This window comes from Armatimonadota bacterium, assembly GCA_031459715.1.
Classification (GTDB): Bacteria; Sysuimicrobiota; Sysuimicrobiia; order Sysuimicrobiales; family Humicultoraceae; genus Humicultor; species Humicultor tengchongensis.
Map to the genome: position 1 here is coordinate 57672 of JAVKIA010000003.1, position 55660 is coordinate 113331.

A 55660-nucleotide genomic window follows, 5' to 3' on the forward strand; every position below is an offset into this window, starting at 1 on the left:
GATGAGCCCCGGACGGTAGGCGAGCACTGCGGAGAGGAAGGCGGCGTCGGGCTCTTTTAGCCGGATGCGCACCGTATACCTGTCCACGGCCTCGACCGCCGCAACGTTGACGAAATCCTCGCTGAAGGACATCTTCTGGTCGCCAATCTGGCGGCGAACGGAGAAGACCACATCATCAGCCGTTAGCTCCCCAAATTCCCGGTGGAACTGCACACCGCGACGCAGGAAGAAAGTGTACGTCAACCCGTCGGCACTGACCGTCCAGCGCTCCGCCAGGTCCGGCTCCAGCTGGCTTCCCCCTGTGCCGGGTTTCCACCGGACCAGCCAGTTAAATAGATTGGGGTAGACGAACCAGTCGGAGGTGTACCGCCAGCGCGCCGGGTCGAAGATGCCGCCGGGGCGCGCAAACTGTAGCCGGACGCGAAGTTCCGGCCGCGAATCGGCCTGGGCGGCAGCTAGCCCGGCGAAGGCGCCGACGGCCAGCGCCAGACCCAAAACCAGGGCAGACGTCCTGATGACCGTTCTCATGTCCTCTCGCCCCCTTCCTGCATCCGGGCCGCCCTCACGCGCCCTCCTGGCCGCGAGCGCGGCCCTCACATCGCATTCCCACAAAGATCACCACCACGGGTTCGTGCCCCTCGTTGCCCAACCTGTGGCGGCATCCGGGTGGGAACCATATTGCCGTCCCCGCGGGGACCTCCACTCGCTCCTGATCCGTCTCCAGGAGTCCGGTGCCGGACTGGATGAAGAACAGCTCCTCCCGATCATCGTGCGCGTGCGCCGCAATCTCGCCACCGGGGTTGACCGTGGCCACCCCGAACGACCAGAGCACCGGGCTGGGGACATACCGGCCCAGGGGAAGGTCGCGGCGCGCTCCGATGATGGCCCGCACCGTGGAGATCCCGTCGGGATACATGCGTTCCACCGTCTCATGGTACGTGGCTCGTACTGCCGTCGGAGCGCTGTCCATCAACATGTCACCTCCATGGATGACGCCCGTAGGCCGGTCAGATATGCCTCCAGGTCGGCAAGCGAGATGACATCTGCATACTTGGCGTTGAGGTCGAACAGCGCCACGTGGTGGGAGATCTCGAAGCGGTCAAAGACGCACTCTTCGACCACAGCCACGCGGAAGCCGTAGGAGGTGGCATCCACGGCCGTGGCGCGGACGCAGCCGCTGGTGGTGCATCCGCACAACAGCAAAGTGTCGATACTCTGTCGGATCAGGTGCGAGAGCAAGGGGGTGCCGAAGAAGGCGCTGGCGCGCGGCTTGGGCATGACCATCTCACCCGGCGCAGGATTCACCTCCTCGACGATGGCCAACTCCCCCTCATCGGCGTCGGGCCCCCGTTGACGGCTCTTCTCCGCCTGCAGGCTGCGAGGGGCACCGGCCTGCCCGGTGGTAAAGATGATGGGCACGCGGGCCTGCCGGCAAAGAGTGAGAAAGCGGCGCACAGAGGGGAGGACCTGCCATCCTCGTTCCCCCGAGCTCTTGGGCCACAGCTCCACCGCCTGGAGGATGGGCTCTGGGCGCCATCCGAGGAAGCGGTAGTTCAGGTCGATTACGAGGGCCGCCGGGCGAACTCCCAGACCCATAGGTCTCCCGTACCCCGCCGCATCGTGGACGGCCAGGTCCATCTTGGGGATGACATGCTCCCAGCTGCGCACCGCACTCACCCCTCTCGCTTCAGGAGGGCTGTCGTCCCTCGGAAGTAAGAGATGACCTCGCTGGCGAACTCCTGCAGCCCTTCCAGCGTGGGCCGACCTACGGTGATGTACGTCGCTCCTTCCTCCACGTAACGCTCTACCTGCACGCGCGCCGCGGCGGGTGTAGATAGCGCCGAGCGCAGGCTGCTGAAGAGCCGCTCCCGCTCCGGCGCGGACAGGCTGCGCTCAGCGGCCAGGCGGTGGAAACGTCCCTCCACCACCTCCCGCGATCGCCCCCAGAGCATGGCGTTGACCCCGCAGGAGAGTCGGATCTCCCGCGGGTCACGCCCCAGAGCATGGCAGTGGGCGAAAAGAACGTCTCGCTTGTGAGCAAAGTAGACCAGACCCTCCTGTGGCCCTCCACCGATCCCTGGCCCACCGAAATTCACCCCATCGGCAAACCGAGCTGCGATGCGCAGCGTCCGCTTCTCGCCGCCGCCGCCGATCCAAAGCGGCGGATGGGGGCGCTGTACCGGGGGCGGATTGCAGATAGCGCGTTCCAGGCGGAAGTACCGACCCGAGAAGGTGGCCTCGTCCTGCGTCCACAGCGCCAGGATGACCTGACAGGCTTCCTCCAACCGGTCCAGGCGGCCCTTCACGCCGTCCCAGGGAATCCCGTAGGCCCGCGCCTCCTCCTCTTTCCACCCGGCTCCCAGACCCAGCTCCAGCCGTCCCTGCGAAAGCGTATCGATGGTAGCGGCCATCTTCGCCAGCAAAGACGGCGGCCTGTACATCGTGCACAGGACAGTCGTGAGAAGCCGCACGCGCTGTGTCCGGGCGGCGAGGGCCGCCAGGGTGGAGAGGGACTCGAAGACGCGCCCATCTTCGCCACGCTGCAGGTGGTCGTCGACCGAGACGTAGTCGTACCCCAGCCGCTCGGCCTCGAGGGCAAGGGCCAGAATCTGGTCGAACGACACCTCGTCGTATACGTGGTAGTCCCACATGGGGAGCATCACACCAAACCGTAAGGGCAGGCCCGTCATGCCCGCGGTCACCCCCTCCTCACTGACGCGCCCCCTGGGAGGGGACGCGGCAGCGCAGCTGCGGCAGCACTTCCTCTGCAAACAGCGCAATCCGCTCCAGCACAGCGTCGCAGGACGGGCCGACGAAGCCTAAGCCCATGAAGTCCACGCCGGCGGTCTGATACTCACGCAGCCGCTGCATGATCATGGCAGGGGTCCCCACCAGCGCCGAGTCACGTTCACTGTAGCGGCGGCGCTGCTTTCGCAGCCATGCCGCTCGCTCCCGTTCCTCTAACGTCCTGGCCGCCGTCGCCTCAGCTGTGGCAGGATCGGGGGCGATGCTGATCATGGCCAGCGCCGCCATCGTAAAGGGGGTATGCTCTCTGCCGTACTGCTGACGCAGAGCGAGGACGCGGTCCCGCAGGGTGCGGAGTTGATCGGGGGGACCCCCGACGATGAGCCCTTCGCAGTAGCGGGCCGCCCGGGCCAGGCCCTGCGGCGCCGTGCCCCCGTACCAGATGGGCAGATCGGGCGCTTTTGGTTCCAGCTCCGCATCCGTAAACCGCAGGGCGCAACCCTGGTGGGAAAGGAGACCTGGCTGGCGCAGAGCGCGCGCCAGCACCTCCAGGTGCTCCTCCGCCAGCTCAGCACGGCGCTCCCAGTCCACGCCCAGAACCTCAAAATCGCGGGGTACGTTCCCCACGCATACTCCCAGGACGAAGCGCCCGCCGCTGAGGTGGTGCAGGGTCAGCGCCAGCCTGGCCACCATTAGCGGGTGCCGCCAGGCCAGGACAATGGCCGAGGAGACAAACCGGATGCGCGTCGTCATTCCCGCCAGGTAGGCCATGGTGGTGAAGGCGTCGTAGAAGGCCGTGGGGCGAGGATGGGCGTCAGCCAGCTCCAGACCTCCGAAGTAGAAGTGATACCGGTCGTCGAGCCCCCAGTTGACATGGTCGTGCGTCAGCAGCGCAGCGTACCCCAGCTCCTCCGCGCGGCGGGCAACCGTGCGCAGGGTGTCGGGGGAAGCCAGTGGCCCGGAATGAGGGAGGCGAATACCGAACTCCACTATCAGCTCCTCCTCTGCCAGTTGCCCCCGCCTCGCAGTCAGCGGCCGCGGAGGCGAGGATCGAAGTAGTCGCGCAATCCATCCCCCAGCAGGTTGAGGCTGAGCACCGTGAGCCCCACAGCGATCCCGCTGAAGAGCATCCCCCAGGGAGAAGTCACCAGGTACTTCCGCGCGTCGCTGGCGATGTTGCCCCAGGTGGGGATGGGTGGGGGAACGCCCAGCCCGAGGAAGCTCAGGGCCGCTTCCACCAGAACCGCCGATCCCACGTAGAAGGTCAGCGCCACAATCATCGGGGCCAGCACGTTGGGCAGGATGTGACGAAGCATGATGCGGACGGTCTGGGCACCCAGCGCTCGCGCCGCCTCTACAAACTCCAGCTCGCGCAGGCGCAGCACCTCGCCGCGGACCACGCGGGCAATGCGCGGCCAGATGGACAGGGAGATGGCCAGGATTACATTCTGCAGGCCGGCTCCTGTGATACTTACCATGGCCAGGGCAATGAGCTCCATGGGGAAGGCCAGGAAGATGTCTATCAGCCCGCCCAGGACGATGGCGGGTCGACCGGTCGCGTAGCCGCCGAACGATCCGACGAACCAGCCAATGAAGCCTCCGGCGAGGATGGCTCCCACGGCCACGGCCATGGAGTACCGCGCCCCGTAGAGAACGCGGCTGAAGATGTCCCGGCCCAAATGGTCGGTACCGAACCAGTGCGCTCTGCTGGGGGGCTGGAGGCGGTTGATGGGATCGATGGCTAGAGGATTGACCGGAGCCATAGCGGGACCCAGGACGAGCACAGCGGCCAGCCACGTGAGGATGACCACGCCGAAGAGAAAGCTGCGGTGATGCAGCAGCCTGAAGATTGCGGACCGCCGCCGCAGCGGCATCCACGCTGGGGAGGCCGAGGCAGAGCCCGTTCGCGCCAGGTCGACGCTCATCCGCCTACGTGTACCGAATCCGGGGATTGAGCCAGGCGTAGGCTATGTCGATCCCCAGGTTCACCAAAAAGACCCCGAGGGCGAAGATCAGGATCGCCCCCTGGACCAGGGCGTAGTCCCGCTGCGTGATGGCCTCCACCAGGAGGCTGCCGATGCCCACCCTGCCGAAGAGGGTCTCGATGATGGCCGACCCGCCCAGGGCCCGCCCCAGGGAGACGCCTATGACGGTCACCACCGGGATTAGGGCATTACGCAGGGCGTGATGCCTCAGGACGATAGCCTCCGCCACCCCCTTGGCCCGGGCGGTGCGCACGTAGTCTTCGCCCAGCACTTCGAGCATGGCGCTACGCGTCATGCGGGCGATGTAGGCAGCGCCGGCGAGGCCCAGGGCCACTGCGGGCAGGACCAGGTGGTGAACAATGTCAACTAAGTCGCCCTCGGCGCCCACGCCGATCACCGGGAACATCCCAAACCTGACGGCGAAGACCAGGATGAGGACCATGCCGATCCAAAAGCGCGGCAGGCTGTACGCTGCCGTGGCCGCGGTGGTGGCCAGGTAGTCCAGTGCGGTTCCGCGCCGCGTCGCCGCCACGACGCCCAGGGGAAGGCCCACCGCAACCTCGATAAGCAGCGCGGCCAGCGCAAGCTGGACGGTATAGGGAAGCTGACTGAAGACGATGCGCAGCACCGGCTCGCTCTGGGTGTAGGAGATGCCCAGGTCTCCCCGCAGCACGCGCCTCGCATACAGCCAGAACTGGACCACCACCGGCCGGTCCAAGCCGAGCTGCCGGCGGATCAGCGCAATGTGCTCCGGGGACACCGATGCTTCGCTCTGGACCCGCGAGAGGTAGGCAGTAACCGGATCACCGGGGGTCAGGCGGACCAGCGTGAAGGTAATGACAAGCACGACACACGCCTGCACCGCCGCCGCCAGCAATCTCCGGATGACGTATCCCGCCACTGCCGAGCCCTCGGCCTTACCTTCCGATCTTGATCGTCTCGCCCCAGAACATATTGAAAGCCCCCGGGGTCAGGGATTGGACCGGAGATCGCCAGGCCATCTCCAGGTGCCGGTAGAAGAGAGGGATAATGGGCAGATCCGTCATCAGCTTTCGCTGCAGCGCGCGGTAAATCTGCGCGCGGTGCGTCTCGTTGATCGTAATCCGGCCGGCGTCGATCAGGGCGTCAACATCGCTGTCCTTATAGTGGAAGAAATTGGAACCATACGGCGGTACCGCATCGGAGTGGAAGACGTCCCAGAAGAAGAGGTGCGGGTCGCCTGGACGGGATGTGGCGGAGATGGTGATGTCGAATTTCCCCTGGTCACGGCGGTCGAAGGCGGTGGTGGCGTCTAGCACATCGAGTTTGACCTGCAAGCCCACTGCCTGCCACTGCGCCGCTAGGATCTCTGCGACCGTGGTCTCCGGCTCGCGCTTCTGGATCATGAAGGTGATGGGGAACCCGCTCGGGTAGCCAGCTTCCCGCAGAAGCTGCCGTGCGCGGCTCGGATCGTAGGGATACGTGGGAACATCCGAGCTCCCGCCGAAGAGCTCCGGAGGACGCATGACCATGGCCATCTCGTCCAGGTCCGGAAGCGCGGCCGCGATGGCACGGCGGTCAATGGCGTGGGCCAGCGCACGGCGCACCCGGACATCCTGGGCCGGCTTGAAGTCGGGTCCGAACTGCACCTGAAACAGATTGTAGCGCTCAATCACGCGGGCTGTCTTGATGTTTGGGTCCTGGCGCAGCAGACGGACCACCTCGGGATTTCCCCGCGTCTGGATGATCTGCAGGTCGCCCCGCCGCAAGGCGGCCGCTGCCGTGTTCTCGTCCCCTACGTGCACGAAGGTGATCTGTCGCACGGCTGGCTTCCCCCGGAAGTACCCGTCATGCGCCCTCACTACTACCTCTCCGGCTGCCGTCAGCTCCACCAACTCAAAGGGGCCTGTCCCCACAGGGCCCTTGGCGAAGGCGCCCGCAAGCTGTTCCACGGCCTTCTTCGAAACGATCAGACCCGGCCGGTAGGAGACCACTGTCCACATGAATGGCGCGTCCCGTTCCTTTAGTGTGATCCGCACGGTGTACCGATCCACGGCTTCTACGCTCTTGATGTTCTGCAGGGCCTTATAGAACGTAAGCTGAGGATCGCTTATCTGGCGCTGGTAGGAGAAGACCACATCCTCAGCCGTCAACTCCCCGAGCCCCTTATGAAACTGGACGCCGCGACGGAGCTGGAATGTGTAGACTAGGCCGTCTGGTGAAACGGTCCATTTCTCGGCCAGATCCGCCTCGAGCTCCTTGGGGTCCGGTCCCGGCTTCCAACGCACAAGCCAGTTGAAGAGGTTCGGGTAGACGAACCAATCCGATGTGTACCGCCAGCGCGCGGGATCGTACACGCCGCCAGCGCGCGCGAACTGCAGCCGAGCACGAATGGCCGGCCGCGTGTCCTGTTGCGCGGATAGCGGCTGCGGGAGTAGCGGCAAGGCACCCGCGGCCGTCAGCAAGCTGATGAGCAGAATCAGGGCGATCCTCATGGCCTCCTCCCTTCCCGCGCTCAGACCAGACCCAGGGCCAGAACTTGCTGCTCCAGCGGGGGCACACTGCGTCGCGTCCACTCCTCGCGGTCAGTCTGGTAGACGTTGCATACCCGCGCCCCTGTGGCCACTGTGGGCAACAACGAGCACCGCACAACAATGCCGTTGAAGGGAGAGCGCAGCTCTTCCAGCACATCGCCAAACATGTCGCGGATCTCCGCGACGACCTGACCGGTGCGTACGTAGTCTCCCGGCTTCACCTTCAGGTAAGACATGCCTCCCCGATTCGCTGTCACTTCGTAGCGCGTTGTCACCTCGACCTGCATCGATGGCAGCTCGGGCTCGCCGTCCAGCGCGCCCACATACTTCAGGAAGTTGCGGATCCCACGCAGGAGGATGGAGACGAAGGGCTCCAGGGCCCGCCAGCCCTCGCCGGCTTCTATGGCCACCGTGGGTATGCCGCGCTTGTTAAGGATGGCATCCACGCCGCCGTGGGCCGGGCGCTTCCACAGGTGGATGATCTCATAGCCGATGGCGCGGCCCATCTCCAGGCGCTGCTTCTGCACCTCCTCGCGCTCTGCTCCCGTGATGGTCACCATAGTGCGGGGGTAGTTGACGCTGTCCAGGTGGGTCGCATGCACGTCGAGACCGTACTGCGCATTGGCAGCGATCGCCTCGGTCATCGCGGCCACCACCCGGGCGCTCATGATGCCAGCGGCGTCCCCGCTGGCCATGCCGGCCACATCCCCCGGGTTGGGCGCGTCCAGCGGGAAGTGTCGCGAGCGGAAGGCCCAGGCGGGAGGGTTGACGACCGGCACAGCGATCACCGTGCCCCTCACCACGTCGGGCGTCAGCTCCCGAAGTAGCGCCGCCACGGCCGCCATCCCCGCAGGCTCTTCGCCGTGCTGGCCGGCCATCACCAGCACCGTAGGCCCCTGGCGTCTCCCCGCGATGACACCCACCGGGATGCCGAGGCGAGACCCGCTCGCCAGCTCGCCCACGTGCACCAGATAACGGGAAACGGTGCCGGGGCGAAACGATTGGCTCTTGAACTCCGAGGGGGTGACGTCCTGTGCGTTCATGGCTGCCTCCTTCCGGCGTGGATCTACTGGTAGAAGAGGACGATCCGTGTTTCGCTCATCTCCTCAATGGCGTAGCGTGGCCCTTCCCGACCGAAGCCGCTGTCCTTTGTCCCTCCATACGGCATCAGGTCGGCGCGGGTGCTGCTGGTCCCGTTCACGATCACGCCGCCGACTCGCAGCTCCCGTGCCGCACGCAACGCCTTGCCCAGGTCACGGGTGAAGATCCCGGCCTGAAGACCGTACGGGCCCGCGTTGACCAGGCGCAGCGCCTCGTCCAAGCTGTCGTAGGCGCGGACAGAGACCACCGGAGCGAAGATCTCCTCGCAGACCACCGCGGCATCGTCAGGAACATCTACTAGGATGGTCGGGTACAGTACGGGCCCCTGGCGTGTCCCACCAACGACCACCGTGGCTCCTCGGGCCACCGCCTCCTGCACGCGCTGCTCGGCCTGGACGGCCTTCTGCTCGTCGATCATGGGTCCCACATCGGTGTGGGGATCCCGGGGATCCCCAACCTTCAGCCGCTCGGTGGCGAAGCGCAGGGCCTCCACCAGAGAGGCGTAAATCGCCCCCTGGGCCAGGATACGTTGCACCGAGGTACAGACCTGGCCGGCCTTGCGGAACGCCCCGTTGACGATCAGCGGCACCGCTCGCTCCAAGTCCCCGTCCTCGCACACGATGGTGGCAGAGATGTTCCCCAGCTCCATACAGCTGCGACGCAGCCCGACGAACCGCTGGATCTCGCGGCCCACGTCCGTGCTGCCCGTGAAGGTATAGAAGCGGATGCGCGTATCCTCACACAGCCACCGCCCGACCTCTCCTCCGCGACCTGTGACGACGTTGAGGTGCCCCGGCGGCAGGCCGGCCTCCAGGAACAGCTCGGCTAGGCGCAGTGCGGTGATGGGGGTGGGTGTGGCCGGCTTGAGGACAACCGTATTCCCCGCGGCCAGAGCAGGTGCAACCTTGTGGCAGACCGTGTTCAGTGGGCTGTTGAACGGGGTAATGGCACAGACCACCCCCAGAGGTACGCGCAAGGTGAACGCCAAGCTACCCTCGAAGCCCGGGGCGCTCTGAATCGGCACGACCTCTCCCCCTATCCGCTTCGCCTCCTCTGCTGAGACCTGCAGGGTCTGCACCGCCCTGCGGATATCTCCGCGGACGTCCCGCCATGTGAAACCTGATTCGGCAATCATCATCCGGGCCAGCTCCTCCTCGTGCTGGCCGATGGCCTCGGCGACCCGATACAGGATGCGCCAGCGCTCCTGGGGGGAGAGGGGACGTGCCGCAAAGGCTGCCTCGGCCGCAGCCACGGCTTCCCGGACATCCTCCCGACTGGCCTGGGGGACTCGTCCGATCACCTCTCCTGTGTACTTGTCCAGGACGGAGAGTGTCGCCTCGGCATCGACCCACTCGGAGCCGATCAACATGCGGTAGCAGGGTGCCTCAGAAGGAGTGACGGCCACCGCTCCTGCCTCCCGGGCCCGTCCTCGGGCCGTGCATCTTCAGACGCGTCCGCATGGCATTCTCCTTGTGACGCCGCGCTGCCGCCTCTGCCCCCTCGGCGTCCCGCGCCACAATGGCCGCCAGCAGATCCCGGTGCTCTTGCAGGGCCTGCTGCGCCCGTTCCGGACTTGAGAGCGTGGAGTACTCGAACCGTTGGATGGAGTACTGCAGGCGCTTGAGCAAGTCTCCCAGGCGGGTGTTGCGGGCGGCTCGGTAGATGGCCTCATGGAATTCCTGGTTCAGATGGCTGAGGTGCTGATGATCGCCCTGCCGCGTGGCTTCGGCGATCTGGTCGTTGAGGTGCTGTAGCAACTCTAGCTCTCCCGGCGAGGCGCGCTGCGCGGCAAGTTGCGCAGCCACCCCTTCCTGGGCGATGCGGATGGCGTAGATGTCCTCGACGTCCTGGGGCGTGATGCTGGCCACAACCGCTCCCAGACGGGGCACGCCCTCCAGAAACCCCTCCGCCTCCAGGCGCTGCATGGCCTGACGCACGGGAGTGCGGCTGACACCCAGCGTGGCGGCCAGGGTACGGTCCTGCAGGCGATAGCCCTCGGGGAGGATGCTGCGGACGATGGCTTCGCGCAGAGTGCGGTAGATGACCTCTCCGCGCAGACCGCCGCGCTCGAAGAGTTTCTTCAACTGGGTCAGCTGGGCGAGTTGTGTCACGGCATTCCGGGTGGCACACTGCCCGCCATCGCATGGCTCTCCCCCTCGCCGGGCAAGCCCAACCGAGAGGGAATCCCTTGGTATACAAGAATACTACTTTGTCTACCAATGTCAACGCCACTGTGGATGGACACGTAACGCGGGGCGGCGGGATCGCCCGAGGCCCTCCAGCGCCGGGGAAGACATTAACGGGCTGGGCGAACCCCTACCGCTTCGAGGCGACGGGCTGCTGATAGATGGCCAGTCGAACGAGCTTGGCCCTCTCCTTGTGGGCCCTGGCCAGGGCCTCCGCCCGGTCGGCGTCTCGCGCGCGAATCGCCTGGATCAGCTCCTCGTGCTCCGCCACCGAGGCCTCCGCCCGCTCGGGGACAGAAAGGGTGGATCGTCGGAACCGCTGCACGGAATCATGAAGGGTGTTCAGCAGTGCGGCAAGTCGTCGGTTGCGCGTAGCCTGATATAGAGCGCCGTGAAACTCCCTGTTTAGAGAGGTAATTGCCTGCAGGTCCCGCCGCCGCACCGCCGCAGCGAACTGGTCGTTCAAACGGGCCAGCAACTCAATCTCTGCCGAAGACGCGCGCTGCGCAGCCAGGCGGGCGGCAACACCTTCCAGGGCGATGCGGATGACATAGATATCCTCCACATCCTGGGCGGTAATGCTGGACACAACCACGCCCTGCCGCGCGGTGGTCTCCACGAACCCTTCGCTCTCTAGCCGCTGCATCGCCTCGCGCACGGGTGTGCGGCTCACCTGCAGCGCATTGGCGAGGACCCGATCCTGCAGGCGGTATCCCTCCGGCAGGACACCACGGACGATGGCATCCCGCAGGGTGCGGTAAACAACCTCCCCACGAAGGCCGTCCCGCTCGTAGAGTTTCTTCAGCCTGGCCAGCTGATCGACTTCGGAAGCCATGCGTCCCTGTCTTTACCTCCCTCAGAAATATACAACAGCGGACAAAAGTATACCACACTGCAACCTCCTGCTCGCTCTGCCCTCCCCGCAGCCGAAGGGGACGTTTCCGCCCAACGATGAGCCGGCGCAGGCCTTCAGGCGAGAGCGAGGCCAGGCTGCAGATCACAGGGTCGGCCGGAGCGGGATGGGCGCCCCCGGGAGATGGCCAGGGTGACCATACCGGCCCGCCAGGCTCAGTACCGCCCGACCTCGCGGACGTACCTGCCCAGCAGCCGGTTGCCCACCGTCCGCCACAGCCGGTCGGTGAGGAAGCCCAGCAGGCCCAGCAGGACGATCCCCGCAAACATCCAGTCGATGCGGAAGAACAGCCGCGAAGTCCAGATCAGGTTGCCCAACCCCGTGTGTGCGGCCAGCATCTCCGCGGCTATGATTACCAGGAAGGACGAGGCCATGGCCAGGCGCATGCCCACGTAGATGTACGGGACGGCGGCCGGAATGGTCACATGGATGAACGTCTGCCAGCCCGTGGCTCCCAGGCTGCGGGCGGCGTAGAGCTTCTCCTCCTCCACCGCCCCCACCCCGGTGGCTGTATTGATCATGACGATGAAGCCGGTGGCGTAGATGATGAGGAGGATGCGCGAGAGCTCTCCCACGCCGAACCAGACCATGAACAGGGTGATCAGGGCGATGGCCGGGATGAAGCGGAAGAAGTGCAGGAAGGGGTCAACGATGCTCTTGGCCACCCGGGAGGTTCCCACCACCAGCCCGACGGGAATGGCGATGAGACTTCCCAGCAGCCAGCCGGTGAACACGCGCGCCAGGCTCGCGCCCACCGCGGGCAGGAGGGTACCCCGCCGGGCGAGCTCTACGGCGCCCGCCAGGATCTTCGGTGGGGCGGGCAGGAAGAAGGGATCGATGAGTGTAGTCGAGGCCCAGTGCCACAGTGCGACGAACGCCACCACCGCCAGGGCGGAGATCAGCCCATGGCTCCGCGCGACCACGCCGCCATAACCTCCTCCTCTATGTCTCGCTCGATCTGCCGGTAAAGGGCGGCGAATTCGCCCCCCGTCTCGTCCCGCGGATAGGGGAGGTTCACCTCGTAGATGACCTTAATGCGGGCCGAGGGGCCGGCTGTCATCACGGCCACACGCTGGCCAAGGAGCAGCGCCTCCCGGATGTCGTGAGTGACATAGACGATGGTCTTGCCCACCTCGCGCCAGATGCGTACGATCTCCCGCTGCATGATCTTGCGAGTCTGCGCGTCCAGGGCGGCGAAGGGCTCGTCCATCAGGAGGACGGCCGGATCCACGGCCAGGGCCCGCGCGATCTGCACCCGCTGCTTCATCCCCCCGGAGAGCTCGCGCGGGTACTTCTGCTCATGCCCGGTCAGGCCCACGGTGGCTATGAGGCGCCGGGCATGCGCCCGCCGCTCCGGCAGCGACCGGCCGGACATGCGCAGACCGAACTCCACGTTCTCCTGCACAGTGAGCCAGTCGAACAGCGGAGCGTCCACAGACTGGAAGACCATCCCCCGGTCCCGGCCGGGAGTGCGCACGGGAACGCCCGACGAGAGGATCTCTCCACTTGTGGGGGTGAAGAACCCGGCGATCAGCCGCAGCAGCGTGGACTTTCCGCAGCCACTGGGGCCCAGGAGGATGAAGATCTCGCCCCGACGGATGACCAGGGAGATGCGCTCCAGAACGCGCTCCTCGCGGCCGCGGGCCCGGAAGGTCATGGACAGATCCTGGAGGGTGAGTGCTGCGTCAGGGGAGACCGTGCTCACACTGGCTCTAGGATGTCCGAGAGCACCGTCCCCTGCGCGTCGCGGGGCGCAGGCACGCCCAGCAGGTGCGCAATGGTCGGAGCGAGGTCGATCAGCCGGATGGGGGTAGACCGGCGGTGCCCCGCGCGCACGCCAGGCCCCGCCAGGACGGTCATGGCGCTGTTGGTGAAGGCGTCCAGCCTCGCCGTGGGCAGATATGGCGTGTGATGCCCCACCACCTCCAGCGACGGCGTCACCAGCGGCTGCGGCATGCGCTCCGGGCTGATGGCGTGAAAGCGGAGGGACTCCAGCGTGCCGTCCCAGGTGGTGTACCCTGGGCGAAGGAAGAACACCACGTCGCCGATGCGCTCCTGGGCCCCGCCCGCCAGCCCCAGTTCCTCCCTCCGTGCCACCAGTTCCAGCGGGCATTCTCCCGTCTCGGGATCGCGGATGGCCAGCAGCGCCTGGACGGCGGCCTCCCGTACCTGCTCATAGCGATTCGGCGGCACGGTCCCATCCGGTTCGCGGCCCTGGAGGTTCACCCAGATGTGCTGCGGATCCAGATACGGCACCACCCTGGTCTGCGCCGGGTCCAGGAGGTAGCGGCCGGTGGAGGCATCCCAGCGGAACGCCATCAGCCCCGCCTGGAGCAGCGCGCGGGTGATGGCCACATACTTCCAGCATGGCAGGGCGGCGTGGTCGGAGGTAACCACCACCAGCGTCCCCTGGTCGTCCATGGCCTCAACGACGCCTCCGATGAGCTCATCGACCACCGCGTAGGACTCCGCGTAGAGTTCCCAGGCCTCTGCCGTGCGCCGGGCCGTGGTCGCCGGCAACCGATCGGACAGATACCCCAGATACGTGTGATTCAGAGCGTCCAGGTAGTGATAGTGCAGGATCAGTGCCTCGGACTCGTGCGCGACGCGCAGGTGAGCAGCCAGCCTGACCATCCACTCGGCCTGCATGCGGGCGTGCTCCAGCATCAGGGATGGCGAGATGTTCACCGGCCCATACGGCCGCACGTTGAGATCCACCGGGACATAGGGGCACTCGAGCCCCTCCAGGTAGGGACCGACCTGCCGCACGATCTCAGCCTCCAGACCCGGGGGATATGCCCAGCCCTCCACCTTGAAGATGTCGGTAACGTAGATCTCCGCCTGATGCCCGTCCGGAGAGAGGTGTACCAGCTTCAGCCTGAAGACCCCCCGCGTCTCGCCCACTTTCTGCTCGATCCAGGGAGACCACTGCCCGCACTGCACCACGGCCAGCGGGCGGTCCGAGTCTCGCTCCGCCAGAATCAGCCGGTCATAGCCGGCCCCGTGGGAGTCCACCAGGAGGAATGGCAGCCGGACTGGGGCGGACACAGCCCCCAGCTCAAGCTGGCCCTGGAGAGGCGGCCGGGTACCACCTGCCGGGACGCCGCTCCACGCCCTTGCTGGCTGCAGGGCCAGGGGTTTCCAGGCTATCTGCAGCGCCGGGAGGTCGGAGGCGGTCACCGCGGGGTACCCGGTGGCATACACTACCGGCTTGGCGACGCGCCACAGATCGCCACCCGGGGTGAGGCCTCCGATGACCGCCCCCTGTCGCAGCGTGGACGGCCAGCCGGTGGGATAGTTGACGACGGCCACGCGCCGGCCTGCCGCCTCCAGCGTGTTCCAGAAGAACTCAGCCTTGCTGAACGACGACCGCTTGTTGCGGGAGGGATCGTTCTGCCCCTGCTGGATGGGCTCGCCTGCGATGTGCGCCGTGAAGCTGTAAATCCCGTGGGTGGATGGCTCCGCGCCTGTCATGATGGTCGTCCAGTTGGTAGGGGTGTCTACGGGGATCGAGGGCAGGGCCTCGGTGAGCACCCCCCTGGCGGCTAGGCTGCTCAGGTGAGGCATCCGGCCGACGCGCATGAAGCGCTCGGCCAGCGACAGCATGCCCCCGTCGATCCCGACCACCACCAGGCGATGGGCACCAGCCGAAGGCATCACGCGCCTCGCGCCCCTACCGGATCTGCACCCGGTCCGGTGCTGCCTCCTGCAGCGGCCGGGTGACGAAGAAGTCCGGGACGGAAATACGGGTGCGGAGCATGTTGTTCTCCAGCATGAACCCCAGGAGCTCGCTGAGGGCGTTGATGTGCTTGCGCTGCAGGGAGACAGTCGAATTCTGCTTGCGCAGCTCGGTGAGCACGCGATCTTCTGGCGCGTTGTTGCGCTTGGAGATGATCCTGGCTGCCGCCGGGAGGTTCTTATTCAGCCAGTCGGTCGCCTCCACCAGCGCCTTGAGCGTGGCCACCACAGCCTCCCGCTTCCCGGCCAGGTACTGCGCCCCCACCACCATGTATCCGTAGGACCGGTGCTGGGCGGCGCTGTCGTCGGTGAGGATCCTCACGCCTTCGATCTGCTGCGCCTCGTCGGTCCCGGGGCCCCAGACCCAGGCGGCGTCGATGCTGCCGCGTCGCAAGGCGGCCACGATCTCAAAGAGGCTGGGCAGAGGCACGAGCTGCACCTCCGCGGGGTTGACCCCGCCGACCTGCAGGTACCGGATGGTGACAAAGTGCTGCAGTGTACCCTGGGCGATGCCCAGCCGCTTGCCGCGCATGTCCGCCGCCCCGCCGATCCCTCGGCGGACGGCCAGCTTGTGGAAGCCGGGTTCGGGCTCGATCACCGCAGCGATCACCCGGAGCTGGCCGGTCTGCAGGCGCAGCAGCAGCGGAAAGTCCAGGGCAAAACCGACGTCCGTACGCCCGGCCAGCACACCGTCGATGGTGTCGATACCGAAGGAGAAGGGCTGGATCACGGGCCTGATCCCCACCTTCTGGAAGATGCGCAACTCGTCGGCGATGTACACTGGCGAGCCCAGGATAAAGGAGTCGACCCCAAAACGGACGGTCAGGGCCACCTGAGCGGCGGCCGGCGTCGGGCTGTTCAACGGGATGAACAGCAGCGCTGCCAGGAGCAGCATCAGGCTTCCTCGGGTGATTGCGTACGCCTTCATTGCTCTCCCCTCCCTCCAGTTGACACTCCCGGACTGCTGACGTGGGACCGCGGCCTAGCGGACCTTTCGAATCGCCCGATACGTCACCACTCCCGGCCTGTGATATCCAAGTGAGTAGGTCACAGGAACGTTCCCCGCCGTGAACGCCGTCTGCTGGATGCGCAAAACCCCTGTACCGGGCCTGACCCGTAGGTGACGCGCGCAGGCGGGGTCGGCATCCACCACATCAATGGCGGCCACCGCGTACTCCATCGGTCGACGCAGTTGCTTGCGGAAGAACTGCAGCATGTCGCCGGTGAACTCCACCCACAGGTCGCGCCGTGGAACGAGACCTGTGGGGATGAAATCCGTCACCCACACCGCGGGGCGGCCGCTGGCCAGGTAAAGCCGCTGGACGAGGTACACGGCGCTGGAGGGCTCCAGCTTCAGTGACTCCGCCACCTGATCCGAGGCCTCCACCTCGGTGATCCGCAGGCCGGTCATCGAAGGCTGAAAGGCGTTCGCGGCGATCACCTCGGGGATGCTGATGAGCTCATCGAGGCGGGCGCTGATGTTGAAAGGGAGGTGGTTGACGAAGTTCCCCGCCCCATGCCGGCGGGTGACGATACCGTCAATCTGCAGCAGGGCGAGGGCTTCGCGCACCGTGGGCCGGCTCACCCCCAGGGTCTCCGCCAGCACATCTTCAGGAGGCAGCTGGCTGCCGGGACGGAACCTGCCGGCTCCGATCATGGCGAGGATCTGACGCCGCGCCTGCAGGTAGAGGGGGGACTTATCCTTGCGGATCCTGGGGTCGCCCAGGCGGGAAGACGTCATACGTCTTACCTCATTCCGGGCGGACCCACGGAATCCCTCCTTGAGGCGGGCAACAGGATGCCGGCGGCCATCCACGGAAGCGGCGCAGGGGCTTCTGGGGGGCGGTAGGTCAGTCCTCCTCCCGCAGGTCGCGCAACACTTTCTCCCGCGAGATCTCCATCCCGTGCTCGCGGCGCATGTGCTCCTGCACCTTGCGCACCAGCTCCTCCTCCGTGTCGGCCTCGACCCGGTGCCCCAGCGCGCACGACCACCGCTTCCCCATCTGCTCCACCCCCCTCCGGAACGACCGCATTATCCGCAGGTTCGCCGGGGCAGGAGGCCCACCCTGCGGGGCACGGGGAAGCACAGTAAACGACACCCCGGTTCCAGAAGTCAAATGGGTAGAGGCTTCTGCCTCAACCTGCAGAGGTGGAAGAGCGATGCCCCGGTTTGGCGCTTGCGCGGGACTGCTGCTGGCATTGGTCATGGCGCTGGCGTTCCCCGCACCTTCCGACCCGCGTGGCCGCAGCGCTCCGTCCACCAGGCCCAACATCGTCTTCATCCTCACCGACGACGAGGACGTCCGCATCCATGCCTTCATGCCCAAGACCAAAGCGCTGCTGCAGGACCGCGGGACCACCTTCGTCAACTTCTTCGTGACCTACGCGCTGTGCTGTCCTTCCCGGGCCAGCATCCTCCGCGGGCAGTACCCGCACAATACGCGCATCGAAGCCAACGAGCCGCCGCTGGGCGGGTTTGCCAAGTTCGTTGCGCTGGGGCAGGAGCACTTCACCCTAGCCACCTGGCTGCATGATGCCGGCTACCACACGGTCTTTGCCGGCAAGTACCTGAATGGATACGGCGACCGCAGCACCGATCCCGCCCATGTCCCGCCTGGATGGACCGAGTGGTATGCCGGGATCGGCGGCCGGCCCTATCAGAACTTCAACTACCAGATGAACGAGAACGGGACGATCGTCAGCTACGGGGTACGGCCGGAGGACTATCTGACAGATGTGATCGCACGCAAGGGCATAGCGGGCATCCGGCGAGCCGTAGAGGCCGGCCGACCGTTCCTTCTCTACCTGGCCCCTTACACGCCGCACGCCCCGGCCACGCCTGCGCCGCGCCATAGCGCGCTCTTTCAGGACGCTGGCCTTCCCCACCCGCCGGCATTCAACGAGGAAGACCTCAGCGACAAGCCAGCCCCGCGCTCCCGGCCGATGCTGACCGAGCGGCAAATCTCTGAGATGGAATCCTTCTACCGGAAGCGCCTGCAGTCGCTGCAGGCCATCGACGACCTGGTGGAAGCCGTAGTACGGACGCTCCAGGAGGTCGGCCAGCTGGAGAATACCTACATCGTCTACACCTCGGACAACGGCTTCCACATGGGAGAACACCGTCTCCTACCCGGCAAGGCCACGGCATACGAAGAAGACATTCGCGTGCCCTTCATCGTCCGCGGGCCGGGCGTGCCGGCGGGGGCACGCCGCGAGCAGATGGTGCTGAATACCGACATCGCCCCCACCTTTGCGGAGATGGCCGGCCTGCGGGTACCGCCGTTTGTGGACGGACGCTCCTTCCTCCCACTGCTGCGGGCGGATCGCGCCGTGCCCTGGCGGCAGAACTTCATCGTCGAGCTGCGGACCGCCCGGGGGCTCGTTGTCGGCGAGCCAGGGGACGGACCGGCGCCGCAGCCGCGGTCCGGGTACAACGCTCTCCGCACCGCGGAGTGGACCTACATCCAGTGGGCCACCGGGGAACGGGAGCTTTACAACCTGCGGGACGACCCCTTCCAGCTGCAGAACCTCATGCCCACAGCCAACCGGGCACTGATTCGTGCCCTCGCCGCCAGGCTCTCGGAGCTTGCCCAGTGCAGTGCCCTGGGGTGCCGTCGGGCAGAAGACGCCCCGCTGCACCTGCCCTAGCACATTCTGCGGTACCTGAGCGTTGCGGGTCTCAGCGGTACAGCCAGCGGTAGATACCGTACGACTCCAGCACCCGGCGCACGTATGCGCGTGTCTCCGCGTACGGGATGCGCTCGATAAACTCCTCCGGGGCGGACAGCGGGAGGCGGGCAAAGTGCCGCGCGGCGCTGGCCCCAGCATTGTACGCGGCCAGCGCCAGCACCACGTCTCCCCTAAATACTTGCAGCAGCCCGCCGAGGTGAGCCGCACCCAGGCGGATATTTGTGGAGGGATCTACTAGCTGCACCGACCCTCCGCCTGCGGCCATCCCCCGCGCGGTTGCCGGCACAAGTTGCATCAAGCCCACCGCACCGGCCGGGGAGACGGCCAGCGGGTCGAACCGGCTCTCCTCTCGGATCACCGCCAGCACCAGGTACGGATCGAGGCGCGCCGCTTGGGCCGCCGCGGAGACGACCTCCCAGTACGTCCGCGGGTAGGCCAGCATCCACAGTCCGGTATCCTCCGGCGTGCCTCCGCTCCACGCGGCGGCGATTGCCTCTACCGCTGTGATCACCGAAGCGTGGGTGTTCCCGGCGAGGGCGTGGTAGAGGGCTGCCGCACGCAGGAGACCGGAATCGCGCGTAGACCGGAAAAGGTCCTCGGCCTCAGCGGCCGCTTCCAGGACAAACCCCAGGGCGCCGAGTTCCTCGTGCGCAGGACGGAAGCGGTTTCTGCTGAGAGCCGGAGGGGGAGGCGGAACAATCTGCGGCAGGTTCCAGCCCAGCTGCTCCCGCGCCCGCTGACCGTAGTATGTCAGAGGGTAGCGCGCGGCCACCTCTTGCAGCAACGCGCGCCCTTCCCTGCCCTGCCGCTGCCGCGCGCGGGCCGCCCAGTAGAGGTTTGCCGCTGCGCGGGCCGACCTGGGGAATTCGCGGCCCCATCGAGAGAACATCGACTCCGCCTCCGCGAAGCGCCCCCGCCGGTAACGCAGCCACGCCCGGCGCCAGCGCGCCTCGTCTCCCCAGGAAGTCTCAGGGAAGGCAGCCGCCAGGCACTGCAGTACGGCATCAGCTTCGGCCCAGGCTCCCCGCGCCTCGAGGAGATATGCCAGGGCCAGCAGCGACCGCGCCGCCCACGGGTCCCCCGGGTGCTCACGGCTCACCCGCCGCCAGGCCGCCTCCGCCTCTCCCGGGCGCCCTGCCCGGGCCAGCGCGCGGCCCTCCCAGTAGCGTGCGCGTGCGGCCCACGCGGGATCGCGGCCCGCCTGACGAAATGCATGGGCAGCAACCTGCGATCGCGTCTTTTCCAGGCGCAGTCGCGCCAGTCCCAGGTGGTACCACGCCTCTGGAGCAATTTGCGGCGGTGGGACCGCGTGAAGCATCCTGACCAGCTCATTCTCGGCCTCCCCCGCCAGGCCGCGTGCGAGGAGCCGCTTTGCCCTGGCCAGACTGGCCTCCGGCGGAGGTAAGGGGAGACGACCGCCGTACAGGTCGCGTAGCCGACGTGCGGCGTCCTCCTCAAGGGGATTGCCCGGGATCCCCCACCACACCATCCCCAGGGCTAAGCGTGCCCGGCTCCGGGCTCCCGTCGCCTGCGCAGCTGCTCCCCGCAGCCACCAGAGCTGCGCCGCAATCCCATCATCCAGATCCTCAGCGGAGATGGCTTCAAGCACTCGCTCCGCTTCAGCCGGACGGTTGGACCGGAGCAATGCTTGAGCGTAGAGGAACCGGGCGCGGCGGGCCAGGGGACCCGAAAGCGGCTGTACCAGCAGCCGGGCCAGGCGCGCGGCGGCCTCAGGCGCCTGCGAGGGCAAGAGTGCCTCCGCCGCCGCAAGGCGCGCGTACGCGGCCAGTGAGGGATACCGTGGAGCCACGGCATCGAACACGGTTTGCGCCTCGGCGGACCGCCCCATCGCCATCAGGCAGTGCCCCAGGAGGTAGCCGGCCCGCGCGCCTAAAGGGGTGTGTTGCCCGCTCAGCATCCGTAGCGCGGTGAGATGCTCCCGGCACCGCCCGGCGCGCGTGGCCTCCACCGCCGCCGCCAGCTCGGGTGGAGGGTTGACCGTCGCGGGGACAGAGGAACCGGCCTCCGCGGAACCCGGGCCCACCAGGGCCGCGATGAGCACCGCCGCGAGCCACGTACGTCCGTGCGGTCGGGGTGGGGATAACCGCTGCCAGCCGGCCCTCCCCACCCGCGTCTCCTCAGGCTTCCTGCCCGGGTGGTCGGTACACCACCCTCTTCATGGTGGCCTCGTCGATCTCCTCCGGGGTCAGCAGCGGCGTGGTGGTGAAGCGGAAGGCTCCACGCGCGCTGATGGCCAACGAGACCGCGGCGATGCTGGCGTTGTCCGGGACGTCGGCGATGCCGATGACGTCGTTGGTGCCAAAGGCGAAGTAGTACGCCTCGAGCTTGCCGCCTACACTCTCGATCACCTGCCGCGCGGCATCTCGTCTGCGGGTCCCCCCTTCCTTGAGGAGCCCCTGCACGCCCTCAACAGTGTAGGATCCCTGAAACAGGTACTTGGGCACTTCGCTCACCCCCTAAGTGACGGTCTGGCAGACCCGGGGCCGCCGGCCCGGAGGGCGACGGACGGTGTGGCGCAGGGGGGACGTGGACGGGACGGCCGGCCCGGGCCTCCCGGAGGAAGAATTCCACCACCAGGTAGCCCCGGCCTGCCTACGGTTTCTTCAAGGGAATGCAGCAGATGAACTTCAGCGGCTCCTGCCCGGTGTTGCGGATCTGGTGCCGCTCGTAGGGGGCGACCCACATCACCGTGCCCGGGGTCAGCGGGGCCTCCCCTTCGTCGCCCACCATCACACCCTGACCCTCCAGCAGGTACATCTCCTGCTCGTACCAGTGGTCATGCAGCGGCGTGGCGGCTCCGGGGGCCACCTCGAAGACGCGCATGGAGAAGTTCTCGGCACCGCGCTTCGGGTCGATCACCCAGCGGATCTTCACGCCTGGCATCGACTCGGGCTCTTCGGCGGGAACATCTTCAGGACGAAAGATCTCCATGCCGTTCCTCCTTTCCGGGATGGAATTGGCCGGCCGGCCTGTCAACTCCTGGCGCGGTCCCGGATAGTCCCAAACCGGACGTCCCGGTTGGCGCAAGTGCTCTCCACGTACTGGAGCCGCATGAGTTCGTGGTGTACACAGGAAGGGCACGTCAGGCACCGGACTTGAAGCCACCTTTCCAAGGTCGATACTAGTGCTTGAGGGGAGGCTCATGCCCACGGTGCCGGCGCAGTTCTTTCTGCATTCGGCCCAGTTCCGTGCAGCCTACCTGGGACTGGGCATTGCCGAGCTGCGGCGGCGTGCGGAGGAGGCGCTCGAGCTGCTGCGCTCCTGCGTGGTCTGCCCCCGCGACTGCCGGGTCAATCGGCTGGAAGACCGCTACGCCGTCTGCAAGACCGGGCGCCACGCCCGGGTGAGCAGCTTCTTCCCCCACCTGGGGGAGGAGGACTGCCTGCGCGGCTGGCGGGGCAGCGGCACCATCTTCTTTGCCTGGTGCAACCTGAAGTGTGCCTTCTGCCAGAACTTCGACATAAGCCACCTGGGGCAGGGGCGGGTGATCTCCCCCGGTGACCTGGCCCGGATGATGGTCTTCCTCCAGGAGCAGGGCTGCCACAACATCAATTTCGTCACCCCCGAGCACGTGGTCCCGCAGATCCTGGAGGCGCTGCCGCAGGCTGTGGAGCAGGGGCTGCACCTGCCCATCGTCTACAACACCAGCGCCTACGACTCGCTGCACTCCCTGCGTCTGCTGGACGGCATCGTGGACATCTACATGCCGGACTTCAAGTTCTGGGACCGGGAGATGAGCCGGCTCTACCTCAAGGCGCCCGACTACCCCGAAGTGGCACGGCGCGTGATCACAGAGATGCACCGCCAGGTGGGGCCGCTGAAGCTCGACGAGCGCGGGCTGGCCCGCCGCGGAGTGCTGCTGCGCCACCTGGTGATGCCCGGGGGTGTAGCCGGCAGCGGGGAGATCTTCCGCTGGATTGCCCGCGAGGTATCCGTTCACACCTACGTGAACATCATGGATCAGTACTACCCCGCAGGACGGGTGGGGGTTGATCGACGGTACGACACCATCAACCGGCGGATCCTGCCGGAGGAGTATGCCGCCGCCGTGCAGGCCGCGCGGGAGGCGGGATTGTACCGCCTGGATGCCCGCCTGCCGCGCCATCCGCGCCTGGCCTGGATCCCGGCCTGAGGCTGCTGTGCTGCCCTAGAGAACGGGCAGGCGACCGCGGCGGATCCGCGGGGGCGGGAAGGCCCGGGAAATGCGGGCTATCTCATCGTCGCTGAGGCGAAGGTCACCCGCGCCGGCGTTTTCCTCCACGTGCTCCCGCCGCGCGGCCTTGGGGATGGTAAAGACCGAGGGGCGGTGCACCAGGAAGGCCAGCGCCACCTGCCGCGGCGTGGCCCCGTGCGCCCGGGCCACCGCCTCCAGGACCGGGTGGGAGCGGAAGCGCCCCTGCCCGAAAGGACTGTAGGCGACCACGGCCACCTGGTGGCGCTCGCAGGCGGGCAGGATGAAGTGCTCAATGCCCCGCTCACCCAGCCAGTAGTAGACCTGGTTGCAGGCCACGCGCCGCGGGCCAGCCAGGCGCACCGCCTCCGCCAGCTCGTCCTCATTGAAGTTTGAAACACCCCAGGCGCGGATCTTCCCCTGGCGCACCAGCTCCTCGAAGGCGGCGATGGTCTCGGCGAGCGGGTGCTCGCTGGGCCAGTGCAGCAGGTAGCAGTCCAGGTAGTCGGTGCGCAGCCGCCTCAGGCTTCGCTCGCAGGCGGCCACAGTCCCCTGACGTGAGGCGTTCTCCGGCAGCACCTTTGAAACCAGGAAGACCTCGGAGCGCCGCCCGGCGACGGCCTCGCCGACGATCTCCTCAACGCGGCCGTTGGCGTAGGACTCCGCAGTGTCGATGTGCGTCATGCCCAGGTCGAGTCCCCGCCGCAGCGCGGCCACCGCCGCCCGGGGGTCCTGCTCCATCCGCCAGGTCCCCTGGCCGATAACCGGGACCGAAACGCCAGTCCAGCCGAAGGCACGCCGGTTCACGCTCTTTCCATTTCCCCACGGCCAGGCATTCTCCCGCTGCGAGCACCGTGCCACCGCGGCTCGGTCCCGGTCCCGGCCAAGCACACCCCGGTCTCCCGCCGCAGCCGCAGACCGCGCTGTGCTAAAATCCTTCAGGGTACCCTGTCGCGGGCCCGTAGCTCAGTGGATAGAGCAGGGGACTCCTAAGCCTCTGGTCGGGGGTTCGATTCCCTCCGGGCCCGCCACCTTGCATCTAGTGCGGGACTTCACAATTTCACCCCCTTTCGATGTCACACGATCTCGTGATCACCGCCACCCCACCATCCCTGATCAACCTTTCAAGTCTCTTCCTCGGCGAGCAGACCAGTTCGATGGCAAGACTCGGTGGGGAACTGCCAATCAGCAAACGCGCTATCATAGCAGTACTGTGTACGAGCACCACACCGAGCCGCTGCTGCCGCGCCGGAAGTTCCTGCGCCGATTTATTCTGCATGCCCTGGCCGCCACGGGCGTGGTCGTCATCTCGCTGGGCCTGGGGATCATCGGATACCACGTCCTGGCGGGGCTGTCATGGCTCGACGCGCTGCTGAACGCGTCCATGATCCTGACCGGGATGGGCCCCGTGGATGTGCTGCGGACGGGAGAGGGGAAGCTGTTCGCGTCGTTTTACGCACTGTTCTCGGGGATTGTCTTTCTGGTCACAGCAGGCATCCTCGTGGCGCCGGTTGCGCACCGGCTGTTGCACCGGCTGCACCTGGAAGTCGGCCAGGGCGATGACTCGGGCCGCGGAGGCTAGTCCCCCTTGTTGCGGGGCCTGGTCCAGCGGCTGATGGAACAAGAATACTGCGCACACGGAGATCCTGGCACGATGATCCATCCTGGAGTCAATACCAAAGTTCGTTGAGATTCGGGAAGGCGCCGGCATGATCACGCCGCGCTCACCTCCCTCCCCATGGCTTGCTGTAGTGCTCGCCGGAGTTTCGGTAGCGCCCGATACCCGCGCATCCAACGCAGTCGAGGCTCAATATCCAGGAGGGCGGTCGCCCGCCAGCGCTGCTTGTGGTCGCTGGTTTTCCAGTAGTCCACTTTGCCGGTCCGCTGCTCCCCTTGAGCCAAGATGGATTCCAGCATGTTGGTGGTCTTCAGGCTCTGCCCCAGCTCCTCGAAGAGTCCCAGCCGATGCAGCGTGAGCGTCTCCTCCAGCCCTTCGGCCAGGCTCCGCGCCGCGCTGGCATTAATCCCCTGCAGCTCCCGCTGGAGAGCCATCAGTTGCCCCTTAGCCTCCGCATAGATCGGCTGCTCGTACGCCCGTTGCAGTTTGGCGCGCCAGGTTGCCTGCTGGCCCTTGGGCAGATAGGCCACCACGTTCTCTCGCTTATGCCACTGGCACCGCTAAACCTGGGCCGCTGCCCCGCATACCTCCTGCACCGCAGCCCGCAGCCCCTTGCTGCCGTCGATGACCACCAGCAGGCCCTGGTCAGCCCGCAGGCCGCGGGCCACCAGCTCCCGCAGGAAGGCCGCGCAGACCAGACGGTTCTCCGTCGCCGTCTGCACAAACCCCAACACCACTTTCTGGCCGCGGCTGGTGATCCCCAGGGCGATCACCAGCTCATCCGCCTGGAAGGTCTTGCCGTCGATCACCACCGCCACGAGGTCGTATCGCTCCAGGCGGCGCTCCTGCAGCTCGCGCAGCTTCCGGGCGCTGGCCCGGATGAAGCGCCGGGAGACCGACGACGCGCTCAGCCCGAACGCCTCGGGGAGGACTGCCGCACAATCCTGGTAGCGCCGGCAGCTCAGGCCCAGCAGGACCCGCCGCAGCACCCCCTCGTCCAGCTGGCGAGGCTGCTGCAGGCCCAGGTAGGTCGCCAGCGGGACGTCCGCCCTCGGCCCTGGTCCCGCACCCGCCTAGCACACACTCAGCCAAGAAATCTGCGGTCGCACGCATGAAATTGCAGAGAAAATCAGAATATACACTGAGGGCCAGCCGGGAACCCGAAATGGAAATCCCGGTTGAGAGATTCTGATGCGCAGGGTACGCACACCCGCTCGTCTGCTGCAGGGAGCGGTGTGGCTTTTGCCGGCCCTCCTCCTGGCCGCCGTCGGACGCCCGGTCTGGGCCCGGGAGGAGCACCTGGACATCCTCGTCGTCGGAGGCACCCCTGCCGGCATTGCCGCCGCGGTGGCGGCGGCGCGCTCCGGCCACTCCGTGGCGCTCGTGGAGGCGCGGCCGTTCCTCGGCGGCGTCCTCACTGGCGCGATGCTGAGCAGCTTCGACCTCAGCCGGGGCCCCGACGGCGGGGATTCTGTCGGCGGGATCTTCCATGAAGTCTATCGGGAACTCGGCCTGTCCTTCGACCCGCGGACGGCCCGCGTGCTCTTGCTCGAGCTCGTCCGGCGGGAGCCGGCGATCGACCTGCGCCTGGCGACCAGGGTACGCACGGTGCTCGTGGCGGAGGGCCGGGCCCGTGGGGCGGTCCTCGACGACGGGACGAAGATCCAGGCCAGGGTCCTGATCGACGCGACGGACGACGGCGACATCGCCACCGCCGCCGGCGCCCGGTACACCGTGGGCCGGGAGAGTTCGGGAGTCGACCGACTCACACAGGCGGCCACATTGATGTTCCGCCTGCGGAACGTGAGCTGGCCCGACATCGTCTCCTACCTCCGCCGCTACGAGAAACCCAGGCGGACCGGGGGAGTCTACGGCAGCCTCGCCTGGGGCTATCGCCGGATCGTCACCCAGTGGCGCTCACCCCACCCCGAGCGGATCGCGGCCTACGACCTCAACCTGAGTCGCCTCCCCGACGGGAGCGTCTGGGTCAACGCCCTGCAAATCTTCGGGCTGGACGGGACCGATCCGGCCTCCCGCCTCGATGGCTACCGCAGAGCAAAGAGGATCGTACCAGCGTTCGTGGCCTTCCTGCGCGAGCAGGCCCCCGGATTCGCCCGGGCTGCCCTGGTCGAAGTCGCCCCCGAGCTGTACATCCGGGAGACGCGACACGTCGAAGGGCTCTACACGCTCACAGCCCGCGACGTGATCCGTCAGCGTCACTTCTGGGACCGCATCGCCGCCGCGGCCTACGCCCTGGACCTGCATCCCTACCACCCAGGTTGGATCAACCCGTACCCGCCGAGGCGCTTCTACTTCACCGTGCCGCTACGGAGCCTGGTCGTGCGCGATGTCGACAACCTCTTCGTCTGCAGCCGGGCCTTCTCGGCCACGTACCAGGCGGCGGGGGCTGCGCGCGTGGTCCCGGTGACAATGGCGCTGGGGCAGGCAGCGGGTATTGCCGCCAGCGTGAGCATCGAGGCTGCCGTGTCGGCCCACGCGCTCCTGCGCCGCCATGACCTGGTAGCCCTGGTCCAGTGGCGGCTCCAGGCCTCCGGGGCGCGCATCAGCCACCCCGCCCAGGTCCCGCGCGCGCCGGTGCGGATACTCCGCCCGGGGGGACCGTGGTCCGGGCAGCACCCCTGAGCTCCCGGGACGCCCCTCAGGCCACCACGCGGGCCAGGTCCTGCGCCAGATGCGGGGCGGCGATGCAGCCCGTGTTCCAGTCATGGTGGGTTGCGAGCCCGGATGTGCTCGGCCCTGGCGCCTAATACTTTCGATCGCTCGGGAATAAGACGCCCGTCCTTAGTCCAGGCGACTTCCACGAAGAAGCCTTCCTTGCCGGAGACAAAAGGCCAGCACCGGTTGAAGACGGGCTCGGGCTCCCTGCGATCCACTCCGAAAACCCGGGCGATGTAGTGGGCGGGGTTCCACCCCTCCAAAGGATCCCACGAATGCCGTCTTGGGATACGGACTTCGGATCACGTCGCCGGCGGCAAAAATGCTGGCGTGCTTCCTGCTCCTGAACGTCGTCGGATCCACGTCGATAAAGGGAGAGTCGACGCCGGATTCCTCGAGGAAGAATGGCCCCTTTGCCGTAGGGATGACGGAAGCCAGGTCATTTCGCTGCCGTTCTCCCCTGTCCGAGAGCGGTTCCGGCCGCGGGGGTCGAATTCCATCACTTTGAAGCTCGGATTGTAGGCGATCCTCCGTTCAGTCAGCAGGTTCCTCCAGAGGTCGGCCATAGACGGCGGCTGCGGTCGATCGTTGGCATCGAGGATGACGATCTCGGCTCTGACGCCCATCTTCTTCCAGAACTCGTCAATGAGCGCGGCGACCTCATAAGGGCCAGGCGGGCACTGTAGGGAGGTGGCGGAACGTTGAGGACAAACGCTCCACCACCAAATCCTTCCACCGTGCGCTTCAACTGGATCGTCCCGGGCCACGTCCAGGCATGCTGATTCAGGCCGGAATTCTCCAGCAACCCCACGATTTCGTCTTCGGCCGGGACCATCCCCGTAGCCACCACCAGGATGTTGTAGTCCACAGATCCCATGGACGTGATCAGACGGTTCTCGGCGGGTCGGATGGCCGTCACCACAGCCCGGATGATCTTCCCGCCATCGCGCATAAGTCCGCCGAACCCGACCGTCATGTTGGCAACGTTTTCGAGCCCCACGACATGATCGACGCGCGAGGGACCAGAAACGTAGCCGGGATTCCGCTCAATGACCACGACCTCGATCTCCGGCGCCAGCTTGCGCAAGCTGCGGGCGCACACCGCCCCGCTGATACCTCCGCCCACGCAAGCAGCCCTGTCGCAAACGCCATGAGCAGCCCCACCACCTCGCTGGAATCGTAGCGGAGGTACGGCGCGGCAGGCAGCACGGGCACCTGCACTGTGACCATGAGGATGAACGCGGCCGCTGCCAGCACGCTGATGAGCACCACCATCCGGGTCTGCCGCATCGCTCGCATCTCCTTCCGATGCTTCAGGGTCCGGGACGCCTTTTCCTCTCAAGTCAATGGCCCCTGCTATAGCCGGAGGTTCCAGACCGTGTCCAGGGAGGCGCCGTTATTTCCCCAAGCCCAGAGGCCAGGGCTGGGGAAATGCCAGCAGCATCAGCGCCGCGCCCAACAACGCCAGGTTCTTGGTGAAGTTCACCATCTGGATCGCCTTCTGCATGGGATCCTGCACGGCCCAGAAGTCGTGCATCCAGAACGTGACCGGGATGAAGAAAGCAGCCAGCGCCACCACACCCACCACCGGGTAGACGCCCAGCAGGATGCTCAGCCCGCCGACCAGCAACAGGACGCCGGTCACGATCGTAAGCAGCTTCGGCGCCGGCACGCGCTTGCTGGCGGCGTAGGCGCTCAGCATCTCCAGTCGGGTGAAGTGGTTAAAGGCATTAAACAGGTAGTACACGCCGAGAATGATCCGGCCCGCCAAGAAGGCTACTTCCATGACGTAGGCCCCTCCTTTCTGCAAACCGCTTAGGTGTTTTCAGAATTTCAAAAATATGGAAATCACCCTCGCAAGAAAAGTCACCTCCCTTCCCGCGCCCAGGCCTCCATGACCCGCGCCAGGAGGGCTCGGTCCAGGCGGAAGAAGTGGTAGGCGCCCTCCTTGCGCACCTGCATCAGCCCGCACTCCTGCAGGACCCGGAAATGGTGGGACAGCGCCGGGGCGCTCAGGGGGAACAGCTTCGTCAGGTCCCGGCAGGCCACTTCGCCCCGGTTCATCAGGACGCGGACAATTTGATATCGCGTGGAATCACCCAGCGCGCGAAAAATCCGCACCATGCGACGACGCGGCAGCGCTGATATGCCCTTTAGCATTTCGAAAATCATTTAAATCCTACGCGAGCCGGCACGCCGCGTCAAGGCCACACCCCTCGGACCCCCGGGCGAGACCCCTGCCCAGCCGGGTGGCTACTAGTCTTTCCGGTCAATGCGGGTGACAGTGGCGCAGGATGTGGGGACGCTCCAGACCGTGGGCCAGCATGAGGTCCTCGTCGCCGAGGACCTGCGCCGTGGGCCCCTGGGCGACCACCCTGCCGCCGTCCAGGAGGATTACCCGCGGGCAGACCGCCACCACCAGCTCCAGGTCGTGGGTGGCGATGACCTGTGTCACCGGCAGCCCCTGCAGCAGCACCACCAGCTCGCGGCGGCCACGGGGATCGAGCCCGGCGGATGGCTCGTCCAGCGCCAGGATGCGAGCCTCACACGCCAGCAGGCCGGCCAGGCAGACGCGACGTTTCTCTCCCTGGCTGAGGTGCCAGGGATGGCGCTCCTCGAAGCCGACGAGACCCACGCGCGCCAGCGCCCGGCGCACGTCAGCTGCGAGAGCCGCCTCCGGCTTGCCCAGCTGCCGCGGGCCGAAGGCCACATCTTCCCCCACGGTGGGACAGAACAGTTGATCGTCCGGATCCTCGAACAGCAGGCCGACCTGGGCCCGGATCGCCGGCAGGTGGGGCTCGACCACCGGCACGCCGAAGATCCAGACGGCGGGCGTCTGCGGCGGGTGCTCAGGCAGCAGACCGTTGAGGTGCCACAGGAGCGTGGACTTCCCGGCCCCATTGGGGCCAACGATACCAACCCGTTCCCCCTCCGCAATGGAGAAACTCACGTCATACAGCGCCTGCGTCCCGTCGCCGTAGCGGTAGCTGAGGTGGCGCACCTCCAGGGCGTTCACGTCTTCCACCCGCGCGCACACATGGCGGCGTAGATGCGCTCCGCACGCGTCGACGTGCGCAGGAACAGGTGGCCAATCACAGTGGCGGACGACCGCCAGGTAAACCACCGGTTTGGGGAGAAGGTGCGGCTGAGCCGTGCCCGCTGCATCCGGCCCATCTCCTCCACGAGAACGAAAAGGTAGCGGTAGAGCAGTGCCAGGGCGGTCGCCAGCAGGGGCGGCACGCGGAAGCGCGAGAGCGCGCGGAGCACCCCGGAGAAAGGCGTGGTTGCCCCCAGCATAACCACGGCGCCCAGGGACAGTGTGCTCTTGGTAAGGATGGCCAGGAAGACGCGAAGGCCGTCGGGCTGCAACAGCGCCAGAAGGGCAACCCCGAGGGCGAAGGGTTCAACGGCCAGGAGGCGTCTGCCCAGACGGCTCAAAGGCACCCTGGAGACCAGGGCCGCCACCAGCAGCGCCAGGCCCGCGAAGGCGTAGGCGGGCCAGGCGGCGCGCGGCAGCGCCACCACGGTCAGGACAAACGCAACGGCAAGCACCAGCTTTACCGCGGGCGACAGCCGGTGAATGGGGCTCGAGCCAGGATGGTAGGGATCACCCAGAGCGTGGTGCACTGTCGTGCGAGCTCCCCGGAGGCCGGCCGGAGCCGGCGGTGCCCCGCGGTACCAGGACGATGGCCAGCAGGTAGGCCAGGCCAAAGGCCACCACGGTGCCGATCCCTCCGGCGATGGCCGTTGACGCGGCAGGGGAGCCAACGCCCGCGAGGGCGTAGTCGGCCAGAGGCGAAGAGGCCGCCGGAGAGGCGGCGGCCTTATGGGCAAATCCCAGCCGCCCAGCCACCGCCTCCAGCCCGTCTGGCCACTCCGAGGCCAGGGGAGCGACGAAGATGACCAGGCCGAGGGTCACCAGGAGGCCGTACCCGGCCAGAGTGCGTCCGATCCACTCACCCGGCCCCGCCCGGTCGAAAAGTAGCTCCGGGCGGGCAGTGGCGATTACGGCGACGACCAGCGTGGTGATCAGGGCCTCCCCCACACCGATCAGCATGTGGACGCCCGCCATAGCCGGGAAGGCAACCTCCCAGGCCACCGTTCCCGAAAGCGCGAGCTGCCCGGCGCAGGTGACCGCAGCAGCCACCGTGGAACACCACGCGCCAAAGGCCACGCCGGCCAGCCGGGCACGCAGACCGCCGCCCAGGAGGCGGGAGACTCCCCGGTAGAGGGCGTAGCCCAGCAGCGATGCCACTAACGCCATGTTGAAGATGTTGGCCCCCAGCGCGGTGATGCCGCCATCGGCAAAGAGGAAGGCCTGCAGGATCAGGACGGACGACATGACCAGGACGGCCGCGCTGGGGCCGAGGAGCACGGCAGCCAGCACCGCCCCGATGAGGTGCCCCGATGTACCGCCGGCGACGGGGAAGTTGAGCATCTGCGCTGCAAAGATGAAGGCCGCGGCCACGCCGACGAGCGGCACCGCGCGGTGCGGCAGGGTGCGCCGCACCGTTCGCAGGGCCAGGCCCAGGCCGGCTGCGGCCAGCACACCGCCGGCGATCGCCGTGGGGGTGTCCAGAAACCCGTCAGGAATGTGCATGCGCCGGTCTCCTCACGCCGGGAGCTCCTTCCCCGCAGTGGTCACACTGAGCCGCCCGTGCTTGACGCCCCTGGTCGCCGCCAGGCGATCGGCAACCGCCTTCACCTCGCCGGCCCGGCCGCGTACGGCCAGGACCTCCAGGCAATGCCGCCGGTCCAGGTGCACGTGCAGCGTGGAGATGATCAGGTGTGGATGGTGGTGCTGAATGTCCGTAAGCAGGGCCTGTACGCCCCGGCGGTGGTGATCGTAGATTAGGGTGATGGTGCCTACGATCGGGTGATTCCCGCGCTGCGCGCGGTGATCGACCAGCTGCGCTCGCACCATGTCGGCCACGGCTCGGGAGCGGCTTCGGTAGCCTTTCGCCCTGGCCATGGCGTCCAGTTGCGCTACCAGGGCGGGAGGCATCGAAAGGCTGAAACGTCGCAGCATAGAGGATTTGGTGCTACTTTCTTCTAAAATCGTAGCACCGCTTCCGTGCGGCGTCAACCGGTGCCCGGCGGAGTCGGATTGAGTACACTGAAGGTGCCAGGGCCGGCCTGGTCAGATGCGTGCTGCGGTGGACGACGTGCCAGAGAAGCAGGAACAAAGGGGGGCGCCACGGCCCGCCAGCACGGTGGTCGTCGTGGCGGACTCTGCGACCGATCCTCCCGACGAGCTGGTGCGCCAGCTGGGCATCCTCCTGGTTCCTATCTACATCCGCTTCGGCGAGCAGCTGTACCGGGACCGCGTGGACATCAGCGTGGCGGAAGTGGCCGCCCGCCTGGCCCGCGGCGAGCTGGCCAAGACCATCAACCCCGGGCCGGCGGACTATCTGCGGGCGTTCCGCCAGGTCCTGGAGCGGGACCCCCAGGCCAGCATCCTGTGCTTTACCATCTCTGCCCGGCTGAGCGCGTCCTATCAGTCGGCCCTGGTCGCCAGGAACCTGATCAACGCCTCCACTATCCACGTGGTGGACACCACGGCAGGGAGCCTGGCCAGCGGCTGGCTGGTCATAGAGGCGGCGCGGGCGGCCCGGCGGGGGGAGTTGCCCCAACAAATCTTGCAACGTACCGAGGCCATCGCCAGGAGCTTGCGCTTCTACGCGCTGGTGGACAACCTGCGCTATCTCTACCATGCGGGACGCATCGGGCACGCGCAGGCGGCGCTGGGGACGCTGCTGGACATCAAACCCATCCTCACCCTGCGGGAAGGGGAGGTGGTGCTCGCGGAGCGGCAGCGGGGGCAGCAGCGGGCGCTGCAGCGCCTGGTGGCCCTGGCCTGCGAGGGGATCGAAGGACAGGCGGTCAAGTGCGCGGTGTTCTACACTGGGGCGGAGGCTCCGGCACAGGCGCTGGCAGCGGAGCTAGGCCGGCGCCTGCACCTGGACGAGCTTCTGGTGGCTCACGCGGGGCCGGTCATCACCGCCAGTGTGGGCCCCGGCCTGGTTGGCTTCGCCCTCTTCACCGCGGCTCTCGAAGACCTCAGAAGGGAGGCACCGTATGGCTGACGCGTTCACCCGACTCCTCCTGGTTGTGCTGGGCTATCTCCTGGGCTCCTTTCCGGCCAACTACCTGGCCGCCAGGGTGGCGGCCGGTGTGGACCTGCGCACCGTGGCCAACGGCAACATCGGTGGCATGAACACCATGCGCAATGTGGGCTTCCTGCCCGGCCTGGTGGGCACGCTGCTGGACATGGCCAAAGGGGCACTGGCGGCGTACCTGGGTAACCGCGCCGTTCCGGGATGGGGCTGGATCTCCGGGGCCCTGGCTGTCGTGGGGCACAACTGGATGCTTCCGCTGAAGTTCGCCGGCGGCAAGGGCGTGGCCACTACCGCAGGCATGCTCCTGGCCCTCGACCCCCGGGTCATCCTCACCTGGGCGCTGGTCGCCGCCGTGGTGATCCTGGTGGTGCGTGACTCCTACGCGGGTGCGGGGACCGCCTACGCCACCCTCCCCCTGGTAGCGTGGAAGTTCGCCGGAATCCCTGAGGCCTTCTGGGGCGGGCTCCTGGTCGGCGGTGCCTGCCTGCTTAAGCTGCGTCCCGACCTGCGGGCATTTCGCTCCGGCCGGCGGGTCATCTTCTGACCGGGGATGCTGCTGACCGGGTCGACGTTTGCACGCCTGCTGGCCTCCGGGGCTCGCAGGCTGGCGGCGTACCGCGAGGAGCTCAATGCCATCAACGTCTTCCCGGCGCCTGACGGCGACACCGGGGACAATCTGGTCGCCACGGCCAGTGCCGCCAGCCACGCCCTGGAGCAGTGGCCCCAGCCCGACCTCGGCCGCGCGGCTGCGGCGGCGGCGGAGGCGGCCTTCCAGGAGGCGCGAGGGAACTCCGGCTTGATCCTTTCGCAGATCCTCAAGGGGTTTGCCCAGGCCTTCAGCGGTCTGGAGGAGGCCAACACCCAACAGGTCGCCGATGGCTTCCGTCGCGCCCGGGACGCCGCCTACGCCGCCATGGTGCGCCCCGTCGAGGGCACGATGCTCACTGTCATCCGCGAGTGTGGCGAGAGGGCCGGCCAGGCTGCGGCCAGCGATTCAACCCTGGGTGAGTTCTTCGCCGCCATGGTGCAGACGGCTCAGCAGGCCGTGGCCAGTACCCCGGACCTCCTCCCCGCGCTGCAACGTGTGGGGGTAGTGGACGCCGGGGCGCAGGGACTGGCCTGTTTCCTGGAGGGGATGTGGGAGGCGCTCGGCGACCACCCGCTCCCCCTGCGCCCTCCCGTCGCCGCTCCAAACCCTCACGCCCTTCCGCCCCTGACCGCCCGCCCCTATGACCTCGAACTCTCCCTGCGCCTGCGGGACCGTCCCGCCGCGCTGCTCGACGCGCTGGCGGCGCAGGCGGAAAGTGTGGTCCTCACCGGAAGCCCCGAGCTCACCCGGATCCACCTGCACGCGGACGACCCTACGGCGATTCTGCGCCTCTGCCTGGACTACGGGACCCTGGTGGAGGCGCGGATCCGGGATATGCGGGAGCAGCACGCCGAGCTGCTGCGCCGCTACGGCGAGGAACCGCTGCCCCTGCGCCGCGCCAAGGTCGACGCCGCTGTAGTCAGGACTCCAGTGATTGTCCTGGCCTCCGGGGAGGGTTTCGCCGTCCTCTTCCGCAGCCTGGGCGCGGCGCAGGTGATCGACGCGGCGCAGGCCAGCGCGGAACGGCTGCAGGTGGCGATCGGGGAGGCGGGGACGGAGGAGGTCATCCTGCTCCCCAACGACCCGGCGCACCTGCCTCTCTGCGCCCTGGTGCAGGAGCGGGCGACCAAGCCGGTGCGCGTTGTACCCACGCGGACGCAGCCGGAAGGCGTGGCCGCCCTGCTGGCCTGGCGACCGCACGCCGCGGGGGAGGAGAACTCTCTACGGATGGCGGAGGCGGCAGTGTCGGTGCGCACAGGGACGGTGGCTTCCTCCGAAGGGAGGTTCCGGGGATCTGCGAGCGGGGAGGAGGTAGCCAGCTCTTACTCCCTGGAGGAAGTCACGCTGGCGGTCCTGCAGAAACTCCGGAAAGGGGGAGGGGAGGTGATGACCCTCTACCCCGGGGTTGAGATGGACCAGACCGCTGCCCACCAGCTGGCCGGCCAGGTGCGCCGCCGGTTCCCGGACGCGACGGTCGAGGTTGTCCCCGGCGGCCAGCCTGAGTCTGTGCTCATCGTCTCCGTGGAGTGATCTTCCGGTCTACGTCTGCCCGGGTGCCGCGGTAGGCGCCGGGGTACTCCATCTTGAGGGACGTCACCGCTGCGGCGAAGCGGCAGGCCTCTTCCGGATCGGTCTCCAGCCTCCTGGCCACATAGGCGGCGAAGCAGGTATCACCGCGGCCGGTGCGGCCCCGGACTTGCCGCGGTGCGAATGGCGCCTCGAAGAACGTCCCCCCGGCATAGACCAGGACACCGCGGGCATGGGTGAGCACGACCTCCCGCGGACCCAGGGCGGCCAGCGCCCGCGCCGCCATCCGCAGGTCGGCGGTGCCTGTCAGCGCCTCCGCCTCGGCGTCGTCCGCCTTGAGAAAGGTGACGGAGGCCAGGTCGGCAGCCCTGGTTGGCCAGTCCCGGGTAACCAGGGTCTCCCCCTCGGGGACGCGGGCGAACCCCTGCGCATCCGGACCCACGGGTCCCTGTGCTGACAGCAGGCGCACCAGCTCACCCGGCACCTCTCCCGCCATCAGCGGGGTGATGATGGTCACGCGGCTCTCGATGGAGGGGATTTCCTCCGGGGTGAAGGGGCCGGCGAACCCCAGCAGCCGGCAGATGCGGCGGTCCATGCTCGCATCCGGGTAGATGTTCTCTATCCCCGTGGTTCGCGCGGCGGCAGAGGCATGCACGCTGATCCCCTCGGCGCGCAGCTCATCCAGGAAGACAAAGTCGTCCGGGTGCAGCTTTGTCACCACGGCCACCGCGTAACCGAGCCGCCGCAGGGCCAGCGCACCATAGTAGACGCCTCCCCCGGAGGCGGACTCGACGACGCCCGGGAACACCAGCCGGTCCCGGGCGAAGTGCCCGATCAAGACCACGTCAACGCCCACGCCGTGCCACCTCCTGGTTTCGTGCTACTCACCTTCGCCGGGCGACCCGCGAGCTCCCTGGGACAACCTCAGTGAGATCCCGCCCCGGGGGCGCGCGGTGGGACAGGCGCAGAGAACGGAAGGGCTCCACCCACTGCACTAAGGGCTATCTGCCGGGAAAGTACGGTTGCGCAAGCGAAGCCGAGGGGGTAGGATTCTGGTAGTTACCGGTCATGTCCAGAACAACCCGCACCCCACAGCGCACCTTGGATGGGCGAGCCCCGATTCCGCTGCACCGGCAGCTCCGCGACGCCCTGGTCCGGGAAATCGCCAGGGGTCGCTACCGTCCCGGCGAGCGCATCCTTTCCGAACGCGAACTCTGCCTGCGCTATGGCGTCAGCCGCACCACCGTCCGCCAGACAGTCAACGACCTGGTCCACAGCGGGCAGTTGGTCCGCGTCCCCGCCAAAGGCACGTTCGTTGCGACTCCCAAGATCGAGCAGGATCTGGCACAGGTGAGTCGGTTCTCCGAGACCGTAGCCGCGGCGGGGCGGACGCCGACGATTCGTGTTCTGACCACGTCCCGGGGCCCGGCCTCTGAATCGGCACGGCGCGGGCTGGAGCTGAGCGCGGAGGACGAGATTGTCCGCATCGACGTGCTGGGCGCTGCCGACGACGAGCCGCTGGCGCTGTACCGTGTACACCTGCCCGCCGTCTGGGGAGCTACGGCGGCGCAGGAGCTGCGCGAGGCGGAGGCGGCCGGCGGCGCACGCTTCGACATGATCCTGCAGCACCTGAAGCGCGTCTATGACCTCGCCCCAGCGTGGGCCATGCAGCGGTATGAAGCGACGACCGCCGGCACCGCTGCCGCCGCTTTGCTGGGTATCGCTCCCGGTGCAGCGGTATTCACCAGTACACGCATCATCTATACAGGGGAAGGGGTGCCTGTCGAGTACGACGAGGTCCTGTACCGGGGCGACCGGTACCGCTTCACCATCCGCCGTGCCTACACCATCTGAAGGACCCGGCCTGCGACACCGGCACCCCGACCAGACGGCCGGATGGAAGTGGTGGAAAGACCGAAGATAAATCCCTGAATCCGGAAAGGGGGGAGCACTGGTGACGCGCAAGCAGGGAGGGGGAATGCTCGCCGCAGCACTCCTGCTGGCGGCTACGGTGCTGCCGGCGGGAGCTCAGCAGACGCTGGTCTTCGTGTTGGACACGGAGGCCTTCCGCAAGGTGGAGGCGGAGGCCATCGCCCAGGACCTGCGGGCGATCGGGGTCAACGTCGAGGTTCGCGTCTGGGAACGTACTGCCCTCATCGACCGCATCCGGGCTGGTGAGCGGCAGGCCTACTTGACAGATTGGGGCAGCGCCTTCTTCGATCCCTTTGACCTGGCGGTCCCCAAGTTGAAGACAAAGGACCGGGGGAACTACTCCTTTTACTCCAACCCGGAGGTCGACCGCCTGCTGGAGGTGGGAAGCACGGGGACCGATGCCGCACGGCGGCGGGACGCCTACTTCAGGGTGCAGGAGATCCTCTTCAATGACGCCCCCTGGATCTTCGGCTACTTCCGTGAGGAGGCCCAGGCGGCGTCGGTCCTGGTGGAGAACTGGGAGCCAGCCATGGACAGCCGGATTAACCTGCACGACGTGCGCCTGACGCGGGGCAGCGTCATCGTGGTGGCCATGAACACTAACAGCATCATCACCCTCGACCCGGCCATGCACCGCGACCGGAAGACCGAGACCGTTATCCGCAACATCTTCGACGGCCTGGTCACCCGGACGACCCGCGACCGGGTGGTTCCCGAGCTTGCCACCGCCTGGACTCAGCCCAGCCCTACGGTCTACGAGTTCACCCTGCGCCCTGGACCCACATTCCACAACGGTGACCCGGTCACGGCCGACGACGTCCTCTTCACCTTCGATCGCATCCTCAGGGAGGGTGCCGTCGGCGGCCAGAGCAGCCCGCGCAAAGGCCTTCTCGGCCCCCTGCAGAAGGTGGAGAAGGTCGGCGAGGATAGAATCCGCTTCACGCTGGCTCAGCCTTTCCCTCCCTTCCTCCAGGCGCTGGTGCACTTCCAGATCGTCCCCATGAGGTACATCCGGCAGGTGGGGGACAGAGCTTTCGCGGAACGTCCCATTGGCACAGGCCCCTTCCGTTTCGTGGCCGGAGCGCTTGACTCCCAGATCGTCCTGCAGCGTTACGACCGGTACTACGGTGGCTCCTCCGCCCTGCCCCCGGTGGGGGTGGCACCAGCTGCAGGCGCGGTCTTCCGCATGATGCCCGAGCCAGCCACGCGGGTGGCCGCGCTGAAGGCAGGCGAGGTGCACATCGTAGAGGACCTGCCCATCGATCTGCTCCCGGACCTGGAGCGCGATCCAAAGGTTTACGTGAAGACCACGCAAGGGACACGTGTCTACGCCGTGGAACTCAACAACGCACGGCCACCCTTCAACAACGTCAGGGTGCGGCAGGCCATGAACTACGCGGTGAACTGGGAGGCGATCCTGAAGAATGTCTACCGTGGCTACGCCCGGCGCCTGGCCACCGTGTTCCTGCCCAGCGGGTTCGGTTACAACCCCGACCTGAAGCCCTACCCCTTCGACCAGAACAAAGCGCGGCAGCTCATCCGGGAGGCCGGGTTTACGGTGCGCTGAGCTAGGGAGGCGCGGCCGCTGAGCCCTCACGCCAGCGGCCGCGCCGATGTATCCATGCGGGGTCTGGTCATCCTCCGCCGCATCCTGGCCACGATCCCTCTAATGATGGGAGTCGCCGTCGTGGTTTTCGTGGTCATGCGCCTGATCCCCGGCGATCCTGTGGACATCATCATCGGCCAGGGCGGAGTAGCCACTCAGCAGGACCTGGACCGCCTGCGCCAGGAGTTTCACCTGGATCAGCCCCTGCTAACGCAGCTGGCGCTCTTTGTGAGGGATGTGGCGCGGGGAGATCTGGGCACGTCCTTCGTCAAACGCCGCCCGGTCACCCGTGTCCTGCTGGACGCCCTGCCCGCCACCATCGAGCTGGCGGTAGCCGCCCTCCTCCTTTCCCTCCTGGTCGCCTTGCCCATCGGCATCCTCTCGGCGACCCGCCAGTCGTCACTCCTGGACCGCTTCAGCATGGCCGGCGCCTTCCTGGGAATTTCCATGCCGGCATTCTGGCTGGGCATCATGCTCATCCTGCTGCTGGCGGTACGGCTGGACTGGCTGCCAACCTCGGGCCGGATCGGCTTCACCGCTGCTCTCCGGCCTGTGACCGGGTTCTACCTCCTGGACAGCGTGCTCACGGGGAACTGGATCGCGCTGGGGGACAGCCTCCGGCACCTGTTCCTCCCGGCGCTCACGTTGGGGTCAGGGCTGATGGCGGTTATCGCCCGGGTGACGCGCGCCAGCATGGTGGAAGTCCTCCGGGAGCAGTACATCCTCGTGGCCCGTTCCAAGGGGTTGGCGGAGCGCGCCGTCGTCCTGCGACACAGCCTTCGCAATGCGCTCATCCCCACGGTCACCGTTGTTGGCCTGCAGGCCGGTGTCTTACTGGGCGGCAACATGATTGTGGAGACCGTCTTTGGCTGGCCGGGGATGGGGCGCGTGGTGGTAGAGGCCATCTTCAGCCGTGACTACCCTTTGGTACAGGGGGCAGTAATGTTCTATACGCTCATTTTCATCGTGGCCAATCTGATGGTGGACATCCTGTACACGTATCTCAATCCGCGCATTGAGGCGTAGGTAGAAGCCATGGCCCAGGCGGCGACACTCCTGCTGGCCCCTCGCCCCCGACGCGGAGGCGTGACCGACTTCTTCCGCCGCCTGGGCAGGCATCCTACCGCCGCCGCCGGGGGCGTCATCCTATCCGTCTTCGCCGCGGTGGCCTTCCTCGCTCCGACCCTCACCCCCGCCGATCCCAATCAGGCCGCGCTGGTCCACCGCCTGGCCCCGCCGGGCTACACCACCCCCGACGGCTCACGTTTCCACCTGGGCACCGATCAGCTGGGGCGGGACATCCTCTCGCGCATCATCCTGGGCGCCCGCGTCTCGCTGCTGGTAGGCGGCCTGACCACTGCCATCTCCCTGCTCCTGGGGCTGACCCTAGGCATGGCGGCGGGGTTCTTTCGCGGGAGCTTCGACATGGTTGTGTCGCGCTTTGCCGATGTGCTCATGGCCTTCCCCTACCTCATCTTCGCCATCGGCGCCATGGCCGTCCTGGGGCCGGGTTTCTGGAACCTGATCCTGGCTCTGTCCTTCAAGGGGTGGGTGGAATTCTTCCGCCTAGTCCGCGGGGAGACTCTGGTGCAGCAGACACGGGACTACGTGGAGGCAGCACGGGCTCTGGGAGCGCCCTCTGCCCGTATCATCCGTCGGCACATCGCCCCAAACATCATCCACACCAGCCTCGTCCTGGCTACGTTGCGGCTGGGATCCTTCATCGTCCTGGAGGCTTCCCTCTCCTTTCTCGGTCTGGGGATCCCTCCGCGCATTCCCGCCTGGGGCTCAATGGTCGCCGATGGCCGAGAGGTCCTGCTCACCGCCTGGTGGGTCTCCACCTTTCCGGGCCTCGCCATTGTCCTGCTCGTGCTTGCCGTCAACCTATTCGGTGAAGGGACGCGGGACATCCTCGACCCGCGCCTGCGGGTGGACTGATGTGGCTCGGCCGGTCATTGGCATCACGGTGCACACGCGGACGCAGCCGGGGCAGCCCCCGGCCGTCGACGTGAGCGCTGCGGCGGCGCAGGCGATCCAGGCGATCCTCGACGCCGGCGGCCTGCCAATCGTCCTCCCGCCGTTGGAAGAGGCCATCCCGGAACTGATGGAACGCCTTGGAGGCATCCTGCTGACCGGTGGTGGACGCCTCCCCCCCGGGACCTTCATGACGGGCCGGCCCGCTCCCACACTGGAAGCCATCAATCCCGGACGGTACGCTTTCGAGCGGCAGCTCATCCGCGCGGCCATCGCGCGGGGGATTCCGCTCCTGGGTATCTGCCGGGGGATGCAGATGATCAACGAGACGCTGGGCGGACGCCTGATCCACAACATCGTCGCCGCCCTCCCTCATGCTCTGCAGCACTACCAACGGGCCCCTGGGTGGCGTCCCTCACACACCATCAGCATCGCGCCGGATTCGCGGTTGGCGGAGATCGTGGGGGGGATGCAGGCCGAGGTCAATTCATTTCACCGCCAGGCTGTAGCCAACCCGGGCAGCGGACTGCGCGTAACCGCTCTCGCTCCCGACGGCGTGGTGGAAGCAGTCGAGAGCGGGTCCGGGTTTGTTCTTGGTGTGCAGTTCCACCCAGAGAAGATGGTCAACCGACAGGCGCGCTGGCGACGGATCTTTCGGGCGCTGGTCGCAGCCGCACTGGTCGAAGGAGGATCCTGATGGAAAGTATGACCCTGCTGTCGCCTACCGGTCACCTGGGGTTCACCCCCATCGAGGAGGCCAGCTTCTACACTGGCGTGGCTCGTCGGCCGGACGCCTTGATTGCCGACTCCGGGAGCTGCGACATCGGCCCATTCCCCCTGGGCGCGGACAGCCAGCACAGCCCCCTGGAGTGGCAGCGGCATGATCTGGAGATCATGCTCGTGGAGGCTCGCCGCCTGGGTGTGCCCATGATCATCGGATCGGCGGCGGACACCGGCACCAACCGTGGCGTCGATCTGTTCGTCCACCTCATCCAGGAGATCGCCGACCGCCACGGCCTTCCCCCCTTCCGCCTGGCGGCGATCTACGCCGAGATCTCGCGCGACGAGCTGCTGGCGCGGCTGAGGCGAACCCGGGTGACAGGGTTGGGGGGTCGCGCCGACCTGACGCCTCAGGACGTGGAACGGACCGATCGCATCGTGGCCATGATGGGCGTGGAGCCCGTAATGCGGGCGCTGGATGAAGGAGCGGAGGTTGTCATCTGCGGCCGCTCCTGCGATGACGCCATCTACGCGGCTCTCCCCCTACGTGCCGGCTTCCCCAGAGCCCTGGCCTTCTACCTGGGAAAGGTGCTGGAGTGCGCGTCGCTGTGTGCCGAGCCCTTCATGGCCAAGGAGACCGTAGTCGGTACCATCACGGCGGAGGCCGTGGAATTTGAGCCGATGCACCCGCAGCAACGCTGCACGCCGGCATCTGTCGCCAGCCACAGCCTCTACGAACGCGTGGATGCATTCTTCCACGCCATCCCCGGTGGGACACTCGACCTGCGGGGATGCATCTACGAAGCCGTGGACGACCGCCGCACACGCGTCCGCGGAGCCCGCTGGATTCCCGAGCCAATCTACGCCGTGAAGCTGGAAGGGGCGGGCAAAGTGGGCGAGCGGGCCATCGGGGTCGCCGCCATCCGCGACCCCATGGCTATCGAGTGCCTAGAGACCGTCCTGACCTGGGCGCGGCAGAAAGTCGCCGAGCGTCATGGACCTCCCTCGGAGCAGACGTACCAGGTGTTCTTCCACGTTTACGGCAGAGACGGAGTCATGGGGGACTGGGAACCCCGGCGCGACGCCATCCCGCACGAGGTCGGTATAGTCATCGAAGCGCTGGCCCCAACCCTCGATCAGGCTGTGGAGGTCGCTACCTTGGCGCAGCGCAACATCTTCTTCGCCCGCTTCCCCGGCGCGCGGGGTACGGGAGGGGTGGCCGCGCTCCCGTTTGATGAGATCCTTCCCGCCCGTCCGGGTTACAGGTGGACGATTAACCACCTCCTTCCCCTGGATGACCCCCTGGAGCTGTTTCCCATTCGCCATGTGCAGGTGGGCGGTGCCGCCCCTGTGGGGAGCGGACGATGACCAGACTAGTGGATCTGGCCACAACAATACGCAGCAAGAACGCCGGGGTGGACAACGTGACCTTCGACATCATCTTCGCGGATGAGCGGGCATACCGCCGGGCCGTCGCCAGCGGGGTCCTCACCCGGGAGAGCGTGGCCCGCCTGTACGGCGTGCCCGTCGAGGACGTCACCCACTTTCACTACGTGGACGCCGCGCGGGCGATCAAGTTCACCCTGCGCCGGCGGAGTGCCAGTGGCTCCCCGGGAGAAAGCGATGTCTTCGGTTCGCAGCAGTACCCTCCGCTGTTCGACGTCGAAATCCCGGACGATACGGCCCTGCAGCCGGCGGATGCCCTGGGCGCAGAACTCCGCCAGCGCCTGGTGACGGCGCTAGGCGATCCCAAGCGCCATCAGCTGGCCCACATCGCTGTGCTGGATGTGGCCATGGCCGTGCGTGAGGCGCTGGAGCGGCGGGGCGCCCCCGAAGCGGAGATCGCCCGGGTGACCGAGGAGATCTCTGCCTTCCTGACCGGAGAGGCCGAGCGCCTGACGGCGGATGCGCCCCTCTCCGGTGAGGTGGTTCCTCTCCTGTGGGACATTCTGGCGTCGAAAAGCCGAGAGCCGGCGTTCTCCCGCATCTTCGGACCGCCCCCGGAGCAGCCAGGCGCAGGTACGGAGCGGGAGGGGTGAGGTAGGGGGGCAGGGCCTGCCGGGACTGTGCGCGAACGCTCTCCCATCCTACGCTTCAGCCAGGGAGGGAGCCTTATGCCGGTATACGTGCAGTTCGTCACCTGGACGGAGAAAGGCGCGGTCGCGGCCAGGGACACCGTGGCGCGCACCCAGCAGGCCCGAGAGGCGGCGGAGCGGTTCGGCGCACGCCTGCGCGAGGTCATCTGGACCATGGGGCGCTTCGATGTGGTGGCCATCATTGAGGCGCCTAACGACGAGACGGCCAGCCGCTTCGCCCTGTGGGTGGGGACGCAGGGCGCGGCCCGCACGGAGACCGTGCGTGGCTACACGGAAGAGGAGATCCGCAGGATCGTCGAGGGACTCTAGCCCACATTGCCCGTGTCGGTACGGGGTCCACCAGCGCCCGCAGGACAACCGCCTCAGCGGCCTTTGCGCCCCCTGGCCGGCGCGGTAGAATGAGGGCGCTCCGCGGAGGGGTGTCCGGAACCCGGAAACGGAGCGGTCTCGAAAACCGCCGGGCCCTGCGGCCCTTGTGGGTTCAAATCCCACCCCCTCCGCCAGGAAGGCCTGCCCCTCCTCGCCGGTCTCCCGCCGGGTACGGCCCGGATCCCGCGCATGACCTCCGGAAGTCGGCGGGTCGCCAGATCAGGCACCCGCCTCCCGGTCCACGAACGCCAGGACCTCGGCCAGCGCCGTGATCTCCACTCCCGGCTGCAGGGTGTGGATCTCCGGCAGCGCCGCGCGGACACGGCGCAGGTGCAGCGCGCGGTCGTCGACATAGAGGACCTCCCGGGGGTGCAGCGCCAGGCCGCGGGCCGACAGGTCGGACAGCAGCTCCGGGATGGTCCGTTCCTTGTAGGGGTGCGGCTCCACCCGGGGCAGGAGGAAGTACTCCCGCAGTCCCAGCGCCTCCAGCACCGCGAAGACCGGCTCGGGCTGGTTCCAGGAGGCGATGGAGAGGACGACTCCCCGGCGGTGCAGCTCCTCCAGCACCTGACGGGCTCCGGGGTGCAGGCGCACCCGGGTCCCTGCGGCATCCTCCACGGTCTCCTCGTCCACGCGGTGCACCGGCAGGACCAGCGCCGAAACGTTGGCGTGATCCCAGAGGGTACGGTCCAGATCGAATATGACCAGCTTAACGGCCACGGCGCCGCGCCAGCTCCCGGCGGACGTCGTCCAGGCTGAGACCTCGCTCCACCAGGAGGACGAGGGTATGGTAGAGCAGGTCGGCGGCCTCCTCCAGAACGCGGCGCTCGCCCTCATCGCGCGCCGCCCGGTCCAGCTCCTCCGCTTCCTCCCTGACCTTGGCACCGATGGCCGCGCGGCCTGCAGCGAAGAGCGCGGCGGTGTACGACCCTGCGGGCGCGCTGAGGCGGCGCGAGCGCACAACTTCTACCAGCTCGTCGAGGACGTCGCGGGCAAAGGCGGGGGCCGGCAGCTCCCTCCCTGCCGCATCCCGGAAGAAGCAGCTCCCTCGCCCCGTGTGGCAGGCGGGGCCTTCCTGGTCAACCAGAAGTAGCAGGGCGTCCCCGTCGCAGTCCAGGCGCACCTCACGCACCGTCTGGGTGTGCCCGGACTGCTCCCCTTTGCGCCACAGCGTCTGCCGCGAGCGGCTCCAGTACCAGGCCTGCCCCTCGGCCAGGGTGCGCCGTAGAGCCTCAGGGGTCATGTGGGCGACCATGAGCACCTGCCCGCTGCGGCGATCCTGCGCCACTACAGGGACCAGCCCGTCGGGCCCGTATACCACCTGCGCCATCCCTTCCTCCTTCACAGGCGCACTGGCACCCCCCACGCAGCCAGGGCGCGCTTCACCTGGCCGATGCGCAGGTCGCCGTCGTGGAATATAGACGCGGCCAGGGCCGCATCGGCCCCTCCGGCGGTGAGCACCTGGTAGAGGTGCGCGACCGACCCCGCACCTCCCGAGGCGATCACCGGCACGGTGACGGCCTCGACCACCGCGCGCGTCAACGCCACGTCGAAGCCGTCGCGGGTGCCGTCGCGGTCGATGCTGGTCAGCAGGATCTCGCCGGCACCCAGCGCCGCGGCGCGGTGCGCCCACTCCACGGCGTCTGTCCCGCTGGGACGCCGTCCCCCGTGCGTGTAGACCTCCCAGCGCCCCTCGGCGACCTGTTTGGCGTCGATGGCCACCACGACGCACTGGCTGCCGAACCGCTCCGCGGCGGCGCTGACCAGCTCCGGCTGGCGCACGGCCGCGGTGTTTACCGCCACCTTGTCAGCTCCCGCCAGCAGCAGCCGGCGCACGTCCTCCACGGCGCGCACGCCGCCGCCCACAGTGAGAGGGATGTTCACCTGCTCGGCGGTGGCGCGGACGGCTGCCTCCAGCGTCCCCCGCTCCTCCACCGACGCTGCAATGTCCAGGAAGACGATCTCGTCGGCGCCCTCCGCGCTGTAGAACGCCGCCAGGGCCGCGGGGTCCCCGGCGTCCCGCAGGTTGGCGAAGCGAACCCCTTTGACCACGCGGCCGCCCTGCATGTCCAGGCAGGGGATGATACGCCGGGTCAGCATGTGCCCGCAGCTCCCCGGTCGGGCGGGGAGGTGGCCGCAGGCGTGGGAGGCGCTCCGGCCGCGGTGGTCCCGACCGCCGACATCCCGGCCGCCAGCAGACCGGGATCGAGCCTTCCCTCGTACAGCGCCCGGCCGACGATCACCCCTTCCACCCCCAGCGCCCGCAGCGCGTCCAGATCTTCCACCCGCGCCACACCTCCGGCGGCGATCACCGGTAGCGGGGAAACCGCAGCCAGGAAGCGGCGCAGCCCGGCCAGGTCCGGCCCGGCCAGCGTGCCGTCGCGCGCGGTGGCCGTGTAAACAAATCGCCGCACCCCCCGCGCGGCCAGGCGTCGGGCGACGGTCAGGGGATCGGTCCGGCGCACCCTCCGCCAGCCCCGCACCGCGAGGCCCCCGGCACGGGCGTCTACCGCCACCGCCAGCCGCTCCCCGTAGCGGCGCAGCACCTGGTCGGGAAGGGCCTCAGCGGCGGTTCCGATGACCACGCGGCTTGCGCCCGCATCCAGCGCCGCATCGATGTCATCCTCGGTACGCAACCCTCCCCCGGCCTGCACCTGCACACCTGCCCCGGCGGCGAGGCGGGCGATGGCGGCGACGAGCTGGAGCTGCACCGGGCGCCCGGCGAAGGCCCCGTCCAGGTCGACCACATGCAGCCAGCGCGCGCCCGCACGGATCCAGCGCAACGCCGCCTCCGCGGGGTCCTGGTCGTAGCGGCGTTCCCGCCGGGGGTCCCCCCGGATCAGCCGGACGCAGCGCCCGCCTCGCAGGTCGATGGCCGGAATGACCGTCACCAGGGGAGACCTCCGCGGACTCCAGGTGCGCCTCGTGCGGCTATCCAGCGCACCAGGTTGTTCAGGATGACCGCGCCGGCCTCTGCGCTCTTCTCCGGGTGGAACTGCAGGCCGATCAGGTTGTCCTGCTCGACTACCGCGGGGAACTCTACCCCGCAGATGGTTGAGGCGGTGACCAGAGCGGGGTCGGCCGGCTCGACTACAAAGCTGTGGACGAAGTAGGCGTACACTCCGTCCGCCAGGCCGGTCAGGGCCGCGCCGGGCCGGTGGATGCGCAGCTGGTTCCAGCCCATGTGCGGGACCTTAACTCGGGGAGGCAGCCGGCGCACCTCGCCCGGGAGCACCCCCAGCCCGGCGGCGCCTCCGCCTTCCTCACCGCGCTGGAAGAGCAGGTGCATCCCCAGACAGATCCCAACAAGTGGAGTGCCCCGCTGGACCTGGTCACGGACCCACGCCGCAAGCCCCTTAGCCTCCAGCCGCGCCATGGCGGCGCCAAAGTGCCCGACGCCGGGCAGGACGATCCCCTCCCAGGGCCGAGGATCGGGCGCGCGCACGACCACGGGCTCGGCGCCGGCGCGCTGCAGGGCCCTGGTCAGGCTCAGCAGGTTGCCTGCGTCGTAGTCTACCACCGCCAGGCGGGGTGGCCCGCCCGGGCCGGCAGGCACGCTAGCGCGGGGTGACGCACCTGGAGAGATTGGCGCACTCACAGGATCCCCTTGGTGGACGGCGCGGCCTGGCCCACCACCCGCGTGGCCTGGTACAGGACGACGCCGGTCCCCTTGAAGGCGGCCTCCAGGAGGTGGTGGGCGCTGCTGCCGTGCACCTGGACCAGGTGGAGCGTCAACCCACCGTGGGTGACAAACGCGCGGAAGAACTCTGCACCCAGGTCGGTGGCGAAGCCGCCCAGGACGGCGGGGGCAGGTGCCAGAGCGTAGTGCAGGTAGGGCCGCCCGCTGACGTCTACGGCCGCCAGGACCAGCGCCTCGTCCATGGGTACGTGCAAAGCGGCAAAGCGGGCGATCCCGCGTCCCTCGCCCAGCGCCGCGCGCAGCGCCTGCCCCAGGACGATGCCCACGTCCTCCACGGTGTGGTGCGGGTCCACGGCCAGGTCTCCCCGCGCCCGCACCTCGAGGTCGAAGCGGCCATGGTGGCCGAGCTGGTGCAGCATGTGGTCGAAGAAGGGGATGCCGGTGGCCACCTGGACCCGCCCGACACCGTCCAGGGCCAGGGCGACGCGCACCTCCGTCTCGGCGGTCTGTCTCTGCACCGTCCCCACGCGCGGGGGGCTTCCAGCCTTCTGCGATCCCCTGGGGGTACTCATGGCCGATCCTCCGAGCCGGAAGGCGGTCCGTCGGCCAGGCTCTGGTGCAGCGCCTCCAGGAAGCGCGCGTTCTCCTCGGCCGTCCCCACCGTGACCCGCAGGCAGCCAGCCAGCAGCGGCGCGCTGGAAACATCGCGCACCAGCACGCCCCGGGCGAGGAGGCGGTCAAAGAGGGTGCCGGCCGGGAAGCCCGCTGCGCTGAACAGGAGGAAGTTCGTCTGCGAGGGGAAGACCGTTACCCCGTCCAGTGTGGCCATAGCCGCACGCAGCCGCTCCCGCTCAGCGACCTGCGCTGCGGCCTGGGCCCGGAAGAACTCGCGGTGCTCCAGGGCCACCAGCGCCGCCTCCTGGGCGAAGATGTTGAGGTTGTAAGGTGGCAGGACGGTGCGCACCGCGGCGACCACCTCGGATGCAGCCGCAATCCAGCCGACGCGGCCGCCGGCAAAGGCAAAGGCTTTGGAGAAGGTGCGCGCCACGGCCAGGGACGCATACTCCCGGAGGCTCGACAGCCAGCTCCCCGCCGCGAAATCGGCGTAGGCTTCGTCCACCACCACCAGGCAGGCGGCTTCCCTCGCCACCGCCTCCACCTCCAGAGGAGCGAAAACGTTGCCCGTGGGATTGTTGGGGGACACAAGGAGGACAAGCCCTGCATCGACCTCGCGGGAGGCGCGGATAACGGAAGCGGCGTCCAGGCTGAAGTCCGCGCGGAGGAGGACCGGCACCACCCGGGCCCCGCCGGCGACAGCCAGGGGCTCCGCCAGGGAGTACGTGGGGACCGGCAGCACTACCGCTCGCCCGGTGGCGAATGCCTCCACCAGCGCCAGGAGGGCCTCATCGCTGCCGTTGGTCAGAGCGACCATCTCCGGGGACAGGCCGTAGGCACCGGCCAGGGCCTGGCGCAGGACGTCTGCCTGGGCCGCCGGGTAGCGGTTCCACCCAGCCTGGGCCACGCGACGCAGCACCTCCGCCTTCAGGTCGGCGGGCCAGTCCAGGGGGCTCTCATTCTGGTTTAGCCGTACCGGCGCGTCCCGCGGCACATCGTACCCGGGCAACGCTGCCAGCTCCGGGCGCGGAGAGACCCTGGCGGCACCGGCTGCCCGAAGGCTCCCCGTCCCTGGCGTCTCCCCACCCATCATCGCTCTTCTACCACCCGATCCCGTACCGCCCGCACGTGCGCCGGGAAGGTCTCGTAGGTGCCCAGCGTCTCAACCACGGGCAGGACTGCGGCCAGGGCAGCCGGGTCGAGGCGCCCTGTCGAGGTGACCTTCAGGAAACTCAGCACCGTGATGCCCCCCGCGCATCTGGCGGCCCCGCCGGTGGGCAGCGCTGCCGGCAACCCCATGGCGTAGGTGGCCGCGGAGAACGGCGTCTCCTGGCCCAGCAGCACCTCGCCGGCGTAGCGGATGTCGGCCAGGGTACCCAGGGGGTTGCGCGTGGCCAGCTGCAGGTGCTCGGGCGCATAGCGGTTGACGAAGGCGACAGCCTCATCCATGGACCCGGCCAGCACCACGGCGCCGTGGCTGCGCAGTGCGGCGGCGGCGAACTTGCGCCGCTGCTCGGGAAGCTGCTGCAGCACGGCTTCCGCCTCCGCCACCACCGCCTCCGCCAGATCCCGGCTGGTGGTCACCAGCACCGCAGCGGAGTCGGGACCGTGCTCGGCCTCACAGCACAGGTCCAGCGCCAGGCGCCGCGGATCGGCTCCCTCGTCGGCCAGGATCATGGCTTCGGTCGGTCCCAGGATGGCGGGCACGCGCACCCCCAGGGCCTGCGCTGCCAGCTGAACGGCGACGATGTGTGGGTTCCCAGGTCCGGCGATCAGCGGCACCGGGGGGATGGTCTCCGTCCCCACCGCCAGGGCGGCCACGCCAGCGACGCCGTTGCAGCGGAAGATGCGCCGCACGCCCAGCAGATCGCACACGACGAGGACGGCCGGGTCCACCGAGCCGTCGGGCTGTGGAGGCAGCAGCAGGTTGAGCTCGGGGACACCGGCCACTACGGCGGGAGCCAGCAGGGTGACGGCGATGGAGGGAAACCGACCCTTGCCCGAGGGCACATAAACTCCGGCCGCGGCCACGGGGCCCACCCGCACCCCCGCGGTCACGCCGTTGGCCAGCGAGGCCTCCCAGGAGTGGGGGAGGAGTCGCTCGTTGAAGGCCAGCGTGCGGGCGATCATGGTCTGCAGCGCCTCGCGCACCGCCGGGCCCACCGCCCGCTGGGCCTCCGCCACCTCGTCCTGCGAAACGAGCAGCAGTTCCGGGCTGAGCGCGACACCGTCCCAGCGGCGCGTGTACTCCAGCAGGGCCGCATCGCCCCGCTCGCGTACCTCGGCCAGGGTGCGGCGGGCGCTCTCCAGCGCAGCCCCGTCCACAGCCAGGGTGGCACGCCGCACCAGCGCCTGTAGGCGCTCGGGCGCGGTGGACGAGAGAGGGAGGATGTCCAGGGTCATGTCTTCAGGCCTTCCAGCGCCGCGATCAGCCGCTGAACCATCCTTGACTTCATCCGCAGGCTCGCCCGATTCACCACCAGTCGGGCTGTGGAACGGAAGACCTCTGCCACCTCCACCAGCAGGTTGTCCCGCAGCGTGCGGCCCGTGACCACCACGTCCAGAACGGCGTCGGCTAGCCCCACGCGCGGGGCGAGCTCCACCGCTCCGTTCAGGGCGATGATCTCCGCCGGCCAGCCCCGCCGCTTCCAGTAGCGGGCGGCGATGCGAGGATACTTGGTAGCCACGCGCACCGTCCGCACGGGCGGCCAGTCGTCCTCCTCTCCCTTCCGCACGGCGACGACCCCGCGGCAGGAGCCGAAGCCCAGATCCACCAGCTCGTAGACGTCGCCGCCCTGCTCCAGCAGGACGTCGCGTCCCACTATCCCGGCGTCTGCCGCTCCGTGCTCAACGTAGACCGGGATGTCCGCCGGCTTCACTGCCAGGATCAGCCCCTCTGCGGCCGGAAGCAGCAGGCTGCGCTCCTGCGACGGGTTACTGGCCTCCGGCGCAGCCCCGAGCACACCCGCCCGCCGCAGGAGGGAGACCGATTCGGCGAAGAGGCGTCCCGTGGGCACCGCGACGGTCAGGAGGTCGGCCTCCGCGGTCCCGCCGGAGCCTGGCGCCTTTCGCGGCTCATCCCGCACGGCCGACGGCTCCCCTGGGGCCGACATCCTCCGGCCCCGCGATCGCCCGCAACGCCCCGGGGAGAGAGAGGCGCTCCTCGCGCCCGGCGTCGCGGTCCAGCACCCGCGCGCCGTCCTCCCCCACCTGCACCACCCAGCGCACGGCAGCCGCCTCCGCACCGCGCACCGCCTCTTCCCACCCCTGGCGGAACGCCAGCGCGACAGCCAGGCCCCGGGCGCGCAGGCTGGCGGCGAAGTGCAGCGTGGCAGCACGGGCGGGTGGTCCGCCAGCGCCCAGCACGATAACCTCAGCCGACGGCGTTACCCCGTCAGGGATGGTGGAGAGAACACGCTCCACCCCCACCGCGAACCCGGTGGCCGCGGCAGGCGTGCCGAACCGCTCCAGGAGGCGGTCGTAGCGGCCTCCCCCCAGCAGGGGATAGCCGCTGCCAGCGCCGTAAGCTTCGAACACGACCCCGGTGTAGTAGCCGAAGTCGCGGATGATGCCCAGGTCGATCCCGACCAGGTCCCCGACTCCGTACTCCCCCAGGCGCTCCATCAGCGCGCCCAGCTCCTCCAGGGCACGGACGCCGCGTGGCGAGGAAGCCAGGGGCCTGGCTCGCTGCAGCACGTCCGGACCGCGCAGGTCGGGGAGCGCGCGCAGCAACCGCCGCAGCGCCGGGGGGAGGTCCAGGGTATCGAGCTCGACGAACGCCTTGCGGTAGAGGTGGTCGCGCACCTCCTCCCGCAGGTGGGGAGGCAGTGGGAGTAGGGCCTCATCGATGAAGTCCAGGTGGCCGATGTGCAGGACCGCCCCGGCGGCGCCGGCCCGGCGCAGGCACGATGCGGCCAGGGCGATGACCTCCGCGTCGGCATCCAGCACCTCCTCGCCCAGCAACTCCACCCCCGCCTGCGTGAACTCCCGCAGACGCCCCTGCCCCTCTTCCTGGCCGCGGAAGACCGACCCCACGTAGGCCAGCCGCAAGGGCCGACCGCTGGCCGGGAGGAGACGGGTGGCTGCCAGGCGGGCCAGGGGAAGGGTAAAATCGGGGCGCAGCGCCAGCAGCTCGCCCCCGCGGTCGGTGAGCTTGAAGAGCCGGTCGGCCGTCCCCGCCCCCGCGCCGCGGGTGAAGGTCTCCAGGTACTCCAGCGTCGGCGGCGCCACCTCCTGGTACCCCCAGAGACGGAACTCCCGGCGCAGGAGGTCGCACAGGGCGCTGCGCCGCGCTGCCTCAACAGGTCCCAGGTCGGGCAGGCCAGGCGGAACCTGCTGCCAGCGGGGTGGGATGACGTCAGGCAGGCGCATAGGCGTCAGGCAGGCGCACGGACATCCTCCGTCTGTATCTCTTTATCTTGGTAAAGAGATAGCTAGAAAAAGTACGGACCCATTTAGGGTACGCAATCCACGGGCAGTCTGTCAACCCCTCTTCGTCGGCACGACGGTCCCACGCCCCGCAGCCGGGGCAAGAAGGACGGTCCAGCCCCCGGTGGGGACCGGCATCCTGGAAGGGAATGCCGTCACCGGAATCGAGGTGCGCGGCGGGCGTGTATTTCCCATATGGCCGCGGACTGCTTTTCAGCTCACTTTCAACGCGGTTGAAAGTCAAGTTCCAAGAAGAAGGATGCCGTCCGCCTGGGGCGGTAGAAGTCCCATACGACAGCGGACGTCGCGTCGGAGGTGCGCGCATGAACGGAGGCATCCGTCTCGGCCTGAGCCTCCCGGTGTTTCTGGGATCGCTCATCGCCATGTTTGTGGGCACCTTTACTGGCCTGCTGGGGATCTGGCTCTACCTGGCCTGAAAATTGCGGTCCCCGAGTGGATCAAGGTCGGACATGCCCATGCGGCGTGCGATCCTGCGCGCCAAGCGGGCCCGGGGAAGGGCGCGACCTACTGTCAGTAAGACAACAGATCGTGGCAGTTCGTGGCAGCCGTGGCCGCCCGTCCGCCGTCCACGCGCCGTCCGAGCCCGGGTGCTCCCGCAAGTCTGGTACGCTGGAGGGTGTGGCCGGGTGTCCTGCCCTGATGAGGTCCTCCGGCAGCGCCGGTGGGACCGGCGGAGGAAGAGCCGTGCGCTCCGCGCGGCCAGACCGCGTCCCCTGTTGTCCCGAGTGCAGGCGGCCCCCTGTGCCTGGCGGGCCTGTCCCGACCGCCGCTAGCGGACGTGCCCGGCCGCACCTTCCAGCCGCCCCCAGGCCTGGCTGAGGAGGAGAGGGCTGCGTGACGATCACGTCGCCATGACCTCCCGCCCCTCCTCCTCTCTGGCCGGCCTGCCCGGCGGCGGACCCGTCACCTGGATCATCCTGCTGGCGAACGCCGCCACCTTCCTCCTCGACTTCATCGGCGCCGGCGGCCCCCTCGACGCGCTGGTCTTCCGCACGTGGGAGCCGCTGCCCCGCCCGTGGACCGTGCTCACCTACGCGCTCGTCGGCACCGGCCACCCGCTCTGGCTGCTGGTGGGCCTGTACGTCTTCTGGATGTTCGCCGGTAGCCTGGAACGGTCGTGGGGCCGCGTCCGCTACCTGAGCAGGCGCTCCTCTTCTTCGTCCTCCCGGTGCAGTTTCGCTGGATCGCCGTAGGGGCTGCGACGCTGGTCTTCCTCAGCTTCCCCTTCCCGCTGGGGTTGTTCGCGCTGGCAGGGCCCGGCGTCGCCTGGGCGTCGGCGACGGGGCGGGTGGACCCGGCCACCTGGCGGCCCAGGTGGTCACGGGGCGGGCGAGGGCGGCGGGCCGTCCGGCGGGGTAGGCCCACCCTGAATCCGCTGGTCTGGTACCGGCGGTGGCAGACGAAGCGCCGCTTCCGGCGGCTGCTGCGGCAGGTGGACCTGGAAGACCAGCATTAGTTATCGGTGACCTTCGGCGCGCCGGACGCCGGCACCAACGGGCGGCAGGTGGACCTGGAAGACCCGCATTAGCTATAGCTAGCGGGGGCCAGGCGGGCGCGGGCGTACCCCCATCCGCGTGAGCACCAGCCGGTAGCCGTCAGCGCCGTACTCCAGGAAGCGGCGGACGCGGCTGATGGTGGCACTGCTGGCTCCGGTGCGCTGGCCCACCTCTTCGTACGTGTGGCCCTCGAACAGTAGACGGGCGATCTCCAGCCGGGCGGCCATCGCCTTCACCTCGCCGACCGTGCACACATCCTCCAGGAAGCGGTAGCACTCCGCCACCGAGCGCAGGCTGAGCAGGGCCTGGCAGAAGCGGTCCACCAGCGGGTCCTTGAGCTTGGGGTTGACGCGGGGGGTGCGCATCGCCGGGCACCGGGCCCTCTCTTCGTCCCACCGCGGCGGCTTCCTGCCGCCGGCCGGCGCCGGTGGGGACGGCGCCACGCCCGCACGGCGTACAGGCGCCACTCCCCGGGGACGCCCTTGAGCGTGTGCACGCCCCCGGTCGTCGAAAGCGATCCCCGATCCAGCTACCAGGTCCCTGACCGTGCTCGTCGCCCGCACCGCCCCACCGGCGTCTGCGACATCACCCGCGCCGCCATGTGCACCACGATGCCGCTCACCCGGCTGTCCTCCACCTCGCCGGCGTGCAGGCCTGCCCGCGCCTCCACCCCCAGGCGGCGCACCTCGCTGATTATGGCCCGAGCGCAGCGGATGGCCCTGGCGGCTCCGCGTAGAGCCGCTCACCTCGGTGCAGGCCGTAGGCGATCTGATACGTCTGGTGCTGGGCGCGCGTGGTGGGGGTGTGGGCCGCCAGATAGCGCACCGCGGCCAGCAGGATGCGGGAGGCCTCCGGCGAGTCGCGCCGCAGGGCGAACTCTCCCACGGCCGCGTAGATGCGCTCGCCGACGGCGAAGAGGACGAGCACGTGCCCGTCGGCCTGGACCACCAGCCGCCCGGCCGCGCGCACCTCCGCCTCGCTGGCGACCCGGATGAAGGCCTCAGCGGAGGTGGTCATGCCATCCCTGCACCCTCATGCCGACCCGACACACCCGGGGTGTTCTCTGACCTGGAACGGTCTCCTCCCTGTTATAATCTTTGCAGCGAGGCTTTGCAGGCCGTTCACACCGGGAAGCTGGTCGCGGAGGGGTCGCGTAGCCCGGTAGCGCGCC

60 protein-coding genes, 3 tRNA genes and 1 pseudogene (2 of these 64 only partly in view) are annotated in these 55660 nt (G+C 68.1%); 20 read left to right on the forward strand and 44 right to left on the reverse strand.

Features of this window, described 5'->3' with window-relative positions:
* The 18 genes from QN152_02105 to QN152_02190 form a co-directional block, all read right to left on the reverse strand.
* Positions 1 to 528 carry the 5' end (the start) of an ABC transporter substrate-binding protein gene (locus QN152_02105; protein ID MDR7538313.1) on the reverse strand. 1020 nt of this gene lie to the left of the window's left edge, so the window shows 528 of its 1548 coding nt (coding positions 1-528); its start codon is at positions 526 to 528; its stop codon lies beyond the left edge, outside the window.
* Between the two features lie 34 nt (positions 529 to 562).
* Positions 563 to 970 (reverse strand): cupin domain-containing protein, encoded by a 408-nt coding sequence (locus QN152_02110; GenBank protein MDR7538314.1) that lies wholly within the window; start codon positions 968 to 970, stop codon positions 563 to 565.
* Entirely contained in the window at positions 970 to 1668 is a 699-nt protein-coding gene (locus QN152_02115) for an isochorismatase family protein (GenBank protein ID MDR7538315.1), read from the reverse strand. The genes QN152_02110 and QN152_02115 overlap by 1 nt, the downstream gene beginning before the upstream one ends.
* Before the next feature lie 5 nt (positions 1669 to 1673).
* Entirely contained in the window at positions 1674 to 2702 is a 1029-nt protein-coding gene (locus QN152_02120) for a TIGR03560 family F420-dependent LLM class oxidoreductase (protein ID MDR7538316.1), read from the reverse strand.
* A 7-nt stretch (positions 2703 to 2709) separates the two neighbouring features.
* On the reverse strand, positions 2710 to 3735 hold the full coding sequence (locus tag QN152_02125) for an LLM class flavin-dependent oxidoreductase (protein ID MDR7538317.1): 1026 nt from the start codon (positions 3733 to 3735) through the stop codon (positions 2710 to 2712).
* Between the two features lie 38 nt (positions 3736 to 3773).
* A complete protein-coding gene (locus QN152_02130; protein ID MDR7538318.1) occupies positions 3774 to 4670 on the reverse strand; it encodes an ABC transporter permease in 897 nt (298 codons plus the stop codon).
* A gap of 4 nt (positions 4671 to 4674) precedes the next feature.
* Entirely contained in the window at positions 4675 to 5631 is a 957-nt protein-coding gene (locus QN152_02135; protein MDR7538319.1) for an ABC transporter permease, read from the reverse strand.
* Between the two features lie 16 nt (positions 5632 to 5647).
* Positions 5648 to 7204 (reverse strand): ABC transporter substrate-binding protein, encoded by a 1557-nt coding sequence (locus QN152_02140; GenBank protein MDR7538320.1) that lies wholly within the window; start codon positions 7202 to 7204, stop codon positions 5648 to 5650.
* Between the two features lie 20 nt (positions 7205 to 7224).
* Positions 7225 to 8286, reverse strand: coding sequence for a succinylglutamate desuccinylase/aspartoacylase family protein (locus QN152_02145; protein ID MDR7538321.1), 1062 nt, complete (start codon positions 8284 to 8286; stop codon positions 7225 to 7227).
* Between the two features lie 23 nt (positions 8287 to 8309).
* Complete coding sequence (locus QN152_02150; protein ID MDR7538322.1) at positions 8310 to 9713, reverse strand: aldehyde dehydrogenase family protein; 1404 nt, start codon at positions 9711 to 9713, stop codon at positions 8310 to 8312.
* 16 nt (positions 9714 to 9729) lie between these two features.
* On the reverse strand, positions 9730 to 10455 hold the full coding sequence (locus QN152_02155; GenBank protein ID MDR7538323.1) for a GntR family transcriptional regulator: 726 nt from the start codon (positions 10453 to 10455) through the stop codon (positions 9730 to 9732).
* Between the two features lie 205 nt (positions 10456 to 10660).
* Positions 10661 to 11365, reverse strand: a complete 705-nt coding sequence (locus QN152_02160; protein MDR7538324.1) for a GntR family transcriptional regulator — start codon at positions 11363 to 11365, stop codon at positions 10661 to 10663.
* Positions 11366 to 11598: 233 nt separating this feature from the next.
* The gene (locus QN152_02165) at positions 11599 to 12366 is read right to left on the reverse strand and encodes an ABC transporter permease (GenBank protein ID MDR7538325.1); all 768 of its coding nucleotides are present in this window, start codon (positions 12364 to 12366) and stop codon (positions 11599 to 11601) included.
* A complete protein-coding gene (locus QN152_02170; GenBank protein ID MDR7538326.1) occupies positions 12342 to 13100 on the reverse strand; it encodes an ABC transporter ATP-binding protein in 759 nt (252 codons plus the stop codon). The genes QN152_02165 and QN152_02170 overlap by 25 nt, the downstream gene beginning before the upstream one ends.
* A gap of 44 nt (positions 13101 to 13144) precedes the next feature.
* Positions 13145 to 15100: an alkaline phosphatase family protein gene (locus QN152_02175; protein MDR7538327.1), complete on the reverse strand. Its 1956-nt coding sequence runs from the start codon at positions 15098 to 15100 to the stop codon at positions 13145 to 13147.
* A 16-nt stretch (positions 15101 to 15116) separates the two neighbouring features.
* Positions 15117 to 16109, reverse strand: coding sequence for an ABC transporter substrate-binding protein (locus tag QN152_02180; GenBank protein ID MDR7538328.1), 993 nt, complete (start codon positions 16107 to 16109; stop codon positions 15117 to 15119).
* 54 nt (positions 16110 to 16163) lie between these two features.
* Positions 16164 to 16922 (reverse strand): GntR family transcriptional regulator, encoded by a 759-nt coding sequence (locus QN152_02185; GenBank protein ID MDR7538329.1) that lies wholly within the window; start codon positions 16920 to 16922, stop codon positions 16164 to 16166.
* A gap of 109 nt (positions 16923 to 17031) precedes the next feature.
* Entirely contained in the window at positions 17032 to 17184 is a 153-nt protein-coding gene (locus QN152_02190) for a DUF1059 domain-containing protein (GenBank protein MDR7538330.1), read from the reverse strand.
* A 157-nt stretch (positions 17185 to 17341) separates the two neighbouring features.
* Here QN152_02190 and QN152_02195 point away from each other — a divergent pair, with 157 nt between their 5' ends.
* On the forward strand, positions 17342 to 18829 hold the full coding sequence (locus QN152_02195; GenBank protein MDR7538331.1) for a sulfatase: 1488 nt from the start codon (positions 17342 to 17344) through the stop codon (positions 18827 to 18829).
* Positions 18830 to 18860: 31 nt separating this feature from the next.
* On the opposite strand, the gene QN152_02200 is transcribed toward QN152_02195, so the two are convergent.
* From QN152_02200 to QN152_02210, 3 genes are all read right to left on the reverse strand, one after another.
* Positions 18861 to 20999 carry a transglycosylase SLT domain-containing protein gene (locus QN152_02200; GenBank protein MDR7538332.1) on the reverse strand — a complete coding sequence of 713 codons (2139 nt, stop codon included), beginning with the start codon at positions 20997 to 20999 and terminating at the stop codon, positions 18861 to 18863.
* Positions 21000 to 21009: 10 nt separating this feature from the next.
* Complete coding sequence (locus tag QN152_02205) at positions 21010 to 21336, reverse strand: GYD domain-containing protein (protein ID MDR7538333.1); 327 nt, start codon at positions 21334 to 21336, stop codon at positions 21010 to 21012.
* Positions 21337 to 21484: 148 nt separating this feature from the next.
* Complete coding sequence (locus QN152_02210; protein MDR7538334.1) at positions 21485 to 21823, reverse strand: cupin domain-containing protein; 339 nt, start codon at positions 21821 to 21823, stop codon at positions 21485 to 21487.
* Positions 21824 to 22034: 211 nt separating this feature from the next.
* Between QN152_02210 and QN152_02215 the strand changes: the two genes are divergently transcribed.
* Positions 22035 to 23024, forward strand: a complete 990-nt coding sequence (locus QN152_02215) for a radical SAM protein (protein MDR7538335.1) — start codon at positions 22035 to 22037, stop codon at positions 23022 to 23024.
* 15 nt (positions 23025 to 23039) lie between these two features.
* Here the strand turns inward: QN152_02215 and QN152_02220 are convergent, their stop codons facing one another.
* Complete coding sequence (locus QN152_02220; GenBank protein MDR7538336.1) at positions 23040 to 23870, reverse strand: aldo/keto reductase; 831 nt, start codon at positions 23868 to 23870, stop codon at positions 23040 to 23042.
* Between the two features lie 148 nt (positions 23871 to 24018).
* Between QN152_02220 and QN152_02225 the strand changes: the two genes are divergently transcribed.
* Together QN152_02225 and QN152_02230 are read left to right on the forward strand one after the other, a co-directional pair.
* A tRNA-Arg gene (locus QN152_02225) sits at positions 24019 to 24094 on the forward strand.
* A 182-nt stretch (positions 24095 to 24276) separates the two neighbouring features.
* Positions 24277 to 24645, forward strand: a complete 369-nt coding sequence (locus QN152_02230) for a hypothetical protein (GenBank protein MDR7538337.1) — start codon at positions 24277 to 24279, stop codon at positions 24643 to 24645.
* Positions 24646 to 24776: 131 nt separating this feature from the next.
* Here QN152_02230 and QN152_02235 read toward each other — a convergent pair.
* A pseudogene (locus tag QN152_02235) lies at positions 24777 to 25718 on the reverse strand (transposase).
* A gap of 154 nt (positions 25719 to 25872) precedes the next feature.
* Here QN152_02235 and QN152_02240 point away from each other — a divergent pair.
* Positions 25873 to 27324 (forward strand): FAD-dependent oxidoreductase, encoded by a 1452-nt coding sequence (locus QN152_02240; protein ID MDR7538338.1) that lies wholly within the window; start codon positions 25873 to 25875, stop codon positions 27322 to 27324.
* Positions 27325 to 27895: 571 nt separating this feature from the next.
* Here QN152_02240 and QN152_02245 read toward each other — a convergent pair.
* The 7 genes from QN152_02245 to nikR form a co-directional block, all read right to left on the reverse strand.
* On the reverse strand, positions 27896 to 28483 hold the full coding sequence (locus QN152_02245; protein MDR7538339.1) for an FAD/NAD(P)-binding oxidoreductase: 588 nt from the start codon (positions 28481 to 28483) through the stop codon (positions 27896 to 27898).
* 270 nt (positions 28484 to 28753) lie between these two features.
* Complete coding sequence (locus tag QN152_02250) at positions 28754 to 29143, reverse strand: DoxX family protein (protein MDR7538340.1); 390 nt, start codon at positions 29141 to 29143, stop codon at positions 28754 to 28756.
* 80 nt (positions 29144 to 29223) lie between these two features.
* A complete protein-coding gene (locus tag QN152_02255) occupies positions 29224 to 29481 on the reverse strand; it encodes a metalloregulator ArsR/SmtB family transcription factor (protein MDR7538341.1) in 258 nt (85 codons plus the stop codon).
* 145 nt (positions 29482 to 29626) lie between these two features.
* Positions 29627 to 30373 (reverse strand): energy-coupling factor ABC transporter ATP-binding protein, encoded by a 747-nt coding sequence (locus tag QN152_02260; protein ID MDR7538342.1) that lies wholly within the window; start codon positions 30371 to 30373, stop codon positions 29627 to 29629.
* Complete coding sequence (gene cbiQ, locus QN152_02265; protein MDR7538343.1) at positions 30370 to 30984, reverse strand: cobalt ECF transporter T component CbiQ; 615 nt, start codon at positions 30982 to 30984, stop codon at positions 30370 to 30372. The genes QN152_02260 and cbiQ overlap by 4 nt, the downstream gene beginning before the upstream one ends.
* Positions 30965 to 31957, reverse strand: coding sequence for an energy-coupling factor ABC transporter permease (locus tag QN152_02270; protein ID MDR7538344.1), 993 nt, complete (start codon positions 31955 to 31957; stop codon positions 30965 to 30967). The genes cbiQ and QN152_02270 overlap by 20 nt, the downstream gene beginning before the upstream one ends.
* A gap of 12 nt (positions 31958 to 31969) precedes the next feature.
* On the reverse strand, positions 31970 to 32386 hold the full coding sequence (gene nikR, locus QN152_02275) for a nickel-responsive transcriptional regulator NikR (GenBank protein MDR7538345.1): 417 nt from the start codon (positions 32384 to 32386) through the stop codon (positions 31970 to 31972).
* A 193-nt stretch (positions 32387 to 32579) separates the two neighbouring features.
* Here nikR and QN152_02280 point away from each other — a divergent pair, with 193 nt between their 5' ends.
* From QN152_02280 to QN152_02290, 3 genes are read left to right on the forward strand one after another with little or no spacing between them, the layout of a single operon-like run.
* Entirely contained in the window at positions 32580 to 33443 is an 864-nt protein-coding gene (locus QN152_02280) for a DegV family protein (protein ID MDR7538346.1), read from the forward strand.
* Positions 33436 to 34020 carry a glycerol-3-phosphate acyltransferase gene (locus tag QN152_02285; GenBank protein ID MDR7538347.1) on the forward strand — a complete coding sequence of 195 codons (585 nt, stop codon included), beginning with the start codon at positions 33436 to 33438 and terminating at the stop codon, positions 34018 to 34020. The genes QN152_02280 and QN152_02285 overlap by 8 nt, the downstream gene beginning before the upstream one ends.
* Before the next feature lie 6 nt (positions 34021 to 34026).
* Positions 34027 to 35595, forward strand: coding sequence for a DAK2 domain-containing protein (locus QN152_02290; GenBank protein MDR7538348.1), 1569 nt, complete (start codon positions 34027 to 34029; stop codon positions 35593 to 35595).
* On the opposite strand, the gene QN152_02295 is transcribed toward QN152_02290, so the two are convergent.
* A complete protein-coding gene (locus tag QN152_02295) occupies positions 35576 to 36448 on the reverse strand; it encodes a PfkB family carbohydrate kinase (GenBank protein ID MDR7538349.1) in 873 nt (290 codons plus the stop codon). The genes QN152_02290 and QN152_02295 overlap by 20 nt on opposite strands.
* A gap of 212 nt (positions 36449 to 36660) precedes the next feature.
* On the opposite strand from QN152_02295, the gene QN152_02300 reads away from it, so the two are divergent.
* The 9 genes from QN152_02300 to QN152_02340 all read left to right on the forward strand — a co-directional run bounded on the left by QN152_02300 (position 36661) and on the right by QN152_02340 (position 44423).
* On the forward strand, positions 36661 to 37446 hold the full coding sequence (locus QN152_02300; GenBank protein MDR7538350.1) for a GntR family transcriptional regulator: 786 nt from the start codon (positions 36661 to 36663) through the stop codon (positions 37444 to 37446).
* Positions 37447 to 37546: 100 nt separating this feature from the next.
* On the forward strand, positions 37547 to 39091 hold the full coding sequence (locus QN152_02305) for an ABC transporter substrate-binding protein (GenBank protein MDR7538351.1): 1545 nt from the start codon (positions 37547 to 37549) through the stop codon (positions 39089 to 39091).
* A 54-nt stretch (positions 39092 to 39145) separates the two neighbouring features.
* Positions 39146 to 40156, forward strand: coding sequence for an ABC transporter permease (locus QN152_02310; GenBank protein MDR7538352.1), 1011 nt, complete (start codon positions 39146 to 39148; stop codon positions 40154 to 40156).
* Between the two features lie 9 nt (positions 40157 to 40165).
* The gene (locus tag QN152_02315; protein ID MDR7538353.1) at positions 40166 to 41068 is read left to right on the forward strand and encodes an ABC transporter permease; all 903 of its coding nucleotides are present in this window, start codon (positions 40166 to 40168) and stop codon (positions 41066 to 41068) included.
* 1 nt (position 41069) lies between these two features.
* Positions 41070 to 41801, forward strand: a complete 732-nt coding sequence (locus QN152_02320) for a gamma-glutamyl-gamma-aminobutyrate hydrolase family protein (protein MDR7538354.1) — start codon at positions 41070 to 41072, stop codon at positions 41799 to 41801.
* A complete protein-coding gene (locus QN152_02325) occupies positions 41801 to 43192 on the forward strand; it encodes an acyclic terpene utilization AtuA family protein (protein MDR7538355.1) in 1392 nt (463 codons plus the stop codon). The genes QN152_02320 and QN152_02325 overlap by 1 nt, the downstream gene beginning before the upstream one ends.
* The gene (locus QN152_02330; GenBank protein MDR7538356.1) at positions 43189 to 43863 is read left to right on the forward strand and encodes a DUF4387 domain-containing protein; all 675 of its coding nucleotides are present in this window, start codon (positions 43189 to 43191) and stop codon (positions 43861 to 43863) included. Before QN152_02325 ends, QN152_02330 begins: the two co-directional genes overlap by 4 nt.
* Positions 43864 to 43938: 75 nt before the next feature.
* Complete coding sequence (locus tag QN152_02335) at positions 43939 to 44229, forward strand: GYD domain-containing protein (GenBank protein ID MDR7538357.1); 291 nt, start codon at positions 43939 to 43941, stop codon at positions 44227 to 44229.
* A 104-nt stretch (positions 44230 to 44333) separates the two neighbouring features.
* Positions 44334 to 44423: transfer RNA gene (locus QN152_02340), tRNA-Ser, on the forward strand.
* Positions 44424 to 44508: 85 nt separating this feature from the next.
* Here QN152_02340 and QN152_02345 read toward each other — a convergent pair.
* Genes QN152_02345 through hisZ form a run of 10 tightly spaced genes read right to left on the reverse strand, consistent with a single transcriptional unit; the run spans position 44509 to position 52915 of the window.
* Positions 44509 to 45009 (reverse strand): magnesium-dependent phosphatase-1, encoded by a 501-nt coding sequence (locus QN152_02345; protein MDR7538358.1) that lies wholly within the window; start codon positions 45007 to 45009, stop codon positions 44509 to 44511.
* Complete coding sequence (hisIE, locus tag QN152_02350; protein MDR7538359.1) at positions 44999 to 45619, reverse strand: bifunctional phosphoribosyl-AMP cyclohydrolase/phosphoribosyl-ATP diphosphatase HisIE; 621 nt, start codon at positions 45617 to 45619, stop codon at positions 44999 to 45001. The genes QN152_02345 and hisIE overlap by 11 nt, the downstream gene beginning before the upstream one ends.
* Positions 45620 to 45630: 11 nt before the next feature.
* Positions 45631 to 46389: an imidazole glycerol phosphate synthase subunit HisF gene (hisF, locus tag QN152_02355; protein ID MDR7538360.1), complete on the reverse strand. Its 759-nt coding sequence runs from the start codon at positions 46387 to 46389 to the stop codon at positions 45631 to 45633.
* Positions 46383 to 47180 (reverse strand): 1-(5-phosphoribosyl)-5-[(5-phosphoribosylamino)methylideneamino] imidazole-4-carboxamide isomerase, encoded by a 798-nt coding sequence (locus QN152_02360; protein ID MDR7538361.1) that lies wholly within the window; start codon positions 47178 to 47180, stop codon positions 46383 to 46385. The genes hisF and QN152_02360 overlap by 7 nt, the downstream gene beginning before the upstream one ends.
* The gene (gene hisH / locus QN152_02365) at positions 47177 to 47845 is read right to left on the reverse strand and encodes an imidazole glycerol phosphate synthase subunit HisH (protein MDR7538362.1); all 669 of its coding nucleotides are present in this window, start codon (positions 47843 to 47845) and stop codon (positions 47177 to 47179) included. The genes QN152_02360 and hisH overlap by 4 nt, the downstream gene beginning before the upstream one ends.
* Before the next feature lie 38 nt (positions 47846 to 47883).
* Positions 47884 to 48501 (reverse strand): imidazoleglycerol-phosphate dehydratase HisB, encoded by a 618-nt coding sequence (gene hisB, locus QN152_02370; protein ID MDR7538363.1) that lies wholly within the window; start codon positions 48499 to 48501, stop codon positions 47884 to 47886.
* Positions 48498 to 49637, reverse strand: coding sequence for a histidinol-phosphate transaminase (gene hisC / locus QN152_02375; GenBank protein ID MDR7538364.1), 1140 nt, complete (start codon positions 49635 to 49637; stop codon positions 48498 to 48500). Before hisC ends, hisB begins: the two co-directional genes overlap by 4 nt.
* Positions 49634 to 50947, reverse strand: coding sequence for a histidinol dehydrogenase (gene hisD / locus QN152_02380; GenBank protein ID MDR7538365.1), 1314 nt, complete (start codon positions 50945 to 50947; stop codon positions 49634 to 49636). The genes hisC and hisD overlap by 4 nt, the downstream gene beginning before the upstream one ends.
* Positions 50944 to 51630 (reverse strand): ATP phosphoribosyltransferase, encoded by a 687-nt coding sequence (gene hisG / locus QN152_02385; protein ID MDR7538366.1) that lies wholly within the window; start codon positions 51628 to 51630, stop codon positions 50944 to 50946. Before hisG ends, hisD begins: the two co-directional genes overlap by 4 nt.
* On the reverse strand, positions 51620 to 52915 hold the full coding sequence (gene hisZ, locus QN152_02390; protein ID MDR7538367.1) for an ATP phosphoribosyltransferase regulatory subunit: 1296 nt from the start codon (positions 52913 to 52915) through the stop codon (positions 51620 to 51622). The genes hisG and hisZ overlap by 11 nt, the downstream gene beginning before the upstream one ends.
* A 929-nt stretch (positions 52916 to 53844) precedes the next feature.
* Between hisZ and QN152_02395 the strand changes: the two genes are divergently transcribed.
* Together QN152_02395 and QN152_02400 are read left to right on the forward strand one after the other, a co-directional pair.
* Positions 53845 to 54186 carry a hypothetical protein gene (locus QN152_02395; GenBank protein ID MDR7538368.1) on the forward strand — a complete coding sequence of 114 codons (342 nt, stop codon included), beginning with the start codon at positions 53845 to 53847 and terminating at the stop codon, positions 54184 to 54186.
* A complete protein-coding gene (locus tag QN152_02400) occupies positions 54162 to 54449 on the forward strand; it encodes a hypothetical protein (protein MDR7538369.1) in 288 nt (95 codons plus the stop codon). The genes QN152_02395 and QN152_02400 overlap by 25 nt, the downstream gene beginning before the upstream one ends.
* Before the next feature lie 78 nt (positions 54450 to 54527).
* Here the strand turns inward: QN152_02400 and QN152_02405 are convergent, their stop codons facing one another.
* The 3 genes from QN152_02405 to QN152_02415 all read right to left on the reverse strand — a co-directional run bounded on the left by QN152_02405 (position 54528) and on the right by QN152_02415 (position 55506).
* Complete coding sequence (locus QN152_02405; protein ID MDR7538370.1) at positions 54528 to 54854, reverse strand: YerC/YecD family TrpR-related protein; 327 nt, start codon at positions 54852 to 54854, stop codon at positions 54528 to 54530.
* A 164-nt stretch (positions 54855 to 55018) separates the two neighbouring features.
* Positions 55019 to 55174, reverse strand: a complete 156-nt coding sequence (locus tag QN152_02410) for a hypothetical protein (GenBank protein ID MDR7538371.1) — start codon at positions 55172 to 55174, stop codon at positions 55019 to 55021.
* 8 nt (positions 55175 to 55182) lie between these two features.
* Positions 55183 to 55506: a hypothetical protein gene (locus QN152_02415; GenBank protein ID MDR7538372.1), complete on the reverse strand. Its 324-nt coding sequence runs from the start codon at positions 55504 to 55506 to the stop codon at positions 55183 to 55185.
* Between the two features lie 125 nt (positions 55507 to 55631).
* Between QN152_02415 and QN152_02420 the strand changes: the two genes are divergently transcribed.
* Positions 55632 to 55660: transfer RNA gene (locus QN152_02420), tRNA-Ser, on the forward strand; it runs 64 nt beyond the window's last position.

Coding starts and splice junctions, on each gene's coding strand:
- QN152_02170 (MDR7538326.1), bottom strand. CDS start 13,100: ATGACCTTCCGGGCCCGCGGCCGCGAGGAGCGCGTTCTGGAGCGCATC.
- QN152_02285 (MDR7538347.1), top strand. CDS start 33,436: ATGGCTGACGCGTTCACCCGACTCCTCCTGGTTGTGCTGGGCTATCTC.
- QN152_02405 (MDR7538370.1), bottom strand. CDS start 54,854: ATGCGCACCCCCCGCGTCAACCCCAAGCTCAAGGACCCGCTGGTGGAC.
- QN152_02210 (MDR7538334.1), bottom strand. CDS start 21,823: ATGGAGATCTTTCGTCCTGAAGATGTTCCCGCCGAAGAGCCCGAGTCG.
- hisZ (MDR7538367.1), bottom strand. CDS start 52,915: ATGCGCCTGCCTGACGTCATCCCACCCCGCTGGCAGCAGGTTCCGCCT.
- QN152_02175 (MDR7538327.1), bottom strand. CDS start 15,100: ATGCCTTCGGCTGGTGCCCATCGCCTGGTGGTGGTCGGGATCGACGGG.
- QN152_02270 (MDR7538344.1), bottom strand. CDS start 31,957: ATGCACATTCCTGACGGGTTTCTGGACACCCCCACGGCGATCGCCGGC.
- hisC (MDR7538364.1), bottom strand. CDS start 49,637: ATGATGGGTGGGGAGACGCCAGGGACGGGGAGCCTTCGGGCAGCCGGT.
- hisD (MDR7538365.1), bottom strand. CDS start 50,947: ATGACCCTGGACATCCTCCCTCTCTCGTCCACCGCGCCCGAGCGCCTA.
- QN152_02150 (MDR7538322.1), bottom strand. CDS start 9,713: ATGTTGATCGGCTCCGAGTGGGTCGATGCCGAGGCGACACTCTCCGTC.
- hisIE (MDR7538359.1), bottom strand. CDS start 45,619: ATGGCGCAGGTGGTATACGGGCCCGACGGGCTGGTCCCTGTAGTGGCG.
- hisB (MDR7538363.1), bottom strand. CDS start 48,501: ATGAGTACCCCCAGGGGATCGCAGAAGGCTGGAAGCCCCCCGCGCGTG.
- QN152_02335 (MDR7538357.1), top strand. CDS start 43,939: ATGCCGGTATACGTGCAGTTCGTCACCTGGACGGAGAAAGGCGCGGTC.
- nikR (MDR7538345.1), bottom strand. CDS start 32,386: ATGCTGCGACGTTTCAGCCTTTCGATGCCTCCCGCCCTGGTAGCGCAA.
- QN152_02330 (MDR7538356.1), top strand. CDS start 43,189: ATGACCAGACTAGTGGATCTGGCCACAACAATACGCAGCAAGAACGCC.
- QN152_02415 (MDR7538372.1), bottom strand. CDS start 55,506: ATGACCACCTCCGCTGAGGCCTTCATCCGGGTCGCCAGCGAGGCGGAG.
- hisF (MDR7538360.1), bottom strand. CDS start 46,389: ATGCTGACCCGGCGTATCATCCCCTGCCTGGACATGCAGGGCGGCCGC.
- QN152_02190 (MDR7538330.1), bottom strand. CDS start 17,184: ATGGGGAAGCGGTGGTCGTGCGCGCTGGGGCACCGGGTCGAGGCCGAC.
- QN152_02180 (MDR7538328.1), bottom strand. CDS start 16,109: ATGAAGGCGTACGCAATCACCCGAGGAAGCCTGATGCTGCTCCTGGCA.
- QN152_02160 (MDR7538324.1), bottom strand. CDS start 11,365: ATGGCTTCCGAAGTCGATCAGCTGGCCAGGCTGAAGAAACTCTACGAG.
- QN152_02255 (MDR7538341.1), bottom strand. CDS start 29,481: ATGGTGCGGATTTTTCGCGCGCTGGGTGATTCCACGCGATATCAAATT.
- QN152_02300 (MDR7538350.1), top strand. CDS start 36,661: ATGTCCAGAACAACCCGCACCCCACAGCGCACCTTGGATGGGCGAGCC.
- QN152_02290 (MDR7538348.1), top strand. CDS start 34,027: ATGCTGCTGACCGGGTCGACGTTTGCACGCCTGCTGGCCTCCGGGGCT.
- QN152_02110 (MDR7538314.1), bottom strand. CDS start 970: ATGGACAGCGCTCCGACGGCAGTACGAGCCACGTACCATGAGACGGTG.
- QN152_02325 (MDR7538355.1), top strand. CDS start 41,801: ATGGAAAGTATGACCCTGCTGTCGCCTACCGGTCACCTGGGGTTCACC.
- QN152_02315 (MDR7538353.1), top strand. CDS start 40,166: ATGGCCCAGGCGGCGACACTCCTGCTGGCCCCTCGCCCCCGACGCGGA.
- QN152_02215 (MDR7538335.1), top strand. CDS start 22,035: ATGCCCACGGTGCCGGCGCAGTTCTTTCTGCATTCGGCCCAGTTCCGT.
- QN152_02240 (MDR7538338.1), top strand. CDS start 25,873: ATGCGCAGGGTACGCACACCCGCTCGTCTGCTGCAGGGAGCGGTGTGG.
- QN152_02185 (MDR7538329.1), bottom strand. CDS start 16,922: ATGACGTCTTCCCGCCTGGGCGACCCCAGGATCCGCAAGGATAAGTCC.
- QN152_02395 (MDR7538368.1), top strand. CDS start 53,845: ATGACCTCCCGCCCCTCCTCCTCTCTGGCCGGCCTGCCCGGCGGCGGA.
- QN152_02195 (MDR7538331.1), top strand. CDS start 17,342: ATGCCCCGGTTTGGCGCTTGCGCGGGACTGCTGCTGGCATTGGTCATG.
- QN152_02250 (MDR7538340.1), bottom strand. CDS start 29,143: ATGGAAGTAGCCTTCTTGGCGGGCCGGATCATTCTCGGCGTGTACTAC.
- QN152_02145 (MDR7538321.1), bottom strand. CDS start 8,286: ATGAACGCACAGGACGTCACCCCCTCGGAGTTCAAGAGCCAATCGTTT.
- QN152_02130 (MDR7538318.1), bottom strand. CDS start 4,670: ATGAGCGTCGACCTGGCGCGAACGGGCTCTGCCTCGGCCTCCCCAGCG.
- QN152_02310 (MDR7538352.1), top strand. CDS start 39,146: ATGCGGGGTCTGGTCATCCTCCGCCGCATCCTGGCCACGATCCCTCTA.
- QN152_02140 (MDR7538320.1), bottom strand. CDS start 7,204: ATGAGGATCGCCCTGATTCTGCTCATCAGCTTGCTGACGGCCGCGGGT.